Here is a 57,671-nt window from a genome sequence, read left to right as displayed (position 1 = left end):
TGATATCTTTATAGGTCTTTCATTGTCTTTTCTTATTTCAAAATGATTTTCATTTCCCTTTTTAATAACTTTACCTATAAACTTGAATATCCTGCCTATAACTTCTCCTAGTCCGCCGCTTTTCTTCTTATAATTTTCTTCTCCACTTTTGACATCCACTTTTATAACATCAGTGCTTTCATTGTTCTCTACATTTCTTTCCATTTATATCATCCTCCATACCTTTTTATATCTTATATCTAGATGATACATGGCAAAAATTAATCTAAAATGTAAGAAAGATTAAAATCACATTAAAATCAGATTATTATTTTACACTCTACTCCATCATATATGAATAAATGTAGAATATCGAAATCAAAAAGTTTCATGAGTTATTTATTTGTTCATGCAAATCATTTTCTTTTCTTCAACGTTAATATCCTTTGCAATCACATCACATTTAGTCATTAACAGGAAATAGATGTTTTTGTTTTCTTCACTCAAACATTCATAGTTAGCTTGACCTTTAGCAATTACTATATCAGCCTTTTTATAGGCTTCTTTAAATTCAGTACTTGTTCGATTAAGAACAGTACCAAGGGAACCATCGCCATTATCTATAACCTCTGCATATTCATCAATGCCTACAGCATATGCGTCTTCAGCTATAGAATCATTTACAACGGGTTTACCCCTTACTCCGAATAATATTTTAACGCTAGGATTCAATTCTTTAATTTTCTTTACGAGAAGCTTGTCCATGCAAATTTCTCCACAATTATCACCTAAGTATAATAATATTTTTGCATCCGAAATATTTTCCATCAACTTCTTGGAATCATCTATTCCAAATTCTAGCTGTTCCATTTTTTCAAAACAATCATAAATATCTTCTAATAATGTATTGTGAATAGGATTAAAGTCTATGATATTACCCACAATGGCATATCTTATTGCTAATTGAAACGGATTTTCAGCTTGCTCTATCTTCTTCTCAAATTCAGGTAACAATTTTAAAAACAATGTATTATAGTAATTTCTAGTTTCTTTATAGGGGTCTGGATTATTCGTATGTTTTTTTATCATACCAAAAATATCTCCTATAACTTCTGGTGTGGTTGTCTCAAAATCCATTTTACTTAGATAAGCAAAAACTTCGCTCAATAATGTTTCTTTATCATTAATACCTGTAATATTTGCCACTTTGATAACCTGGTTGACTACACATGGCAAGCATTTATCGTGCATTTTCATATTAATACCTCATTTCACTTAACTAATTAGCAGCTTTAACTGTTAGATAAATTAGAGTTTTTGAAGAGGTAAGAGGTAAAAATTATTGAAGAAATTCAGCTCAAAAGCTGAATTTCCACCTAAACTCTTGCCTCTTACTTACTCGTAAATTTCTATTTACCCCACTCTAAAAAATTACTTGTCCTCTTAATTGTAACACATTTTCTACAAATTACTTATTTTTGAATACTTTACAAACTCAAAACAAGTGAAAAAAGCATCTACTTGTCTTGTGAACTCATCTTTTGCAACTATATTAATTGCTGCTCGGATATTCTTCCTTATAATCCTTCACGATTTCTATAAACAAAATAGTAGCTTATTCTACCCTTATCTCCAGCTGCTAGAGTATTTTAATGTAATTTCTATCAATTTAGCCATTGGTAACGATATACTCTTATTTTTATGATAAGCAAGTTGAGTTCTAAACTTACCAAAGGGCTCTGTTACCTCTATCATCTTGAGACTTCCTTCCTTTATCTCATTTCTAACTGTATAATAAGGTAAAAAAGAAATTCCCAGCCCATTCATCACGCATTTTTTAATAGCTTCTATACTTGAAAATTCTAAAGGATTTACATACCTTATTTTTTTCTCCCTTAAGTAATTTTCAAAGACTATTCTGGCACTACATCCTTTTTCACTAAATATGATACTATCCCTTGCTACTTCACCTTCAGAATTTGTTACTAAAAACTCCAAGTCCGCATCTGGTGCACCAATAATAACCATACCTTCATCTTTTAAATTTTTAACAATTAAATCTGTATCCGTAATTTCTGGTTCAATAGTAAAGATGATATCTAATTCTCCACTGTGCAATTTACTTCTTAGATCACTGCAAATTGAATCCTTTATAATTATGTTTACATTGGGGAAACTTTTTTTATATTCTTTTAAGATTTTTCCTAAACGATATATGGTTAATGATTCTCCTGCTCCAATGATTAAATCACCGGATACACCATTTTGCTCTGATGTTATGTTCTTAATTTCTTTATATATATGCAGCATTTGTTTAGCATAAGGAACTAGCTCCTTACCTACATTAGTCAAAATAATCTTTTTACCTAAACGGTCAAACAAGGCTTGTCCTAACTCACTTTCTAGAATTTGAATATGAGATGTTATAGTAGATTGAGCATATCCTAAATGCTCTGCTGCTTTTGTAAATCCGTCAAGCTCAACTATAGTTATAAATGTTTGCAAATGCCTAATTTCCATTAATCTCATTCCTTTATCCTTTAACTATATTATTACATTATCATATATTTCGATGATAAACTTCATTTATTTCAATTTTATTTATCGAACACATCAAGTTATAATTAAGAAAACAAAGTCCAAAATATGTATAATTAAAGGAGCCGTTAAGATATGAAAAAAGTATTATTACTTCTCGCCAATGGTTTTGAAGCCGTAGAAGCAAGTGTTTTTACTGATGTTATAGGTTGGAATAAATTAGAAGGTGATGGCACCACCGATTTAATAACAGTAGGATTAAGAGATAAAATTAAATGCACCTGGAACTTCACAGTAATTCCTGAAATGCATATAAGTGAAGCTAATATTGATGATTTTGATGCGCTTGCAATACCCGGAGGCTATGAAGAAGCGGGATTTTATGAAGAGGCTTATAGCGAAGATTTTTTAAACTTAATCAGAGAATTTGACAGAGCAGAAAAAATAATAGCTTCGATTTGTGTTGCTGCGCTTCCTATTGGAAAAAGCGGAGTACTAGTTGGTAGAAATGCAACAACGTATAATTTAGGAAATGGTAAAAGACAAAAACAATTATCTGAATTTGGTGCTAATGTTCTTGGTCATGAGCCCATTGTCGTAGATAAAAATATAATCACTTCTTATAATCCTTCAACTGCTTTCGATGTGGCTTTCAAACTTTTAGAAATGCTTACATCTAAAGAAAATTGCAGCAACGTTAAAAAGTTAATGGGGTTCTAGCTTTATTCCGGAGGCCGAATTTATTAATGATGCGAAATGAAGATGGAAATATGAGTGTGCATTATCAATACCCGGAGAACTGGTTAATGCGAAAATAACTACTAAAAGGCAAAAATAATTTACAGCTCAAAATGCTCCATCCACAGCTTATGTTTATTAAAGACCAAGGATTGTTGAACTACCCTTGGTCTTATTTTCATCTTGAAATTATATTTATTATAACAAATTATTAATTGCCTAACAGAATATTTATTACATCATCCATTGAAAGAACATTATCAAAACGTTTATTCCAAATCTCATAATTGTAAAATTTATAAAGTTTCTCACCAGATAAGTACTTGTTATCAAAAGTTGAATTTGTCTCTTCTGAAATATTTATTTTGTACTTTTGACATAGATAGTTCCCAAAACTATAATAGATTAGTAATTTATTGTAATTGTATTATTTTATATTCCATTTTAGAAGGACATATTAAAATTTACACAACATCACTCCTCTTGTAAAGTACTTATTTTTCAATATTGAATACATTATAAAAGGTAATTTCCTCTAAGTTTTTCTTCTTTAAAGTTTCCTTTTTATTAGTTGGATATCCAAAAGCTATAAATAAATTTCATTATTCATATTTTCAATGGTTACACCCTATGTCGGCTAGTTCCGCTTGGTTAAAGGCCTAAATGGCCTTTAACAGGTTATCTGTGAATGGCAATGAGCATGTTTAGATAACCCAGTAGCAATTTCACCGCATCTTTTTAACAGCATCTATAATTTATGAGTAAATAAGAGTTTAGGTATGACTACAGCATAATAAAAGGCTTTGAATAGTTTCAAAGCCCTTATGCTGTAATCTACCCTTTATATCCTTCTTTAAAATCATTTTTAATGTTATCTGCTGATTCTGAAGCTTTGTTTAAAATATTGTTGACTTCATGAACATTAATATTAGGACCTACTATTGAATATTTATACCCCAAGAATAATCCAATTACCAGCAGTATTGCAACAGGCCAGAATGCAATTATTAGCAGGAGCACTGATATCGTTAATGATATCTTTATTGGTCTATCCTTTTCTTTTCTTATTTCAAAATGGTTTTGATTCCCTTTGTCTATAATCTTACCTATAAATTTAAATATTCTACCCATAACTTCTCTAATTCCACCGCTTTTCTTTCTATAATTTCTTTCCTCGTTTTTTTCCTTGACTTCTACAATAGCAGCAGTTTCATTATTCTCGGCCTTACCTTTTCTTTCTAAATAGATTACAGAATCTATAAGATTCCAATCAAATTTTTGTAATACATCCTCTGCCTCTTCATAGCTTACTTTAGACTTTTCCATTAAAGTTTTAATCAATTCATTTCTTTCCATATTAATCTTCCTCCATACCCTTTTTATTAACGTATTTTAGATAAACATCGAAAGCTTAAGGAACCTTTATTAAGTTCACGTAATGTTTAACCATTGCTTATATAATACCCAGCAAAAATTAATCTAAAATGTAAGAAAGATTAAAATCAGATTAAAATATCATAACTCACTTTAATTTATTGTTTCTTCAGTAGCATTGTTAATCATAAAGCTCAAAATCATATCTTGATACACCAAATATATAATCACAATTTGGTAACAATTGATAAATACATGCTATAATTTATTTATTGTTAGCTATGAAGAAAATTTATATACTACTTGGAAAATATTTCAAAAATCTCTTGACTTTGACATCGTGTCGTCCATTATTCTGATTATTGAAAGGAGATGAGCGTATGAAATTGATGACTATCAGCGAGGTGAGTAAAGTCTTTAATGTTTCTACACGAATGCTTCGATACTATGAACAAATTGGACTGTTACCCCGTCAGCGCAAAGAAGATTATGCATATCGCGTCTATGATGAAAATGCTATTAGACGTCTACAGTACATCATTGTACTACGCAAACTACGAATTTCACTAAAACAAATTGCGTTGATCTTGAAAACTCCGGAACATATTCATACTATTGAAATATTCCAAAAAAACATTGCCGAGCTTAATGATGAGATAACTGCTCTTAATACCATTCGCGATGTGTTGAAGATTTTTGTATCACGATTGAACCAAAACATAGGAACGTCAATTAAGCTCGACCTATTGCGAAATTCTGATATCATAAAAATCATTGAACCTCTAACCCTTTCTCGAATTAATTTTAAGGAGGAACGATCTATGGAAGATTTAAACAAAGCAAATGAGGTACTGGGTAAGTTACGGAATGTTCGTATTGTTTTGTTACCACCCTTTACTGTCGCTTCATATCATTTTGTTGGTGAAAACCCAGAAGAAACCGTTGGAGATGTGCTAGACAAATTTGTTTGTGAAAGCAAGTTATATGAAAAGAAACCCGATGCAAGAATGTTCGGATTTAATCATCCAAATCCATCTCCGAGCAGACCGCATCACGGATATGAAGACTGGGTGACTATTCCAGATGACATGGAAGTCCCAGCACCACTCGTAAAAAAGAAGTTTGATGGCGGAATGTACGCAGCACATACCATTGCATTCCCTGATTTTCACGAATGGAACCTTTTAAGCAAATGGGTAGAAGAAAGTGATAAGTATGCTCCTAATTACAGTGAGCAGGGCGAAGAGATTATGGGTGGATGCCTTGAAGAACACTTGAATTGGATTTATTCTTCCCATATGGGTTGGCCTAAAAACGGAATAGATGGGTATATTGATTTACTTTTGCCAATAAAGTTAAAATAGCAACCATATACCATGATAAATTCTAATTTATAAGTAAGTAAAGTGCACTGCCCAATATAAATCAGACAGTGCATTTTGTATTATCCTTTATTCTTTTTTTGCGAAATAATTTTTTGTATAGTTTTTGGTGATAGATAATATATTTTTGAAAGACCTTGAACAGATACTCCCGATAAATAATCCTCATATATTCTTTTGTTTCTAGCCTGAAGTTCCTCTTTACTTTTAGTAAGTTCTCCCCAAGCTATTCTATTTTCCTCTTTCTTTGGTATATAAATATATTCACCATCCACGTATTGTTGAATTATTCTTAATATATCTTCAGGAAAAATCTCCCTAGCATTTGCATAGCTCATTATATGCTCCTCCTAAACATAATTTTTTTAGGATTGAGCAAAGGCTAATGCATATATCTTAATTAATTATCTACATGCAATAGCCTCTGCTATGCATTGATAACATATCTTCTCATACAAGTGTACCCCCTTTTGTCACTAGCAATTTCATAGTCTTTGTAAAATCATTGTGTTATAAACTAACCTGTTAAAAAAACAATTTAAATATATTGCAAACTAAATGCGCTAGACGGAATAGTTTAGAGAAAGTGCATTAAATAGGTGTGAGAGTAAAGAGTAAAGAGAAAAGAGTAAAGTGAAGGTTAAAATTCAGCTGGGCTGAATTTTGATTGTATAGAGACTCTTAATTATTTAGATAATTTTTTTGTAATACTAGATATAGTCTTAGTTTTTAGAAAGTTATTTGCCGGTAATCAGATTTAAATTCTCAGAAATTCTGCACAGCAGAATTTCTTCCTTCACTTTTCTCTCTACTCTTTACTCTTTTCTCTTACCTATTTAAAGCATACACTAAATATTATCTTCTTTTAATTCACTTTCTTGGTTCGCAATTTATTTATCTTATACACAATTATAATATACTTTCCAAACATATGTCTAACAATATCTGACAGCAAGAAAAATGCAATTATATTTTAACTGCTTAAGCGGAGCCATAACTCCATAGCTAAATCTAATTTCTTATTCAATTCACACTTCCTGTTATACAATTTATTAAGCTCCTCATAACTTAATCCATCCTCAGCCATAGCTGAATCAATCCCTTTTATCTCTTTTTCAAGCTTCTCAACCTGCATTAAAGCCTTAGCTGCTTCTGCCTCTTTCTTTCTGCTTTCATCAGTATTCTTCTGTTCTTTAACTTTTTTACTCTTTACCACAGGCTTTTTAGAAAGCTGAAGGTTATGAGCTTCCTTTAAGTTTTTATAATAATCATAATTGCCAGCATAACTTTTGAAGGCATTGTTCTTAAGCACTATAACTCTTTCACTAATTTTATTTATAAAATATCTGTCATGAGAAATAAAGAATATAGTTCCATTAAACTCTTTCAAAGCTTCTTCAAAGGTCTCTATGGACTCTATATCAAGGTGATTAGTAGGCTCATCCAATATCAATAAATTAACATCTTTATATAATAGCTTACTCAGCTTAAGCCTGATTCTCTCCCCCCCTGATAGTTGCCTGACCTTTTTAAATACACTGCCTCCATAAAACATAAACTTTGAGAGGTATTCCCTAGCCTTCCCCTCTAATATAGAAATGTCTTCTCTGAAGCATTGAAGCACAGTAAGCTCCTCATTTTCAAAAGTAATCTTTTGAGGTAAATATCCCACCATTACATTGGCGCCAAGTTCTACTATACCAGCATCTGGCTTTTCTTCACCCATCAGAAGTTTTAAAAATGTAGTCTTCCCGCTGCCGTTGGGACCGATTAGTGCTACTCTCTCACCCAAATTGATTAGCAAATCTGAATCCTTAAAAATAACCTTATCTTCAAAGCTTTTGGAAAGTCCTATTGCCTTAATTGTATCATTTCCTGACCTCTTAGCAGCCTTTAAATCTAGTTTCATATTCTTTTTTTGAAAGGCAGGCTTTACTATTTTCTCCATCTTATCAAGCTTTATCTGTATACTTGCAGCTCTTCTAAAAAATTTGTTATTATCAGCCCTCATAGCCCAGTCACGAAGATCCTTTACGGTCTTTTTCATTGTATTAATTTTCTTCTGCTGCTCCTTGAAATTATCATATTGTATTCTTAAATTTTCTTCTTTTTGATAAACATAGGCAGAATAATTACCTTTGTACGTCTTGCACTCCATATTTTCTACCTCTACAATTTTTGATACCACATTATCTAGAAAGTATCTATCATGAGATACTGCAATGACAATTCCTTTATAACTCTTAAGATACCCTTCAAGCCATTCAATCGAGTCCATGTCCAAATGATTAGTAGGCTCATCCAGCAGTAGTATATCAGGATTATCAATGAGCAGCTTTCCTAGAAGAACCGTAGTTTTTTCACCTCCGCTTAGCAAACTAAAATCTTTGTTTAAAAATTTGTTATCCAACTTTAGCCCAGTGCAAATCTTACCTAATTTTTCTTCTGCATCATATCCTCCTTTAACTTCATATAATTGAACTAAATCACTATACTGCTTCAAAGCTTTTTCTAAGGCAGTATCCTCTAAGGACTTCATTCTTTCTTCTAATTTATGCATTTCATTTTCTATATGGTGAATTTCCTCAAAAACTAATTTTAAAACATCAATAACCTTTAGACCACTTTTATACTCGGGTATTTGCTCAAGGTAAGCACAGACAGCTTCTCTAGGTTTCAAAACCCAGCCTTCATCATATCCTGGGCTTGAAGTCTGTGGGTAGCCGGGCCAATAATTGAATGGCAATACTCCAGCTATTAATTTAAGAATTGTACTCTTACCACTTCCGTTTGCACCTACTATACCAACTTTTTCTCCTGAATAAACCTGAAAGCTTATATTTTTGAGAATAAGAGTACCTTCCATATATTTTTTTATACCGTTTACTGTTAATTCAAACATAAAAATTCCTTCTTCCTTTATTACTTATTTACTACTCTATGGATAAGCAAGAAGGTTGATTTTATATAGATTTAACCAACAAAATCTACATAAATAAAAAAGACCATAAGAAGACAAACTCTTCTTACAGTCCGAAAAATACTATATATAACTATTATAATTTGCTAACTTCAATATAAACAAATACAATGCTTGTAAATAAAAGTATTCATTATATCATTCTTATATAAAAACTCCACTAAAATGGTTTGTTATATTCTTAAAATATTAACATTAAATTACAATAGCAATTTTCTGAAAGCAAGTTACCTTCTAAATGCTTTATTCCATAAAGAGTACACTAAATAAACCCATATAAAATCAGGCTTTCAAAACTCAATATGAAAATCTATATTAATTTTAGATTAATTAATATTAGCAATTAGCTGGTGTCATACTTACTTCTCCCTTCAACATCTTATTGTGATAAACTTTATATTTTAAGGATAACATTATTTCTTTTACTAATGCAATCTCTTACTTAATTCATAAACAAGAATGCGCCATTCAATTTATGATTAGCTGCTTTATCAATTTTATTATTATTCCAACAAAGATTTTATTCTAGGATCATTTTTTGCAAAATCAAGGTTTTTGTCTTTTTTAATTATCCCTTTTACTAGGCTTTCATACTTATCTTTGCTCCAGCTTTTGGTTACTTTCCATTTTCTATGCCTATATAATTTTGACTGCATGTTATCCATGCTGTCTGCTTCATTTATCATATTGATAATCAGCTCTATAGCTTTTTCTTTATCCTGCTTTTCCTTTGCCAAAGATAAATCTAATTGATATTTACGATATGCACCTAAATCAAACACTTCAACCAGCTTTTTAGCACGCTCCGTATATTCTTCTGCTTCACTAAATTTATTTTCTTTTAACAACATCTCTATTATTAAAGAAAATGCCGCCTCTGCTTCAAGAGCAGCACTAAATAGTATGTCTTCACAAGCGCAGAATGTCTCCTCAATTTCTCCGCTGCTTTGAAATATCAGTGCCTGTTGTAATCTTTTTTCAAAGTCTAGTTCCAATTCTGGAATTTTATCTAACATCTCTTTAGCTTTTTCATATTCTTTTTTCTCTCTGTATATCGCGGATAAGGTTATTTTGGCCATAGACGCTTTCTTTTCATTGCTGCTTGCTGCTACAAGTTCAATCCAAGCAATAATTTTTTCTTCATATTTATCTTTTTCCTCAATTTTGTATGCAGTTAGAAATAATCTTAATAATGATGCTATTCTCAATATTAGCTCATCACAGCTTGAATATTGCTTAATTAAATCACTGCCCCTTTCAAAAGCCTTTTTGTACCCGTCTTTTGATACAATTTCGCCAATCTCTTTTCCAAATTTATTTACTTCTGCAGCTGTCAATTCCTCATTAAATGCTAATAAAGTATTAACATCTACTTTTAGAACACGTGCGAGTGGTGATAGTAACGTTATATCTGGATAAGATATTCCATTTTCCCACTTATTCACTGCAGGAGCGCTTATATTTAAATAATTTGCAACTTGTTCCTGAGTAAGATTTTGTTTTTTTCTACAACTCCTAATAACCTCACCTATTCTCATTAAATTAACTCCTTAATATATTTAATTAACTTCGGCCTTCGTTAATTAAATCATATCAAAGCTGCATTATTTAAACAATTGAAGCATTTTCATTTTTTATTCATAAAAACTAACTACTAGTTATTTTAATCAAACATTTATCGAATAATCTCCGTAAGTATTTTTACACGTTAATCTTCCGATTTCAATATCTATTTTTTAAACTTTGAAGATAATATATATTTCTATCATGACTTAAAACATATTGATCATCATTAGTTAAATAAAATTTCGATACAGGTATATTTTCACTTTGAAGTATTTCGTGAATTTTAGATTCATTATAAGGATTATTCATATCGTTATTTTCAATGCTTTTAAGAATAAACTCTCCTTTATCCGTTAAAATGTGATAGCAAATTGAACCCACACCATTTTTAATTTTAACAATATTAAATATTGAACCAATACTGTAGTTTTCTTCAATCAATCTAGAAATCATGATTTTTTCTTCATTTACATTAATATCCGGTCTCCAATATTTCGCTCCATTTCTTGTACGTGATAACAACTTACTTTCTATTAGACCTCTTCTTAGTAAAAAGTAATCGCTAAATGTATGGTAATTTTCAATTATATTATTAACCTCCTTTTCACTGTAATAACAATTATATTCAAATTTATTAGCAAGATATTCCAACACCTTAAATTTCAAATCATGTTTAGCGGGCCAAGCTTTTATTTTACCTTCACTATCAATAAAATTATTGACATTACTCATATTTACATCCCCTTTATCCCTTTAACCAATATTCTTTACAATCCTTTGTTCTCTCCATAAAACCATATTCAATCAAATATCTCCTTAAAGTTGCAATATCAGCATAGACTTCTTTTAATATATTATTTATTTGTATTTCTGAATATTTCTCACCTGATTGAAACAAGGTTGATATTTTTCTTAGCACAACTATCTTTCTTTTTTCCTTTGTAGGAAAAGTTTTTAATTTTAAAGGTTCTAATGTATCAAAGTATGTTTCGATTATTTGGTCTTGTTCAGAATTTGTAACTTCATACCTTTCGTCAACCATAGTTGCACCGTTATGTAATTTAACGAAGTCTTCTTTTATCTCTTTTCCCAAGGATTTCTCAACTAACCCCAAAATAGCAAGATATATTTTCGCTTGTTTTGCTTTCTCTCTAAACATAAATCTTTGATGACGCACAGTAGCTGGTGATACTCCATTCTTTTTAGCTATCTCATTATCAGATAAACCCTCATAAAGATCATTTAATAAACTTTTCTGATTATCTGTAATCCCTGTATATTTCTTATCAAATCCTAATAGAATTTCAAGCATGGAACCATGTTGTTCTTTAACATGAAAAGTTATTGCTTTTTTAGCTTCAAAGAACCTTCCATTAAGTGAATATATTTCACCAATTTCAAATACCTCACCGCAAACTAAGCATTTATATATTTCCTTTTCAGAGTTGAAGGTATATCCATTTTCGATTTCCTCAAGATCAGCTTCTAAAAATAAATTTTTATCCATATCTACACTATCCTTTAATTTGTTTACTATTATTATAAACATAATATCACTTAGTTTGCATTATGTCAATTTAGTGAAAAGTTATCCACAATTGTCAAAATCATAAATTCCTACACGCTTATCCTTACTAATAATTTTTAAGTATATACAAATATCCATTTTTCATCTTCTTAGGTATGTTTCCTTTAAAGCCCAATAGTTTCAATTCATTAATTAGTGTTATTAAGAAAAAGCCATGAGATACTATTAATACATTTTCATCACTGTTTAAATTATATTTTTCAAAATCATCAGAACTCATTATCTTTTTTAATTTACAATCAACTTTAAAATGCCTAACTATCCCAATTATCATTATAACCTCCAATTTTACAACTTAATTATGATATAAATTGTATTTATTAACACCTTTAGTTTAAACCTATGGGTAACACCTAGGTCAATACCATTGTACTATCTTACCTTCTCAAATATGAAATTTTCTCGCAAAGTCTGTGTGTCATCTCGATACGAAAATGAGGCTATTTCATTATTTGAGTCTCTACTGAACGTTATGCAGCAATTTCCAATATGGCTATTATGATCACTTATAAAAGTATCTTTGATTGCAAGTGTATAGTATAAATCTAAAGCATTATTATGGAGATTATCATTGCTTATAAATAATTTACCATTATCAATTTTAACATTATATGAAACATTAAGTTTTTCACAGCAATAACTTCCCTCATACAACTTTAACTTAAAATCATCTATTTTTTTTCGATGGAACGGATAAAACATACTAACTCCTCTGTCCTGTAATTTAATACATTCTATAACTTGTTTATTATTTTTCACAACTGTATATGTTTTATCTTTATCTGCAGATTTAAAAACACTATTACCATGGTAAAATATTTTAGTACTATTTCCTAAAGAATCTTCTACATAATAAACATCATTCTTTTTTGTTATATTCCATAAACAGCTGCTCTCTTGATCTATATATTCACCTGATAAATTCAAATCAAATTCAATTTGATTTATATTTATATCATCAGATTGCTTCTCTTCCGTATTGTCTCTTTCATTCTCATATCCAATTAATAGTTCTAGAATACTTTTCGTTAATCCTCCATTCTCAAAGCCAATATCATACATAAAATCTGTGTGATTTCCTAAAATAATGACAGCTGATTTTTTTTCTGGCAGTTGGGCGTAATATGCACTATAACCACCTGCCCACCCTCCATGATGTACTATCTTATTACCATGAAATTCACCAACAAACAAGCCGCAGCCATATCCACATTCTTTACCATTATTCAGCACTCCAGATGTCGTAATAAACTTTATAAGCTCACTTGAACCTGTCCCAAGTCTATTATTATAAAAATTTTTATTCCATGAAAGCAAATCCTTTATAGTTGTCCATATCTGACCGGCACCGCCAACTTCCACATTCTCCTCATTAATTGAAAGTTCATCATTCCTTGAAGTATAACGTTTATAACTATCATTAAAATGTACATAATCATAATTTGAGTATCCAACAGCTCTGTTTTTAATAATTTTTGTACGATCATCTCTGATAAATGTGCTATTCATACCTAAAGGTTTAAAAATATGTTCGTTCGCATATTGACTAAGTGACATTTGGGTTACAGCTTCAACTATCTGTCCAAGCAAGAAATACCCTGTATTACCATAACTACATCTTTCTCCCGGCTTGAAAAACTTCCAATCGCAGGCCATAGCATATCTCCAAAACTCATCACGAGTGATACCTTCGTCCTCCCGGATGCCACACACAAAATAAGCTGTATCATATACATCAGGTATCCCATTTGTCATATATAGTAAATTATATATAGTGACCTCCCCGCCACAATTTTTAAACTGCTGAAGTATACTGCTAACATCTTGATCTAAGGATAACTTTCCTTCTTCTACCAACAGAGCAATGTAGGCTGCAGTAAATTGTTTTGTCATAGAACAAGCATGAAATACGGTATTTTCATCAATTGGAATATTGTAATCTAGGTTAGCTTCACCATATCCTTTATTGAATATAATCTCACCATTTTCTACAACTCCAACAGCGATACCTGGATAATCTTTTCTATCATATTTTTTGCACATTTCATTAATCTTAGCTACTATTTTAGTTTTCTCCATTTCTTCACTCCTCATCAACTTTCTTACATAAACCACAGCTTCATAAAAAAGTATAAATGAAAATATCAAGAAATAATATGTACTGTATAATTATAGATATAAATACACAAAAGCAGTCAGCTTCATTAACCGACTGCTTTCTTCTATTTCTTTCTATAAATTATACTCTTGATTGTATCATAGGACAGATGATATTCAGACATAAGATCATCTATGGTTGCACCGTTATTCTTCTTATTATTGATTTCATTGTTTCTTTTAGCAATTTCATTTCTACTATTTGTAGAAGCGCCCCATGATTTTTTATTATTATCTTTTTGAGGTATGTAAATCATACTACCACCAACATACTGTTGTATTTGAAGAATTAATGCTTTTGGTAAAACATCTTTCGCATTTATATATTTCACCATTAATCCTGCTCCTTCTTATTATATTTCACAAGATTGCAGGCTTGCCATATATAAATGAAACAGCGATTATTTTTTACACTCTATACAACTAACCGCTGAATTATATGACTAATCCTGCATAGAGCAAAAAACCTCTTATATCCTTCAATAACCACACCTCCGAAGATAATAAAATACTGTACTTTGTGTAACATTTTTAGTAGCCAAAAATAGTAATATTTATCTTTCTTATATTCTATCATACAGATATATAATATGTATATGTGCCACCCTCGTGACAAGTGACAAGTTAAATTATGCAATTGCGTAAGAGTAATTTGCTTATTGCTGATGGTACAACATTTAGGTAGTCTTCTATTTCTTTTAATGAATAACACTCATCTATTACCTTTATAGTTATCCTAAGTTTTATTGGAGTTAAACTCTGCAAGTTCTAACTGTCTTTCCAGCTCCTTCTTTCCAAGTATCTCTACAATATCAGCTCTTCTATTCTTAGTCTTTCTTCCTATAAATTCTATAAGTGAACATACATAAAATAAATCATTTTTTTGATTATCATTCATGTTTTCAAACTTCAATATTTTTAAATTTTTATTTTCTGTGTAAGTATAATAATTAACTGTAGCACGCTATCTATTTCTTCTAGCCCACTTTTGGGCTTGCTCAAAATTATTCGTACAATAAAATCCCCATGAAAAATCTTTTGTATATCTACTTTTTCTTATCTCTGGAAATTCTACTGCCTCTCCTGATGCATGGTACAACATAAAATACTCACCTTCTCTTAAATATTCTTTTATTATTATATCATTGTGAAAATTGTTCTTCCATCATCATTATTATCTCATCTTCTATTTACCATGCATTAATATATAAAATACACCAAAGCTCTTATGTTTACCATAAATATTCAACCACTTTTGAATATAATAACTTTTTATGTACTGTATTCATTAGATTTTTATTGACATAGCCACGTGTACACGATATACTTACAATATATTGAAAGGAAGGCGATAGATATGAAAAATATAATATTATTTACAGGCGAAAACAGAAATATCTATCAATCACTTTTATCTATATGATTACAATACATTTAGTAAAACGATGGTAAATATAAAGTATTTCTGTATTTTGCAGGAATACTTTTTTATATTGTAAGAAGGAGTACTAAATGTTAAAAGAATTGTATTATGAGCAAATAGTCACTGGAAATATGCATCAGTATAACGAACTTATTTCAATGTGGATACCTTACATGCGTGAAATTTATAAAGATGATATTGAACTAATCAACGAATCAGATATTACTTTAGAAAAATATGCAAAACAACGAGTAGATATTCAAGGGAAACGAAATGATATGCATTTTGAACTTGTATATACTTGTGAAAATATCTTAGTTGGTTTTGGATTTTGTGCAGTTGATTTAGGCGGAATAAAAGGCATTATTGATCCTGGCTATGGTTATATAATGGAATATTATATAGTTCTGAAAATGAGGAGAAGAGGGTATGCAACAAAATTATTTCAGCATGTTACATATCTTTTCAAAAAACATGGTGTTACCCAAATGTATTTAACTCCTGATAGCATATCAGGGATACCGTTTTGGACTACAGTTGGTTTCAAAAATAGCGAAAAAATAGACCCTGATAACAATATGCCTATATATGAAAAAAGAATAGAATAATCTATATAAGTTGTGAAAGTTCTAATACATTCTGACTTCTAAAAGATCCTATGGTCGAACCGATTCAGCAGTGATATTTTAGAAGCCATAATGTAAGAACTTTATTGCAACTTATATAAATACCTTTAAAACTTCCACATCGCTATCCTCAGTAATCAACTCTTGTACATTTTGAAATATGTCATCATTACCACCTTCAATATCCCTTATAACTATCATGGGTTTACCAGTTTTTCTAAACAATGAAGCTGTCTTATTTATGTATTCATAGGTTAGTTTCCTATTGCTTAATATGCTTTTTAGAAATATATATGATACAATTTATCTACTGTGCTAATTCTTAAAACAATCAATCTTTAAATCTTGGGAGGTATAATATATGATTAGAATAATGTTTGTATGCCACGGTAATATATGCCGTTCACCAATGGCTGAATTTATGTTAAAGGATATGGTAACAAAACAGGGACTCAGCGAAAAATTCTTTATAGCCTCTTCTGCAACAAGCACCGAAGAAATAGGAAATCCCGTTCACCGCGGAACAAAAAGAAAACTTGCTGAGTTTGGCATTTCTACAGCCGGAAAATATGCAATTCAACTCACTAAATCTGATTACGAAAAATATGATTTTATCATTGGGATGGACAGCTATAATATAACAAATATTACCAGAATAATTGGACAAGATGTTGATAAAAAGGTTAGCCGCCTTTTAGATTTTTCTGATACTCCAAAAGATATCGCCGATCCCTGGTACACAGGTAACTTTGATGATACTTATATTGATGTGGAAAAAGGTTGTAAAGCGCTTCTTGCACATATATTGAAATAGGACTTACTATGCTTAAGTAAGTCCTATTTACCTTGTATTCACTGTTCCACCCCTTGTCCAGTCTTCCTGTATTCTTCGACATAATGTAATAATTATTTAAAGCTGTTGCTCCTTTGTATTCCTGTCCTCATCACTTATAATAACCCTCTTCATATCCATCATACTTGACCCAAAAATAGCATCCTTAATAAACTTCTTTATTGTAAAAGTTTTTTAATATCTCCAAGGGTTATAACAATCTTGTCACCAATCTTTAGATTGTTTTTGCTCTTATCTGCCATTGAAAAGGCAACTTCTCCTGATTTTAAATGGGTTTCACGTCCATCAGCTTTTGAAGCATTAAGCCACCTATAAAGGTCTTCATTTTTCCCTCTATCATAAACTGAAACAACATAATCCAGTGTTTTAGCTTTTTCCATAAAATAATTAACAGACCTTGATATTGAAATTAAATTATTCATGCTGATGGCCAAAAATGTTGTTGCTAGTATGATGAATATTAATAATATTACATTCATTGATTTCTTCCGCTTAAAATCTCTTTTTAGTATTCTAAAAAACATAAAATTTCGTACCCACTAAATTATTTGCTGTTCATGAGGTTATTATAAATTATAAATTCTTAAATAATCCTTAAATAAAAAAATGCACTGCCTAATATAAAATTAGACAGTGCATTCCTCTGTTCTACTAATTATCAATAACACCTATATTTTTCTGATACTGTTTCGATGCATACACCTTCTGAGCCTGCAGATCCTTCTCTGTTAAATTATCATAATCCTCCTTGTCTAGCATCTTTTTCTTATATATTCTCTGAAGCTCTCTTTTCTTGCTCTCAGCTTCATAATCGTGCTTTTTTACTGCCTTTCTGCTGTAAAAGGAATCCTTATTGCTAGAATGTGCTGCAAATGCCGCTTCATTTTCCTTGCAATAAGAATAACCGCTATAACCATTTTCATCAATCCTTGTAAGAGTTGTACCTGCTAATGAGTTATTAGTTGCAATTGCATCCCTTTTTAGGGTATCTATCATTTCATCTTTAAACTTTGAATCTTTCATCATTCGTTTAAAGGCCCCATCTGTAATCTGAATAGATATACCGGCTTCCCTGTTATATGGCATTGAATCTATCTCTTTCCAAATCTCCTGCTTAAAAACATTCAGTTTTTCATCTTCACTACATTTTTTGCTCTCACTTACTTTTTCAGCCGATTCATTTTTTGCCTTTGTTGTTTTAGAAGTTGAATAATTAATACTAGACGCACTTAATGAATTTATCTCCATAGTAGCTTTTACCTCCTCATATATTAACTCAATTCTCTACTTATTATATCGATATATACATCTTTTTTCTGAACTGTAATTATCCATATATTCCAAATTATATAACGCAATCAAAAATTATCTATCCTAATAATTATCAATTAGCATTGCCAACTATGAAAATCTAAGTATAATGAAAATAGCATTAAATATGTTATTATGCTTTTACTACACTTAGGAGAAAAAAATGAATTTTATAGCTATAGATTTTGAGACTGCAAATAAAAAAAGAGATAGTGCATGTTCAGTAGGTATTGCTGTTGTTGAAAATGGTCAAGTAGTGCAGAGGATACACCGTCTAATAAAGCCTAAAGAGATGAGATTTCTGCCATTCAATGTTGGGATTCATGGAATAACAGCTAGTATGGTTCAAAATGAACCATAGCTCCGGATTTATGTGCTAAATGTATTTTCTTTCAATTAAATTCACCATTTTTAAGTCTCCTATGAGTAATATAAATTCCCATAATTAACATTGCAATAGTCCATACAGCTACATTTAAAACTTCCAATTTGTATTGCAATAAACTAGTTTCTCTTTCAATGCTTTCTGCTATATTCATATATGAACTTATTGGAAGCAGATTACGAATAAAATCTATAATTTTTATATTAAAACTAAATTTATAGAAACATCCGCACATTAAACTTACTATTAAGGCAATGAAGCAGGAAGCTATTTGAATATTATCTCTCATTATAGATGACATAAATAATGCAAAAGCAGTAGATAAAGCAGTTATAATTGCCGTTAATAGAGCTATCATGTAAACACTATAACCAATATCGGTTCGTAGAAACGCTTTTGAAACAGTAATTGCTATGAAGGTTGGTACATAAAGACCTATAAAGGTAAATAAAAACTGTGCGATAATATATGCTTTTTCACTTACTTCAGAAGTAAAAATCCTCTTAAGGGTTTTGAAGGTTATATCATCTGGATAGAATACTGTAAGTGTAGTTCCTTCAATTATTACAAATAATACAATTAAACCTAATAAAGAAGCACCAATACCTCTTACACCTTCAGCTTTGCTGCTTTTCGCAAAAAGTTTTCCATCGTTAAATAACTTCTCAACCAGTTCTCTCTTAAAAACATCTTGTAAAGCTGTTTCAGCTGTATAACTTCCGTCTTTATTTTTTTCTACTACAAAATCATATACACCTAAAGCTAAAGTTGAAAATTGTGGTTTTTTATTTAAAACTATTATTTTACATTTGTTATTTTCTTGAATATTATTATGATTATCAGAAACTAAAGCAACATTGAATTTTGAATTTTTAGAACCTGAAAATATCAAAGCAGCAGCAATAACAATGGGTATAATTATTAAGGCTGAGATAACCATATCTTTTCTAGTTCTCATTCTACATAGCTTGTTTTTTAACAAATTTATATAATTTACAATTTATTTTATATTAAAATTATTAAAATATCTACTAACAATAAAATTATTATTGGGTATTTAGCTACGGCAGTTCACATTTATCTATTCCTTTAGGAGCATACGCAAAAAAACCTCAAATAGAATATCTATTCAAGGTTTAAAATATTTACTAATTAAATTGATTTAATTTAGATAGCTGTAATATTTTCTGCTTGAGGTCCTTTTTGTCCTTTACCAATATCAAAAGAAACCTTTTGACCTTCTTCAAGTGACTTATAGCCTTCTGATTTTATTTGAGAAAAATGTGCAAAAATATCTTTTCCATCTTCTCCTGTAATAAATCCAAAACCTTTTTCTGAATTAAACCATTTTACTGTACCAGTCATCTAACTGTACCTCCGAAATTTTATTATTCTTAAACTCATTGTACTAATTCACTAATAAAATTTCGATATCATCATACTATACATAGAAAGTACTAACTGAAATATATTTTGTTGAATTATTAACTATCAATTTAAGTTCTTGTTAATAATAACATAGTCTGTTAGATAAAACAAGTTATTCTTTTTAATCAGCACGTTTATATAAATTATTTGTATAATCCTTATTGATAGTATATTATTAGAAGATATGGTAGCCAGAAGGTTCTAATTGTGCTTTCATTGAGAGTGAGAACCAATATAACTAGTTAAGTCAATAAAGGATACTAACTTAATTAATACGCTTTTATTTTCCCCTCACAATATCTACTATTAATCACCAGCACTTTCTTCAACATGTATTAATTTAACTCTAAAAATGGAACTATAGAAATGGAACTCTATAACAAGGAAGGTAGAATACAATGAATTTTAATCAATTAGGAATCAGCGAAGATATAGTAAAGATATTAAAAAATAATGGTATCACCGAGCCTACACCGGTTCAAGCCGAAAGCATAAATCTTATAAAAAATGGAAAAGATGTTATAGTTGAATCTCAAACTGGCACAGGCAAAACCCTTGCGTTTTTGCTTCCCATTTTTGAAAATATTCAACCTAAGGTGGATACAGTTCAAGCCTTAATTTTAACTCCTACAAGGGAGCTTGCCCTTCAGATAGCAGAAGAAGCTTTAAAGCTTAAACAGGCTAAAGATATCAATATATTGGCAGCCTATGGAGGCAAGGATGTTGGTTCTCAACTTAAGAAGCTAAAGGCCGGCATTCATCTTATTATTGCAACCCCTGGAAGACTTTTGGATCACCTTGAAAGAAAATCCATAGATTTAAGTAAATTAAAAACCTTTGTACTGGATGAAGCGGATCAAATGCTTTTAATGGGATTTAAAAACGAGGTGGAAGCAATTATAAAAAACACCTCTAAAAAACGCCAAACCCTTTGCTTCTCTGCAACCATAAATTCAGATGTTAAAAGATTGGCCTATAGATACATGAAAGAACCTGCAACAGTAGCCATTCACAAGGAGGAAGTAACTCTTGAGGCTATTAAGCAGCAAGTTGTAGAAACTACAGACAGAAGAAAACAGGATGCTTTATGTTCTGTGCTGAATCAAGATAATCCATTTATGGCTATAATATTTTGCAGAACCAAAAGAAGAGTAGATGAACTGGAAGAGGCGCTATATAAACGAGGCTACAACTGTGAAAAGCTTCACAGCGACATACTTCAGTCAAAGCGTGAAAGAATAATGAAAGCCTTTAGGAATGGGGATTTTCAATATTTAATAGCAACAGATGTGGCCTCCAGGGGACTTGATATAAGCGGAGTCAGCCATATATATAACTATGACATACCTGAAAGCGTAGAAAGTTATATACATCGAATCGGCAGAACCGGAAGAGCCGGAGAAGAAGGCTACACCTGCCTATTTATCGATCCAAAAGACAGTTGGAGGCTTGAAGAAATAGAGAAAGCTATTAAATTTAAAATACCACGAAGGGACTTAGATGAAGAGAAGCATGTCTACAAATAGAATTGCCCGTGGATATTTCAAAGGAGCGTGCTCAGAGCCCGAGGAATAATCATATAATTCCTCGGGGTTGATTTTTTAGTCTATAACTTCTTTTGCCATGTTGATCATATCATCTTTGCTTAATCCATTATAATTCATATTAATAATGTAGTAAGATAGTCCATCTTCATACCACATAATATCTTGCACTTGACTAACCTCCACCTTCTCATCCTCGCTTCCATATCCGATTTGAAGGAGCCCTTCATTTTGTAAATGTTTTTCTTCATCAGTTGGTTTGTATCCATTTGGAACCGACTTATACTGTTTGCTATTGTACATGATTTTAACCCCGTTATATTCTAGTGATATAGCATTTTTTGATATGCCTTCATTAAAAGATTTCTCATCTGTTTTTTGAATAGACATACTTAAACTCTGATCTTTTTTAGACCCATCTTTTTTATAATAAAAATCTGCACTCTTGTATTTTCTAATAGTAGTTCCTTTTTCATCTTGGATTTCTTTGTTTGTATAGTTAAATGTATTAAATTCAAACCCATTTTTAAAGGATTCAACATATTTAGGGATAAAGCCAACGGTCTCTTTTACTTTATCTTTACTCGGAAAGGTTTTAACTTCAGTTAGAATAGATGATGAGCCAAATATTGAAGAAAAATTAGTTGCTGCAACACATGTAACACTTAATGCAACAACAAGTATTCCTGCAATTATGGCTGTTCTTGATTTTAATAATACATGTTTCTTAGTAAAAACTCCTTCATTATCTTTTTCTTTTAATATTTCATTTTTAATTTTAAAAAACATGTTTTCAGGTACTGAAGCATTATCTGATTTATAAATTAAGCATTCTTTAATTTTTTCATCTATCTTTTCATTAAACTTACTATTCATTAAATCCCACCCTCTTTAAATTTCTATGATCATATTCATCATCACATTTAATTAAATTGCTTTTTAATTTTCTTCTTGCAGTATAAAGTCTGGATTTCACTGTTCCTTCAAAGCATCCCATTATTTTTGCAATTTCCTTAACTGTAAGACCATTAAAATAATATAGAACTATTACTGTTTTTTGTTTTAAATCAAGCTTTTCAATTTCTGCATAAAGATTATTATTTTGCTCTTTTCTTAAATATTGTTCTATAGAAGTGTCAGTACTTTTTTCATCTGCTTTTTCAAATATATTATCAACTGGCAATAGTTTTTTATCTTTTTTTGCATATCTCCATGCAATCCGCGTAAGCATTTTATAAAACCATGATCTAAACAATTTAACATTTTTAAGACTCTTTACATTTTTATAACAACTTATGAATGCTTCTTGCACAATATCTTCACTTGTATGCTTGTTACCTGTAATAAGATATGCGTATTTAAATGACTGATTTTTATATATGTCAAACAATTCACCTAATGCGTTCATATCACCAGACTGGATTTTTATGACGAGCTCCTCTTCGCACAATTTACTCTCTCCCTTCGTATGTTATCGATGCATCTATATATTAGAGATATTAAGTTCTTAATTGGTTCATTTTTAGAAAAAAATTTTAGTTATTATACCATATCTTACCTAAAGTATAAAAACTCATTAGAAAAAGATAAATTCATTGAAGTTTCAAGATTAGTCCATTTCAACAAAAAAACACCGATTATTTTACATATAGAATCAGTGTTTCTTCGTTTTTAATCATTATTTTCTCAAAATCTTATCCATCGCTTTTCCCTTTGCTAACTCATCGATTAGTTTATCCAAATAGCGAATTTCCTGCATAGTTGGTTCTTCAATGTCTTCCACTCGGACTCCGCAGATAACCCCTTTAATCAAAGTACGTAAAGGGTTCGGTTTGGGAGCTTCCGCAAAGAAAGTCTCGAAATCTGTCTGTTTTTCCAGTTGCGCTTCTAGCTCTTCCTGACTATATCCGGTCAGCCATCGGATGATTTCATCAACTTCTGTTTTCGTACGTCCTTTTTTCTCTGCCTTTATAACATAAAGGGGATAGACACTTGCTACACTCATAGTATAGACATGATGTTTGATCATGATAACGCCCTCGCTTAGATAATTTTCTTTATTGTATCACGAAAAATAATTGGCTTCAAACAAAAGTACCTTTATTTTACTAATTAAGATAATGCTAGTAATAATTTATAAATATATGCTATAATTTATTTATTCTTTCCTTTATCCTGGGCTTCGAAGACTTCTAGGTTAAAAGTTATTAAAGACGAGGCAGTAAACTTAACTGTACTTGACTTACCAACAACTTATGGCGGCTGCAAAATTAAAAAGATGATATAACTTAAAAAAGAAAAATGAAATAACAGCAAGTAAAATCAAGCAGTAATGTCTCTATTTCTTTATAATAAATGTAGGACGGTTGAAATGAGGTGAACAAGCGAATGTACGAGTGGCAGAAGCAAATTCAAATAATCGTTGATGAAATTGACAAATGTATTAAAAATTATAATGATGAAGCCTTGACACTACGCTTTCTTTCTCGCAGGCTGGGTTATTCCGAATTTTATACAACGAAAAAATTCAAAGAAATATCAGGTATGCAATTTAGGGATTATCTACGGCATAGAAAATTAGCCTTTGCACTAAAAGAAGTTCGGGATAGTGAAAAAAGCATTTTGGATATTGCCTTTGATTATGGTTTTTCATCACATGAAGCTTTTACCAGAGCTTTCAAGGGAACATATGGTGTAACTCCAAGTGAATACCGAAAAAAACCTAATCCTGTCGTTCTTCGAACAAAAATAAACTCTTTCGACCGCTACTTTTTAGGATTGGGAGAGATTGGTATGATGAAATCTACAGATGATGTTAAAATTTATTTTATAACCATTCCCGCACACAAATTTTTGCACATTAAAAACTATGAGAGTAATGGGTATTGGGATTTTTGGCAAAAGCAAAGTCTTATTCCGGGACAGGACTGCGAAACAATTTGCGGCTTACTGGATAGTATCAAGGGCAAATTGGATGATGATGGCGGGAGTGAATCTAACAGCGGCAGCGGTCAGATTATTGCATACATTAATGACCCGGACGGCAGACTCTGTGATTGGGGTATTCCACGTACAGAGTGTTATGGTGTACGTCTTCCTTTTGATTATAAAGGTGAAGTACCATCACAAATGCTTATAATTGATGTTCCCGAAGCCGAGTATATTGTTTTTGAACATGGGCCATTCGATTATGAGCAGGAAAATCGTAGTGTAGAGGAGAAGATTGAAAAGGCAATGGCAACTTTTGATTTTGCAGGCACCGGTTACTGCTTTGATACTTCCCCAGGTAGAATAATTTACTTTTATCATGATCCGGAGCGTTTTTGGAAGTATATCAGACCAGTGCGGAAGTAGATAAAATCGACTGCCTGCCCTCTATTGTTACTAACGAGAAAACCAAATAGAAAATAGCAACTTCCAATTTAATGTCAAAGAAAAGAAGCACCCATTCTTAGAAATTAGTGCTTCTTTCCTAATTAATTTTCCACAAAAATAAATTTATATCTTATATTTTAAAATAGAAACTCATTTTCCCAATCAAAATCTCCAGATTCTTCATAACATAATGGCCAATGGCTGCACCATTCTGGAACATTAGGCTTTTCTACCCTGTCCACACTTGGAGTATAAGGTTTCAAATCTAAAATACTACTATCATTCATTGCATCGATATAAGTAATACAAATTATCCCTTTTTCATAATCTATATGTGTTATTTGAGTAACAGACAATGCTATAGGATTAGGTCTTTCAGGTGATCTAGTTGAAAAAATCCCCAACTTTTTAGGTGCCTTTTTATACGGTTTATTCACTTCCAAAACACTTCTGCTATTGCTATTATCACATTTATCAAACCACCACAATACATCAATGTGGCTAAAAGATTCTAATCCCTGCAATCCTTTTATATACTCCTTGTTAATTTGAAGAAATATGCTTTCTCCTTCAACTTTAATCTTACCAATTTCTTTTAATTCCATAATTATTACCTCCTATTTATCTTATAAATAGATAATAGACCCTCACATAATGTGAGAGTCAATATAGTTATTTTAATGGAATTTGTATTTCAGTAAGATATTCTTCAGGGTTATCTACATCACCAACACCTATATGACATATCTGCCTAGAAGGTTTATCTGCCATATGTTCATTATGACTTTCCAGCCAATATGCAAGCTTTTCATATGCTTTTGCTAAATTAATATATGGTCCATATACCATTGCATAAGCCATTTTGGGAACAGCCTCTACTTCTCTATATATAAATCCATCCTTGTTTTCTCCAATCCTATTTACAAGCATTCCAACTTCAACATCTACATTATCATCCTTGTGTTCTATATCATGATACATAGCAATATTATTGTACACATCCTGCCTTACTGAAATATTTTCTCTTCTAATAAATTCACATAACTTACCCCATAGAAATCCTTCATGAAAATATGCTGGTATCCTATCTCTTTTAGATAAAATTAACATCTTATCTACCTTCTTAAAATTTATATTGCAGTGTATCTTAAACTTTTTCTCTTCAATTTCTTTTATTGCACTATCTATCTTATCTATTCGTTGTTGTTCTATAGCTATTTCCTTGTTAATCTGTATTTTCTTTTTTTCTAATTCATCTAATATGTCTACATCATTACATCTTTGTACTATATCTTTTATTTCCAATGTAGTAAACTTAGTATCTCTTAATAAAACAATTTTCTGGAGCACTGGTATCTGTTCTGCAGAATACATTCTATATCCTGTAAATAAATCAACCTTTACAGGTTTTAATAATCCAATCTCATCATAATATCTTAACATTCTAATTGAAACTCGAGTTAACTTTGAAAACTCCCCAATTTTAAACACTAATATACCTGCTACCAAAATCGCAACAAATCAATTTTAGCATCCTATTTATCAAATAGAATGGTATTATCACAGGATTTTACTACTGCGATATAGACTTTCGTCCATAAATCTCGCATGCATTAAAGATAAGCCCTTATTACAGCAATAAAGTTCTACAAAATTGTGACTGTTAGTCACTCCTTAAATATTTATTTTCCTATGATTAACCACAATGCAGGTTTTCCACCTACCTTTCCTATTATATTTTTATTAATTTCATTTCATTTTGGCCATTCATTTTTACTTTTAAATTTTTCTATATTAGTTACTAGTTTTTCTACATATGCCATTTATAGCTTACTGTCTTATCTACCATCATAACGCTAACTCATCTGGATTTGTGTTAATTCCAATCATCTCATTATATACTAGTATAATATATTTAGAAACAACTTCCTATCTTTCCATACTATTTTACATTTTTCAATGACTGCCATTATTATTTTATACATAGTACTGAGCCTGTGCATTCCATAATTCATAATACTTGCCTTCCTTATTTGCAATAAGCTTATCGTGGCTACCGCGCTCTATCAGCCGCCCTTCGTCAAAAACTGCTATATCGTCACAAAAACGACAAGAAGATAAACGGTGAGAAATATAAATTGCGGTTTTATCACCTACTATTTCATTGAATTTTGAATAAATCTCAAATTCAGCTATGGGGTCCAGAGCAGCTGTAGGCTCGTCAAGGATGATAAATGGGGCATCTTTATATAAAGCTCTAGCTAGTGCAATTTTTTGTGCTTCTCCACCAGAGATTTCCACACCATCTTCTTCAAAGTCACTGTATAAAGCAGTTTCAAGTCCTTTTGTCATAGTAGACAGTCTGTCATCAAAACCTGACTTTTTTAAAGCTGACACTGCCTTTTCACAGTCATATTCCACACTTGCAGCTACATTTTGTCCCAAGTTGAATGAAAACAGCTTAAAATCCTGAAACACAACAGAAAAAATGCTCATATACTCTGTGTAGTTATACTTTTTAATATCAATACCGTTAAGCGTAATGATTCCCTCCGTAGGATCATATAACCGGCAAAGCAATTTTATCATGGAGGTTTTTCCGCTGCCATTCATACCCACAATCGCCATACGATGTCCGATTTTCAGTTTCATATTTAAATTTTTCAGCGCATAAACTTCGCTTCCAGGATATTTGAAGGATACGTTCTTAAATTCAATTTCATATTCGTTGTCATTGCGTTTTTCTATTGGGAGTGTGCCTTTAAATATGACATCAGAAATATTCATATACTCCATTGTAGATTGTTGACGTTCTGCCGCAATAGCATATTCTGTAAAAGAAGAAAATACACTTGATAAATCCGATGAAAATCGGTAAATGATAGAAGCAAATTTTAATACCGAACCAATGGTTAATGCTCCGGATACTGCACGTACTGCAACAAATATATATGCAATTACTTGCAGCAGTCCCGCTGATAAGCCGCTTACAAAACCTTGCGCACTGTTATTGAGTGTTATTTCACTTGTCCAATATGATTTTTCTTTACACTCATCATCAAGATGAGTTTTAATTATATTCTGACCATTAAATATTCTAATGTCTTTGCCCTGCTTATAATCTTGCTTATTCCATAAAAAATAACCAAGGTAACCATATATGGATCCAGTTTCATTTAAGATTCTATGCAGCTCTTTTGTTTTTTTATCAGAAAACAAAATGTTAAATATAATAACAATGAAAAAAGCTATTAACATCAGCAAAGAAGATATATCAGAAAATACATTGCTGTTAAAAAACAAAGGCAGCAAAACAATAATTGATACCACTAAGCTTACAGTGCTTGATAAAAGTGCTGGCAGCTGCTCTATCATACTATAAAATCCAGCTCCCCAGTTATTATCATTACGTATTCTTGTGCGGATATCATTAACCTTTGGGCTTTCAAGAAGTTCATAATCCATTGTCAAAGTTCGGGCACTCATTTTCATGTCAAACTTTTTAACACATATTTCGGTATGAACTTCTTTGATTTTGCCAAGGTATGCATTGACAATTGTCAGAGCAAATATACCACCCACTGTAGATATAGAAACAAGAATTAATGTACTAATATCTTTGCCTTGTGATAAACCATCAATTACATAAGCAGATAAGAATATAGTTATAAAGGGTAATGATGCTCCGATTACGGAACTTACAAAGGTTGTTACAAAAACGCGTGCTTGCTAGACGATGAGAAATGTATATAGCTGTTTTATTTTGGGAAAGTTCATAAAAATCATGATAAGTTTCACTTTCAGCAATAGGATCAAGTGCAGCAGTGGGTTCGTCCAAAATTAATATTGGCGCATTTTTATATAATGCTCTTGCCATAAGCAATTTTTGCTGCTGGCCTCCTGAAAGTACAATTCCATCCTTAACCTCCTTTGTCATTGGTGTACGGATGCTGTCTGGATATTGATTTATCTTGTCATATAGTCCAACCTTTTTTAAACACTGTTTTACAAGCTCCATATCAGTTTCTTTTTCTATTTGCAGAGAAACATTTTCTGCTACTGTAAATGGAGGTATATATACATCTTGAAATACAGCAGAAAAAAGCTTATATAAATCTTTTTTACGGAAATTATTTATATTTATGCCATCAATTGATATTTGACCTCTATCAGGCTTGTAAAAACCACACAGCAGTTTAATAATTGTTGTTTTTCCAGCTCCGTTTACACCAACAAGGGCTATTTTTTCACCTTTTTTTATTGAAATACTAAAATCCTTTAATACAGGTTCACTATTTTTATCGTAGGAAAAGTAAACATGGCTAAATTCAATGGACATGTTCTCACCAGATAGAATATCTACCATATTATACGGTTCAGGTTCATCTGTATTATCAAGAAATGCACGCATATCATTCATTTGCAGATTAGCTCCATTAAGCTCGTTAATGTCTCCTATAATACTGCCAACAAATCCCGAAAAACCTGTTATCGCTCCAAAATACAACACAAAATTGCCAATGGAAATATTGTCCTTTACAACTGACCAAATTAAATATGCATATGCAATTCCATCACGTAAAAACAATGTAAATGCATTTACAACACCGGACACAAAATATCGGTTTTTAATTTTTCGGCTTAATGCAATATAACCTTCAAGTAATATTTCCCGCAGTTGAATAAGCCAGCTGCTCATACCATATAAACGAATATCCTTCCCATATTTTACATCTTTTGCAGTCCATTCAACATAATCAAGCTTTTTATTAAACCTCGCTTCTTCATCCTTATGATTATACTGATATTTTTGAGCATTTTTAATTGAAAAGTAATTTACAACAGACAATATAATATAAATATTTAGAGTTGATATTATGCCAGAATAAATTATGAAGCATATGATACTAACAAAAATATTAATCATTGCCACAGTCATTTTTGAAGTACCGGACCAGTCACCTGCACGTAATGTACTCACGGCTCTTTCATATTTGGTCTGTCCTTCTGCACTTTCAACATAAATATAATCACAACTTAATGACTGTAAAAATAGCTTTATTTGATAGTACGTTCGCATATCATTGTACATCATATATTTTCCATTTCCTGCCATATTTGATAATGCCATTGACACAGCCATCAATAATCCAAAAACTGTTAAGGTATAAATAATTTTCATCTTATCTGCCGAGGCAGTTACCAAGTCAACAGTAATTTTGGGAAAATAAATACCAAACAACGGTGACACAACAGATAACATCGCTTGTAGCAGAATAAAAACTATTAATAGCGGGTGCGCTTTCCACATATCTTTTAATAAAAAAATAATATTATTTAGTACACTGTATTTAAGGTTTTTATTTTTCTCTTCCAACCTAATCCCCCCTTTCCTGTAATATACTATAAAGCCTATGTACAAATTAAAATACTTCACGAAATGTAAGAAAATAAGCACGAAATGTTACAGCGGAAGCATCACTTCAGTTGCAAACACACCTTCTTCATTCTGACGGTTTACATAGCCTGCATATTTCTCTACAATTCGGTCTACACGCATCAATCCGAAACCGTGAGTAGCAGAGTTTTTTGTAGATATGTAAGTCCTTCCGTTTTTCTTTATGATGCCACCATCAGAATTTGAAATAGAAATATAAAGCTGCTCTTTCAAAATATCTATATAAACACGGATAAATCTATCATTTTCATTAGCTTGTTTAAGGCACGCCTCCATAGCATTATCAATCAAATTTCCAATTATAACACACAGATCAATTTCTGATATATTTAGCTTCTTGGGGACTATTGCTTTAGCGTTCACATTGATTTTTTTCGATAGTGCAAGGGATATTTTACTGTTAAGTATGGCATCAACCATAACATTGCCGGTTTTCAGCACAGTATCAACAGAGCTAAGATCATCATCAAGTTTACTTAGATAGCTTTCAAGCTCTTTCGTTTGTCCTAATACAAGATGTGCTTTCATGGTCTGTATATGATTATGATAATCGTGCCGCCATCCCCTCATCTGGCGGTAAATGTTCTGTACTTCGTCACAATGCTTGGTAATAAGGTCATTCTGAAATGCTGCAATGCGCTTATCTACAAGTTTAGGAAAATAAATTCGTAAAAAGAAAATAATTATAATTACAGCCAGTATAAAACCTGCTGCAATACCAATATACATCTGATATTTCATAAATCAGCCTCCTTAAAAAACTTAATAAATGCCTGATTTACAGAATGGTATAGGCTACGGCTCACTGGAATGTTTCTGCCATTTTCAAGAGTAAGTTCTTTCTTCCCTATCTTGGAAATATACCTTATACCTGCGATATAAGAACGGTGGCATCTAATGAAATAATCTTTATCCAACACTTTTTCAAGTTCACTTATATTAAGTTTTATTTCATAAGAAGCTTTTAATGTTTCAAGCTTAATATAGTGACCAAAGGCTTCAGCTGATACAATCTCACTTTTGGGAATTCGTACATTTTCACCTTCAGTAGTCACAACAATAAAAGACGGTTCTTTCCTTATTCTGCCACAAGCCTTATCCAAGCATGAAAACAACTTTGTTTCATCCACAGGTTTAATGAGATAATGCAGAGCTGATACATCATAGCCTAAATTCATATAATCAGATAATCCTGTAACAAAAATTAAAGACAGCTTATCATCTGTCTTTCTTATTTCTTTTGCCAGCTCTATACCGTTCATTCCTTTCATTTGAATATCCAAAAGCAAAATATCAAAGCTTTTATCTTCACACCAGGCAAAGTAAAAGCTCTCTGAATTGGAAAATAATTTAATTGTAGCTGTTTTATTATTATTTAACACCCACTGATTTACCATCTTAGACAATAAAAGTGCTTGAACATTTTCATCATCAACAATTGCAATATTTAACACAGAAAACTACACCTCAATTCAGAATCTATTGTCGCATAATTAAAAACATAATTCGTAAAAAATAATTAATAAAAAAGTGAATTTCTATACTTTCATCAATCTAGCTATTACCACAATTATACACTTTTTTATAAATGTTCACCATGCTGAATCAAGATAATCCATATATAGCTATAATATTTTGCAGAACCAAAAGAAGAGCAAATGAACTGGAAACAGCACTATATAAACGATATTACATATGAAGTATTAAATCATGAAGAGGTATAATAACTACCAAGGTACAGGTTTTGAAATTAGAGGAATCGCAGAATTCCTTACATCTGGTTCAAAATTCGATATGATAAAAGAAAAGTATCCATTTTTAAGTAAGTTCTTAGAAATAACTGTTACATCAGCAAAGCAACTTCTTTAAGTTACTGATTAATGCCAATTGATGTATTTAACTCCTGATAACACATTACGTATACCGTTTTGGACTGCAATGGGCTTTAAAAATAGCCAAAAAATAGACCCTGATAACAAAATGACTATATATGAAAAAAGAATAGATTAGTTTTACGACCTATCTAAGAATAATCATCAAAAGCATAGCAGAACTTGTCATGGTATGGCAAATTCTGCTCTTGGTCTTATATCTTAGATCAAAATACTGAATTCTAATTTTAATTTTACTGGAAACATATATTGCTTCTCATATTCCTATAACTGACTAATACTACGTATTCGGTTCACATTTACTCCAATTTAGGTAAAATTCTGCCTTATTTATGGTATGGTTCTCCGTAACGAATATAACGTTTTTTTCGTCACTTGTCACGAGGCTGGCACTTGAAATTTCTATTCTTTGTTTTTCTTCCTATTTTGAAACTGCGTGCTACCTTGTGGCCTACCTTATCCGTCACGGTGACTATATAGGCACCTTTTTTTGTAAACTTATTCTTTCTTGGCCATGCAATCTTTTTGCCGTTCAATGTTACTGTTTTGCTCATAAGGTTTGCTTCGGTGACAGTGACAACCATGCTGCTCTTGACACGATTGATTGTGATTTTCGGCGCAGTTTTGTCGATTGTGAAAACGACAGTTGTTGTGTTACCTGCTGCATCGATGACGACAAGAGTGTGCTTACCTTCCGTGCTAACAATTGCGCCACTTGTGAAAGCAGTTCCATCAAGCGTAGCGGTTCCCTCATTAAACGTAATGACTTTATTCGCATTGTAAATGCCTTTATTGTTGACACCAGAAACCACTGGAGGCACCTTGCTTTCTGTTGCAAATATATAGTTGCTAAAATGGGTTGTCTGAAAAGTCGCTGTTCGCTTCGTCAGATCAAATGTCGCGTTCATATCAATCAACGTGCCCGTATCTGAATCGTAATAGTAGATATGCGGGTTTGAACCGACTTTGATCGCTGCAATCTGTGCGTCGGTAAGTGTTATGGTCACTGTAACCTCACCTGAAAGAATATGAACCGCCTCCGTGCCCGTGGACGTTGTCCGATTGAGATTGATTTTGACAGCAGCAACCACCGTTCCATTTACCTTTGACACCGCTGCCTGCGCCGCAGTCTGTGTAGACTTAGGTGCCGCGCTTTGAGAAAGGGTAAGTCCTGTACCGTCACCGAGCGCGTTGTTCAAAACAGAAGCCGGAGCGGTAACTGTTACATTTCCTATTTTGACAATATCATGATTAATCATTGACGTATTGGTTTGTGAAGGCGTTATAGTAGCTGTAGATTCCGCATTTCCACCTATTGTTGTGGTTGTGCCGATTATAGTAATATCGATCGGAGTTGTTGTGCTTCCGCCGCTGCCACCGGAATAACTGTCTCCGCCGGTGCTTGCCGCGCTGACTGTTACAACACAATTTGCCGTTTTGTTTCCGTTTGGGGTAGTTGCGGTAATGGTGGCTGTTCCAACGCCCACCGCCGTTACCTTACCGATGCTGTCGACTGTAGCAATGCCAATGTTTGAACTGCTCCAAGAAACATTCTTGTCTGTCGCATCTGATGGTGTCACTGTGGCTATAAGTATCGCACAGTCGCCAATCGTAAGCGATTTGCTTGTTGAATCCAGTGATACGCCGGTTACACTCACCGTTGCTGGTGTCGCTGCAGTTACGGTTATTGTTTCCGCTCCGATTACTCCTGAACCATCTTTCGCTGTTGCCTTTACGGTAACAGTGCCGGCACCTGTTGCGCTCAAAAGGCCGTTGTCGCTGATTGTCGCACTGCCTGTTCCGTTTGTCACGCTCCATGTGACGCTTGAATCGGTCGCGTCTAAAGGGGTAACTGTGGCGCCCATCTGCAAAGTGTTTCCAATGGTTACACTTGTTACGCCTCCGGTTCCACTGACCATTATGCCGGTGACGGGCACTTTCGCCCGGTGAACCGTGATCATATAGTTTTTTGTATTGCCCGCTTGCGCAGTTACAACAATGGTGATTGTTGTGTCCTCGCCCGCCGTGAGAGCTATGCTGGAGGAAACCGTGTTGTTTCTAACCACATTGCCGTTTACCGTTATCAATGCGTGGCTCTCATTTGCCTTCGGCGTAACGGTAATACTATCGGTTCTATATCCGACGCTTAACATATATTGGGTCTTATCAGCAGAAAATGCTGGGGAGAGCGTGCCGGAGCTGACGCTCACCGAATTTAACGTTGCATCAGTGGAAACAATGGTAAAGGCCCTTTCTATCGTTCCGGAATAGTTACCGATTCCGGTGACCACCACCATGTAACTGCTGGCGGTCGTATAGGATGCATCTTTCCCAGACGCTTTATCGGTCACAGTATAGTCGGTTCCCTCAATCAAAGTCGTGTCTCCATCTTTTATGTTGACATCAGGTGTATGCGTGCTACCGTCATATGTCTGTACGGGAATATCCTCCACGTTAATAGAGGAATCTGTCAAAGATTTTGGCACAATTTTAAAGGTTGCGCTGCCAGAGCTTTGATCATAATTGTTAATACCTGTTACAGTAACGATCACTGTTCCTACATTTTTGCATGAGGAATAGCTTACTGTGTAATCAGCGCCTTCCTTAAGAGGTACATTTGTATCAGGATCTTTGACAGTAACGTTGGGTTTGATTTCACTACCAGTGTAGGTTTTGTCGCTGATGCTGCCTACGCTGAATGTGCACTCTTTGGATTTTATATTGAAAGTTGTACTTCCCGAGCAGCCCGCATAACTTTTGGTTCCTGCAATCTTCACATGTGCCGTGCCGGCATCTATATTATCTCTCTGTGGATATGAAATGGTATAATCCTGCCCTTCAGTAAGTAAGCTGTTATTTGTGCTGTCCCTTACGGTAATACCCGGTGAAATTGCGCTCCCGCTATATGTTTGATTGGCAATTGAATCAATGCTGAAAATAGAAGTATTTTCGGTAATTGCGAAGTCATAAGAAGCGCTTGTCCCATTATATGTGCCGTCAGATGATTTCGTTGCAGTAACGGTATAGTTCCCGACATCGATAGGTTTCTGAGCGGTAGGGCCGTAATCCGTGCCACTCCGTCCGCTGTAAGAAAAAGTAACATCGCCATTGCCCGAACCACCGGATGTATCCGGGGTCATCGTTTGGCTATGGCCAATGTAGCTTGACTGCATACCAGTAACAGATAATGTTCTCTGATCCTGCAAAAGCGTGTTGGAACCGGAACCTGCAAGCCCAGAATAATTATACTCATTTCCGCTGGCTGTCACTGAGACGCTTGTGTTTTCGGAAGATTGGCATATGTAAAGATATAAATATCCATTCGTATCAGTGTATAAATCATTACTTCCATACGGATAGGAGCAAGGTTTCGGCTGGTAAAGAGCCAACGAATCTACTTTAGCAACCGAGGTGGTATTGGGAATTTGAATTTTGGTTAAGTAAACATTTGAGCCTATAGTACCGCTATATTGTGGAGTCGGGCTTATACTTCCAGCGTTTACTGAACCACCCTGAATGTAAACCTTATCGTCGTTTTTTTGAGACGACCCGTTACCGATGCCGTTTGAAGTCACGGTACCGCCCGTAATGTTAATTTCACCGCCTGTTCCAGTATCACCAGACCCGATACCCGCGCCATTTATTCCTGTGGCATTTACCTGCCCGCCACTTATCTGAATCTTCTTAAATTCTGCATATTGTCCAGAGCCTATGCCTGCACCTCCCGCGTTGCCATATTGTCCGGCATTTCCGGCTGTTGCTGTCACCGTTCCACCACTTATAAAAATTGTACCAGTATCTACAAGTTGTTCTGCACCAATTGCGGAAGCTCCATAATCACCTCCCTGTGCAATAATCGTGCCTCCTTCAATATGAAGAGTAGCCAAGCTTTCAACACAAATCGCCGGGCATCCGGTTGATCCAGTCGCATTCAACGTTCCCGTGCTTGCCGATGTGATATCGCATGTTGAGCTACCTTTTATGTCCATGGCTGATTCGGCAGGATATCCATCCTTACCTTGGTTTCCACCAATAATTGTATTTACGCCGTTAAGGGTCAGATTGACTGTGTTGCCGTCCTCTATATCTATCGGAGTGCCCTCTGTGCCACTCGGGAATTTGATATTGACCCTGTTCAGCATAATATTTACTGTTCCGATATTGGCATCAACTTTAATCGTATTGGAATTGCTACCGCCGCTGATTACGTAGTCACCTGCCGAAGAAATTTCGATATTATTACTTGAAATATTCAGTGATGTTGCTGCTTTTACTTTTATCACTCCGCCCGGCATCATTGTGAAATCCATCAGCACCGATAACAGTACCACCAAACCTTTTGTAAATCTACCTTTTGTTATGAACATTTCCTTTTTCCTCCATTGTTTTTACTATGCCATTTGTTATTGTAAATCCGGTAACCTTAACAGAATATTGTCAATCCTCAGTGTTAAGAGCAAAGTCTCTCTAGTTTTACACTAAAAAATTATACAGCATGTATTCTTCATTTCATATGGGCCAAATGGCCCATTTTTTAGAAAAACGGAGGGTTACAGCAGACCTTTTATCCACGCGGCTTTCACGGCAGCGGCTTTGCCGTTGACTTCCAGTTTACGGTAAATATCCTCGAGATGCCGTTTAACTGTGGCAGGTGCTATGATAAGGCTGTCCGCAATTTCTTTTCGACTCAGGCCATCTGCCAACAATATAAGGACATCTTTCTCTCGCTCCGTAAGCTCCGGACTTTGCATGAAAACGTCGCTGAGATTTTCGGCATACTGCGCGCAAGCAAACGACACGCGGTTTGTAAAAGCGTCGAATTTATGTTTTTCCTCCATCGCTTTTAATATGGGCAGTAAATGCACCGCGCACTCCGCAAAAGGCAGCACGATTTCATCTGGCTTTGCCATCTCCAAAGCACCAAAAAGCACAGGTAGGGCTTCATCCACACCATAAAGGTGAAATTTTGCGGCGGCAAGCAAGATCGTATTGTGGATAAAGCCGAGCCTGTTCTGAAATATTGAAAATGAAGAGTAAAAGCTGTCGGAAAGTGCTTCAATTTTCAGATATTCCCCCTGTGCGAGCAGTGCTTTTCCATATACAAGCTTGTCAAATCCAAGGCCGCCGAAGAACATGTTCAAAGAAGACAGGTCGCCGTTTTTAAGCCATAATGGAATGTTTTCCGACATACCGAGCAACGAATAAACATAGCCACGGCAAAGCTGCGCCATTGAGCTGTAAACTGATCTGTTCAACTTTTCCGCATCGTCGCAGAGCTGCCGCAATATTTCGCGCGCCGTGCCAATTTTTCCCAGAGCCAGAGCCGCACGTGTCATATTGAATTTTGCGCAGATAATCACGCTCCACTGCGACTTTGTCTCTGCCTTATAAACAGCCTTTTGACTTTCAAGAATTGCGCTGTAAAAATTGCCAGTTTCGCAGGCATATTCAGCAGTAGCCAAAGAATCGCTGCCCATTCCACAGCCGTCCGAAAAATCGACGTGCGCATTGCGCTGAGAAATAGCGGTGATTTCCTTCAGCGAGCCTGCGTCCCTGAAATAAATATAAAGGTAATGGGGCGAGCCAAACGTGAACTCGTTAACATTTAACATAATGTAGGACTGATGCCCATTCAGAAGGCCAATAATTTTATCATTGTATGTGTGCATTTCCGCAAGGCGATTGAATACCGTAAATTTACGCACACACAGAATCTCAGCAAGAATATGGTTTCTTTGGGTTTCATTAATATCTTTTTTTCCTATATAGTATGTTTCCAGTTCGGCAATGCACTCCTCCAGATTCTCAATTACAGACTTTTTCTGCTTTAAGACTGAATAAAAAAGATATCGCAAATAAGCAATCGGTTTATCAAAGAGCAGTTTCCTTGTGACTGAGGCAAAAAGCTCATCAGCTCCTTCAAAATCTGTGTAAAGGTTCCTGATCGGCACAGGGTTGTTCAAATGTGTGAGGATTATGTTTACTTCTCCCGCGCGTGCGAGATATGTATATGCTTCTAGCAATTCATTATGTTGGAGGTGCCATTGACCAAGCCTGCAGTAAAGTTCCTTCTGTTCTCCTTTTGAAAAATCCTGCCGTGACCCGAGAAAATCTAATAAAATAGGATGGATTTTAAACTTTCTATCTTGATTATCAAAATAGATAAATGCGTTTTTCTTTTGAAGGCTTTTTAACAGTCCGCCTGCATTTTTATTATCGGTTACAAATGCCGCTTGCCTGATTGTAAAACTATCCATAACTGATAGTTGCATAAGAAAATGACGGGAATCAGTATCAAGGATTTTGAACAGTGTCTTTTCAATCAGCTCGTCAATCGTACTGTTCAATCCTACAGGGATGTGCTCCTTCATACCAAACAAGATTATGTATATCATACTAATCCAACCGCCGGTATAATCCGTGATTTTTTCTATTTCATCTCTTGAAACGCTATTGTTAGTTATCACACAATAATCTCTAACTTCTTCGGCTGTGAATTTCATCTGCTGTTGTGAAATCACATAGCACTTTCTCTTTGATAACAAGGAAACGAAATCAATTTCAGTTGTATCCCTTGTAAGAATAACAAGATGCAAGTTTTCAATTTCATCCTCTACAATCTCCAATAAGAGCCGAGTGAGTTGATGATCCTTTACCAGCTCATAATTATCCAAAACAACTATAGCGGGTTGTACAAAATCCACTTTATTCAAAATCGTAAGCAGTTTGCTCCTTTGGGGCGCGTCCGACGGATAATCCATGTTTTTCAGCGCACTGTCGCCGTCACCACACATTTTTGAAAGTCCTGCTATGAATTTCCTCCAATACTCTGCTGACTCCTTTATTTTCTGAAAAGAAATCCAAAGATGCCTTTCTGAATGTTTTGATAAAAAATCGTTCACAGCGGTGGTTTTCCCGTAACCTGCGGGAGCTTCGACTATTGTCAGTGGAAATTCATAAATTACAGAAAGCAGATCGTTGATTCTCTTTCTAGTTAAACGCCTTGGCCTGTCCATTTTTTAATAATACTCCTTTTTTGCGTATTCTCTTTATATATAGTATCGGCTGTATACTTTATTATCGTGGTATTATTGAAACTGCTTTACAACAGAGCTACATGAAATTAAGACAAACAACTTTGATAACATCGATGCTGTGATCTAAGTGGCATAAAAAATGCTTTGCTTGCAGATTGTGTTAAACGAAAAATGTCGACAATTTTCTTAGTGATAGCTGGAATATTGTGTTTTCCGAAGCACGAAACAGAAGGTTAGCGGCACGTATGAATAAGGTAAAGGAAAATTCGATTAGATTATTTACGATTCAAATTTTATTATAGGCAATTTAGTTGGTGGAGTATTAAAAGCATCTACAAATGGATTTTGCTAAGAATTTACGAGAAAAATATGATATAAAGTTCCCTAGCATGCTGATAGCTGCTGCTGGCACCATTTATTCACGAGTAATCCCCTCATCCTCTCGTATGACACACACAAAATAAGCTGTATCATATACATCAGGTATCCCATTTGTCATATATAACAAATTATATATGATGACCTTCTTACCACAATTTTTAAACTGCTTAAGTATACTGCTGACATCTTGCTCCAATGATAACTTGCCTTCTTCTATTAATAAGGCAATGCAGGCTGTAGTAAATTGTTTTGCCATAGAACAAGTATGAAACACGGTATTTTCATCAATAGGAATACTATAATCCAAGTTAGCTTCACCATAACCCTTACTGAATATCAGCTCACCATTTTCTACAACCCCAACTGCAATACCCGGATAATCTTTTCTGTCATATTTTTTGCACATTTCATCAATCTTAGCTATCATCTTAGCTCTCTTCATTTTTTATCCCCTCATCACTTTAATATAGACATGCTGCAATTTATAATTAAAGTATAGATGAGAATATAAGAGAATAATATGTAATGATTGATTATAGCTATAAATACACAAAAGCAGCCAGTTCATCAAATAAACCGACTGCTTTCTTCTATTTTTTTCTATAAACAATACTCTTTATTGTATCATAAGACAGATGATATTCAGACATAAGATCATCTATGGTTGCACCGTTCTTCTTCTTATCATTGATTTCACTGTTTCTTTTAGCAATTTCATTTCTACTATTGGTAGAGGTGCCCCATAATTTTTTGTCGTTATCCTTTTGAGGTATGTAAATTATACTACCACCTACATATTGTTGTATCTGAAGAATTAATGTTTTTGGCAAAACATCCTTCGCATTTATATACTTCACCATAATCCTGCTCCCTCTTATCATATTTAATAAGATTGCAGGCTTGCCATATATAAATGAAACAGCGATTATTTTTACACTCTATACAATTAACCGCTGAATTATATGACTAATCCTGCATAGAGCAAAATGCCTCTTTTATTCTTCATGATCACACCTCCGAAGATAATAAAACACTCTACTTCGTATAACATTCCTGAAAATCCAAAGTAATAGTATTTATCTTTCAAATATTTTATCATATTGATACACTGTAAACAATAACCATTACTCTATAATCTTTTTGTAAAGCACTTTTCCCTCGGTTTGTCCAATCCTTTTATATCCCATCTTTTCATATAAGTGTTGATTCGTAACACTAAAAATTGATGTACTGAGTGACCATATTTTTATATTCTCATGCAGCTTTTCCATAAGCTCCAGTGCCCTTGTTCCATAGCCTTTATTATGATACTCAGGAATTATACAAAAATCCTGTACTTCAAAGTGGTGTTCTCTATCATCGGTTTCATGATCCAGCCAAAATGTTCCTATTATAATTCCATCTAACATTATTTTATAAAGAAGAAATCTGTTCATGCACCATGAAATAAAACCTAGATTTCCAATATACTTTAATTTATCCCCTCTTCCCCCTCCAAATTTAGTATCCTCATCAGTATATGCAAGCCTTTTAATTTCAAAGATTCTTTCAGCATCCTCTTCTTGAACCTTTTCAAGATATATCATAAATGCACCTCCTGCTTTTGTAGATATTAGTCCCTTGTCACTTGTCACGAGGCTGGCACCTTAATATCTCGTATTATATAGAATATACTTCATATGCCTTGTCAAAATGATATCCTAATTTCTCTGCAAGAGCTACAGATTCTAAATTTGCAGCATCCCACGCGGGATAAATATTTCTTTCCATACATTCGACTATTAACTTTGAGGCTACAGCCAGTGCGAGTCCTTTACGTCTGAATTCTTTTTTTGTTCCAATAGTAATCTCAATGCTGCCTTCACAGTAACTATATGATGATGCTCCTGAAATGATCTCTCCATTATGTACTATAACGTATCCAATACCATGCTCTAAAAATTCCTCTAGAGATGCAAAGTTTGAACAGCAATCAGCCATAAATTTGTCTTCAATTACTTTAGAGTAAAGATTTTCATCTATCCTATGTAACTTATCGCTTCATTCATTCTTTCCAGCCAATCCACTTTCATCCTTCCTTCCCTATTAGCTTAACAGAAATAAATTAATGTAACTTTGCAGTTATTGTATAATAAATGCAAAGAAAATTTAAATTGCCCGTATAGTAATTTATATTAATTATATCATAGTCCATAAATTCTCATTTCTTAATCAAATGTATTAAGCAACAATATTTAATAGTAAACAAAATAAACGAAGAAGAACCTCCTTCATCTGGATATCCTCACTCGTTTTTTCTATAAAGTATTCTTGCACATTTTCCTCAAAGTTTAATTCTATGGTTCCTATATCTTTCTAATTCTTTATCATTATTTTAAAAACACATGGTATATATGAATTGATTGGCTCATTTTTGTTTCTGAAAAATGTTGTAGGTTGATATGTCCCTTATATAGCGATACTATATAATTAGATTCTATGAAAGTGGTGATACCATTGGTAAAGTAAATAAATATAATTGGTGAGTAGGCGTTGGAAATCTTCACATAGGTTTTGACGCCTACATTACTTTATGATGATTCCAAATTGTTCTCTCTGTTATTTTTGTCACTTGTCACGAGGCTGGCACCTTTTGTTCATTCTCTCTAAGCTTCCGGTATCTAGTAAATTCACTGTCTCAAATCTTCCATTATAAAACACAGCATAGTTATTAAAAACACAAGGCAATTCCTTTGCTTTTTGTAGTTCATCAACCTTAATTAAAGATACAGGAATATCATTTATTTCACAATGCTGTTTTATCTTCTCAATGTTTTGATAGATATATGGGCATTGCACATCATAATAAATTATTAAATCCTTAGATTCAATTTCTTGTTTTTTAGCACTTTCTGTGAACTTTGGTGCTGTTCCATCAAAAGAAAGTGCAAGCAGTTCATATCCATTATCAGTAGTATCAACAACCTCAAAACCAAACTTTTTCGCAAATCCTTGATCAGAAAGCCAATGTTTTTGTTTCTTTGCTCCAAGCATGCAAATACCTGATTTACCCTTCTCTTTTGCATCTGCCAAACAATACTCCATTAGTGATTTTCCATACCCTTTTCCTTTATAGCTACCTGTAACCCATAAGCAATATATATAGTAATAGTTATCACCAGTTATAGGAACCCAAGCTGTTTCAAGAGGAGCATATTCAATAAAAACTGTTGCCTTTTCATTTAACTTTCTAAAAACATGACCTTCATTTAGTCTATCAGAAAGCCATTGTCGTTTTTCTTCAACACCTTGATGGGCTTTTTTACTGCGTATAATACAGCATAAATGTTCATTAGCAAGATTTTCTGTTGTTAGGTTAATAAAATCAGTACACATATTTTAATTTTCCTCTCTTACAAAGTCCAATTTATCTATTCAAAAACAACAGCTTGCACCTATTGATACAAGCTGTTATTAATGCTTTATTTTGATGAACAATATATAAACATATTATAGTAGTTTTGATACTGAAAATGCTTACTTTAAATGATAATTGCCATTGTAAATCGTTCCGTCAGGTGCGTTTATATATTCATCCTGATGTTTCATGGCATTTGCGACATATTCTCTGTTTTGAAATGTCTTTAAGAAATAGTCCCACATAAGCTTGTAATCCCTTGTATGTTTTTCTACTTCAGGTTGATTATCAAACGCAAGTACCTTCATAAAAAACAACTTCTCAATGGAAATACCTTTGCATTTTTCATATTCAATGGCTCCCTCTGAAAAAAAGTCGTAATCAAAACGAAATATGCTCCTAAGCAACTCACAATTGTCAAATGAGATGAATAAGTCACCCCATTTATCCTTTCTATTCTCAGGATATTTTCTTGCTAAGGTTACATAATCATCATTTGAAATAATAAAATCAATATCTTTTCCCTTGTTTCGAATTCCGTAATACTCCATAGCTAAACCGCCTATTACGAGTGGCTTTGATGAAAAGCTTATCCCTAAAGCTGATAGGTCAACAGTATCTCTAATTATGGATTCATTCCCGATTAATCCGACTCTACAAATATTTTTTTCTTTCATTTTACTTTCTCCTTTATTATTAGTCTACACAATAAAAGACAAAGTCCAATAGGGCAAATTTATATTATAGCTTCATACTGGCTCTTGCTCAAAAGACTTTGTATGAAGCGTAATCAACAGCAAGTTTCATGTTACCACCTCTTAGCGAAATATAAATTATCAGCACTGCGCAATATAAAATCATACAGCTGCAGTCCAATTGGTAATTTAGTGTAATTATACCACATTACACAATATTGTTCTAAATTATTAACATCTTAATCATATACTAATTATAAACTAAAAAAGGAAGGAGAACCCCATCACCTGAGGATTATCCTTCCTTTTTTAGTTTATAGAATTTAAATAATTCTATTCTTCTTTAATCTGCATCCTAAGAATCCCACTGATTTTTCTTCATATCAACATGATTCTCATCTTTAAAGGATACACCTTCTTCTAACAGAAGAAATCGTTGCTCTTGCCAACCCGGTGCCAACCTTCCAGCATGATTTACCACACGATGACATGGATATCTCCCATAAAACTCTGCTTGGCTAAGGACCTTCCCCACAAGTCGTGCATTCTTGTCTCTACCAATAAGTCTAGCAATTTGTCCATACGTAGCCACTTTTCCTTCTGGGATTTCTTCCACAACGGAGAGTATTTCATAAATTAATTGTTCATCCATAATCTTTTTCATATATTCACCTTTGATATGAATCCTTACTTGGATAATTATTATACTTTTACGCAGTATCTTAATATTCTGTATTAGTGATATAATACTAACAAAAAATAAATAGTGCGTCAACGCAACACAGTGATGAGCATTGATATTGTCAAATCATTATTACAAAGCATCAATGAATTCGTGAAAATTTATCCACAGTCACACTCAACCTTATCCACATTTTCAATGATATTTGTCACTTGTCACGAGGGTGGCACCGTTCACAAAGTCAATAATCAACTTATTGACCTTCTCTGGATTATCTTGATTTGAGTTGTGTCCTGCATTTTCAATAAAATAAAGTGTACAATTGCTATCACTCTTTGCCCACGGCTCAGCGATCTTCTTAATATTACCTGTTATATCATCTGAACCACAAAGTAATAACACAGGTTCTTTAAACTTGAATTCCGGATCATAGTGAAGACATCCAGTTAAATCTATTATGATATCAATAAAGGTTTCTTTATCTATCTTTTCAAAGCAATCCTTAACATATTTCTTTACACTAGCTTTATTTCCACAAGCATTAGAACTCTGCTTTATAAGCAGCTTCCATGGATAGCAGTTAAATATAAACTTAGTACATTTCAGTACACACTTTTCCACAAATGTGAGCTTACCTGTGTTTTGGGTACAATCAATTAGAACTAATTTTTTTACTAGTTCTGGATAATAATAAGCTATTTCCTGAGCTAAATTGCCACCCATTGATTGTCCTATAAGAATTGCTTTATCAATATTATGAATTTCATATAGCTTTTTGCAGTCACTAATCATATCTTTAAACTTAAATTTTTTTCCTTGCTCCAATTTAGACGAACCGTGTCCTCGAGCGTCCCATGCAATTAAATTAAAGGTCTCATCAAATGCCTTAAATTGCTCACTAAACATTTCATGATCAACGCCTGCTCCATGAAAAAATATCACCCACTTATTAGTTGTCCCCTTTTTATACCAATAATGAATGTCGCAATTCAAATTTTGAAATTTCAAATGACTAGTTTTATCCTCCATAGTAAACCCCTCCTTATAGATTAATCAAATATTCTTCTTTGTAATAATACTTTTTCAAAGAATTCATCATATTCCTAAACTCACATACCTTCTCCTGAATCTTTGTAATATCCAGTTCCTCCATTCCGCGCATACACCCCTCTGCCACAGAAAGAACTATATCAAGCAATATCTTTACATCTCTTGGATTTTTAAATTTATCATAATCGATAATACTTAATATCTCCTCTTCCCCTGTTTGCAGCATTAATCTTTTTCTTATATCTAGTTCAAGCTCTACCTCTTCAAATGTTTCATAATATGCCCTTGTAATAAACTTGTACAAATATGGATAGTCACAAATAATTTTCATTCTACGTTCCACGGTTATATTGATTAGTTGGAAAAAATCATTCATTTTTTTATCAATACTCTCTTTTTTCTTTTTATCTAGGAAGCCAATGGCAGTATCGAATAAAAACAGATAGTATTCCTTTTTGTTTTTAAAATAATAGAACAATAATGACTTGGAAATATCAGCTTCATTAGCAATTGCAAGCATTGAAGCTTTTTTATACGGATATGCTGCAAAGAGCTTGTATCCAGAATTGAGTAAATTTTTTTGTTTATCTGATGGTAACTGAAAATATGCTTGGTTCATAGTATTCTCCTTTATAGACCCAAACGGTCAGTAGATTAATTTTATTTTAAATCTACTGACCGTTTTTTAGAAGACCTTAAATTTATAGCCGCTTATGTAGCATTATTATAGTTAACTAAAATTGATATTTTACTCTAGTCACATCTCTTCATAAAGCTGCTCTTGTTTAATGTTATTGGAGTTACAGGTTCATCATAAAAATTTTCTGCTTCTCCAATGACTTTACATCCAAATTTCATTAACATATTTACAGTTGCATCTCTTGCTTCAATATAAATTTCTTCAGTATAAGAATTAAAAATTTCTTTTAATGAAAATATTGCTATCTTCTGGCCAATGCCCATACCTCTTAATCTTTTATCAACAGCAAATCTTCCCCAATGCCATTTATCTTTTTCTTTCCATGCTGCTGCTACTCCAATAATATCTTCTCCTACTCTTGCACACCACCAAATTGGTTTTAAGTTATCATTAACTGGAACCAATTCTGCTGGAATACCTTGCTCATTAGTAAATACCTCTATCGCTAATTTAATTGCGTCTGCCATATAATTTTCTGAAATTCTTTCTACTAAGATTCTAGAATCATTCTTATTAAGATTGTTCTTTAGCGCAAGAATGCGAAATGCTCTAAAAGCTCTTATAATATCTTCTGTATCTTCAATATCTCCTAAGTTTAAAATTTCATTAATAAATTTATTTGCTTTATAATCTCCATCATTTATAGCTGCCATTCCTAATGGAAGAATACAAATATCTTTCATTCTTTTATCAATTTCAGACTTCTTTAGTTCTAGGTAATTTTTAGCTTCCAAATTACTAATTATTCTACTTAGTGAGGCCTTATCAATGCCTAAATTTATTAGTAATTCATTAAAAGGAGTTTTTCCATTTTGTCTTAGATAATTTAATATGTGCGCTTGGGCAAGTGTCATGTCAGAATTGAAACAATTGCGATTAAGTAAACCTAATTCTCTCACAATTAATCTTATTTCTTTTCTAATTATTTCTTCTTTATTCATATCCGCCTCCGAATTTGTTGATATTATCAACAATTATACTCCACTTTCATATTTGCAGCAAGTTAAAAAGGAGAATCTCCTTCAGTTCCATCCGAATTTGATTCTCCTCCATTACTTAGATACATTATTAAGTTATCACTTATATTAAGTTCAATTGTTAACCACCTTATATCTGCCTTCATTCTTATAGTGTAACATCCTTTTGACTTAAAAACTTCAGTAAATCGTTATTAAGTTTCACAACTTCGTTGTTTGCACTATTCGCATAATCTGGTAGCATCATATCCTTCACCATTTTACTGCTTACCCACATCATAAAGAAAAAATCCAGAATTAAATTTGGACATTTAAGTGCAATTTTAAATGCAGATGGATTAATAGCAACACCAGCCTTTTGTATTCCCCTTAAATACGCTTTTAAAGTGATTGTTATTTTGTGTGCCGTTTTTCTGGTTGTAGCTACTTCTTCGTCAATTGTATTATTTTCAAAATATAAACCGCCAAGCAACGCAATGTCCGATACAGAATGTGTTATTAGATACGCATTCATATCCTTATTAATTTCATAAGGAAGTTTTGCTGTTTTAAATAATTTCGCGAGGTTTTTTACACGTTCTGTCTCTAACCCACTAATTTCTCCAAACATAGTAGCAACTAGAACCTTCGGTGGAATTCGAGCATTCAATATTCCATCTTTAATCTGTCCGCCAACGCCTGGAAAGGCTGGTAAAAGCCTATCTCCAACAATATCTTGCCAGGTCGAAAACCCAATTGAATTGTTTGTCATCGTAACTATATTTTTGCTTTGATTATCTTTTAGTGCTAACAACGCTGATTCGGATTGATCGTAGCGAACTGTAATGAAAATATAATCATATACATCATCATTTTCAAGCGTATCAATGACATTTACTTTTATAGATTTAACCGCACCTTTGTCATTATATTGTAGTCCATTTTCTTTCAATGTTTTAAATCTATTAGAACGTGCAAACATAGTAACATCAATCCCTGCTTCGATGAATTTCATTGCGTATATGCTCCCTATAACCCCTGCGCCAAAAATTAATACTCTATTTTGTTTTACTGCCATACAAATCTCTCCTATTTATAATATTTTCTTTTGACTGTAAGACAACGCGTTGTATAATTAAATTGTATAGCTTTATTATAGCTTTATCAAACATCAGTTTTTTATTATTTGTTGGATGATATTTTTGTCCACAAAAGGAGAATAAAATGAGAAAGCAACCCGAAATTACAGAGAAAACAAGACAAAGGTTTATAAATGTTTTTTGTGAGTTATATAGTCAAAAGCCCATTGAAAAAATTTCGATTCAAGATATTGCTAACAAGTCGGGATATAACCGCAGCACCTTTTATCAATACTTCGCTGATATTTACAAATTATTAGACTTTGTTGAAAATGATTTATTAAAAGACATGAAAGAGGGATTGGCCAATAACAATGCATCTACGGATCCTATCCAAAATGCACTTCATTGTTTGGAAAACAGCGAGCATATCTCAGTTCTCAAGGCTCTCTTGGGTGATTATGGAAGCATTCATTTTTTAGAACGCTTGAAAAGAGAAATTCCCTTTGATAGCTTGGGCTTGAACTTTCCAGAATATAATTCTTTAACTCCATACTTGATTGAGTTTTACATATCAACGTCACTTTCCTTATTTCGCCTTTGGATACGACAAGAAAAGGATTTATCGTCAGAAGAATTATTCAAGTTAGTAGATAACCTATATAAAAATGGGATAACGCCGTATTCTAAAAAATGATGACCATATTTCTGCGAGCTGTCGAAATGCACAAATTTTACTGCTTATATGTTCCTGCTAAATAACAAAGTGTTATCATTCGACATCATAGGAAAAGATAATTGTCACTTGTCACGAGGGTGGCACCACTATATACCATATTTATTTATATAACTTTAGGTTATCTCCTTGACTTTCAATCCACATATTTAAAAGTTCTTTTAAATCATCAATCTTTTCCTTATCTGTAGCGCCTTCATTAGGTTTAAGTTTTTCTACAACTTTTAACTCAAAGGCATCTTCTCCAAAAGCAGCCCAATCTTCTTGTAATTTTTTAAACTTAACCTTGCCAATATTTAATTGAAACTTAATTGATTCAAAGGGCTTATATAAATTTGTGCATATATCTACATAAGAGTATCCATTAACCTTATTATATATTTGAATTATACCCATCTCTATTTCTTGCTGTTTATAGTTATTTATGATTTCTTTCTTATTTATATTGCTCATAATATTTTCCTCACAATTCTTATAATATTTGCTTCCATCATTGGTTCTGCTTAAATATCCATAGTCTACCAAGTATCGTCTTATTATTGCATCATCTTCATAAATAGTTTTAATAATTTTCTTTACTTCAGCTTCCGTATATTCTCTATCAGGCTCAAACAAATCAGCAAACCTTGGTAATAATGCTTTTCTTTTCTCTTCTTTAACAGGGAAAACACGAAGCTTAGGATTTGTTATTTGGGGCATCTTTTCCTCAGCTAATTCCATAACCGCCAAAAATGCCCGTGCTTGTCTTGCCCTTTCTCTCAATGCAAACCTCATATTTCTTACTGTGGATTCTGCACATGCAAGCTTTATTGCTATTTCTTTATCACTATATTTATTGGATACCATATCTAAAAACTCTTTTTGAATTTCAGTCAACCCTGTGTATTTCTTGTCCAGCATTAGCAGCCTCTCAATAGGATTTCCATGGTTTGTAGTGTGAATATTTACTCTATCTTCATTTTCACCAATATATTCTCCACATACCAAACAAATGAATTCTGCTTTTTTACCATCCCATACATAACCTCTTTTAAAGTCTTCTATAGTTGCACTACGAATAAACTCTTCCATTTCTTTCTCCTGTCTACCAATTTCATAGACATGATAACATTTTTCTTTTATCTTTGTCAACTATACCTTTATAGTAAATATAGCGTTTCCATTTATTGGTAAAGACTTTATCCTTCTACACTCTCTTAAAAAAGATTATATCCCTATCATCATTACTGCCTCCTTGAAAAAAATGCTCTTATCCATGTTACTAAGATAAGAGCTTTCAATATTATAATATATATTTACATATAATTTATTTCTTCTTTAATTTCTCTTGTGCATTTTTTATATTTTCAGCAGCTCTAAATCTAACTATTTTGCTTATTAGTTCATACGGTATTAATTTTTTTATAGGAAATTGCACTGATCCTTTTGCTCCTTTATATTCAGACAGTTCCTCCTTAAATGCATCAATTCCACTAGGAGATGGATAGAATCCTATATGATTTTTATAAGCTGCAAAATGTACCAAGTTCCCATGTAGTACAAAAGTAGGCATGCCCCAACTTATCTTCTCTTCTGCATCTGGCGCAGCTTCTTTTATAACTTTTCTTAATGTCTTAAGTATCTCTTGAACTTCAGGAGAGAATTGTAAAATATATTCGTCAATTGATTTGTATGTAATCTTATTTTCTTCCATAACTTCTCCTTTCATCGTAAATCCATAAAGTGAGCTAATATGCTAGTTTTGTTCAATTAATTAAATAGTTCAAAAATCATAAGCAAATAGAAATTTGTAAGTAGTAGTACATATGATGTAATAACTATATGATTCCAAAGTTAAGAATAAACTTATACATAAAATAATCTGTATATAGCCAGATTTAACAGATAGATTTCCATTGTCACTTGTCACGAGGCTGGCACCATTTAGTCTGTATTATGAATAAAGCCAAAACAACTTCTAAAATAGTGGTGATAATAGTGCTTAAGCCTTGTTGTAACTTGAATACAGTCGAGAAACTATCGATGCAACTATGAAATAAAATACACAGGAATACATTATTAGTACATCTACGTATTACTGCTAATGTAAATGATAATCCCAGAACAAGAACACAAAACATTAAATAGTTTTTTCCAGATTGAGCTGCGCCTCTTATGAACCATAAAGGCAAATGCCATATGGACCAAATTGCAGCCACAATAATTGTCGATGTGATGAATGAATTAAATGTCTCCAAATGCGGTTGTAAAATACCTCTCCATCCAATCTCTTCAAGACCTCCACCAAAAATCAAAATAGGAATCAGTAAAACCCCAAAATAGATTGGCATTTTTCTGTTAGTGGACATTAGTAATATTGGTATAACAAAATGTATCGCCAGTAAAATCAGAATCAATCCATAATGCCATGTAGATGCTTTAAAACCAAAATTACGTTTTAGGAAATCTTTAAATCCATCGATTTCTCCCCATTTTCTTAATAAGATATAACTTGCAATTGGAGCTCCATTCCCTCCTATCCCAAATATGATCATAGTTAAAGGAGTTCCATAGGGCAATAGTTCAAACTGATTAGCAACAATTATACTTCCCCAACACAACCAAGAAATAGCAAACGTTAATAATAAAAATCTAAAAATTTTTGATTTAGAATTATTTCCCACTTAATAAACCTCCACCCCGAATCATTATATAAATTGAATTAGTTCATATTACTCAAATTCTCGTATTATTACAGTGTCAATTGTTCACATCTGCTTTTATTACTAATTGCTGCTTATTTTTTACCTAATAAGTATAAAACGGAATCTGATATAATCCTAAAAATCTTTGTTTCATCTATATTACCTAAATTTGATCCATAGCACTTTTTCATTACCGCTTGTTTAACAACTCCATCGATTGATGACATAATATAAGAAATGATATCACTTAATGGATAGATAGGTTTAAATTCACCGTTATTTACCCCTTCCCTTATCTTATTTAAAAGCACATTAACAAGATATTGTCCATTTTCCTGTTCTGTAAGGTTACTTAAATACTTATCAGCTTTTTCCGGATGATTTGTTATTAATACAGTTAGTTCAAATTGAATTTTGCCAAGTGTTGCTGGACTATTCTTTAAATAGTCTCCCAGGAAAATAAATAAATTCTCAACTTTACCCGCTGTAGTATCTGTGTTTGTAATTATCTCATCAATTTTATGCTTATAATTGTTTTGAGCCGTTTCCCTATTAATTAAAGCAATAATTACTGCATCAATATCGTTAAAATACCTGTATATCCCCCCCTTGCTAAGCCCCGCCTCATTTATAACATCTAGCATTGTCATTTCGTATAATGGCTTTCGTTTAAATATTATAAAAGCTGCATCTAATATTTGTGCCTTCTTTTCTTCAAAGTACCCTTCCTTTACTTTTGGCAATATATTTTCCTCCTTATTAAAATGAGACTTATCTCATCTTCGTGTTTCTATAATAATCCAAATAACTTTTAATTTCAATATAAAAATGAGATCATTCTCATCTTTTGCAATAATAATTTTGTTATATTTGTGCCAAGTTCCTTGCAAATATGCTTACACCACACGTTTTATACTCTGTTTGAAATGATGCTTGAAAAAAGGAGAACACCCACAACACAAATATGTCGTGGGTGTCATTGGTGGAACCGAACCATATCAGACTCCTATACCAAAAGAATTTTCTTTATTTATGATATAACTGTTTTAAAAACTCGATACCAAATTTATTGAGAACCTCATTTACTTGTGGTACGGTTCTTCGTAACAAGTATAACAGGGGTTTTTGTCACTTGTCACGAGGGTGGCACTTGAAAAGCTGTAATACTTATTTTTCTATACATGAAAAAGCCTGGAGATTGTTCTCCAGGTTAATAACTAATCATTTATGGTATGGTTCACTGCACATATATAACATAGACTTAAATAAAATATATGTACTAGTATTCAACACTTAATAAACAAAGCGCTTCTGCACTAGCTTTATGACCTACATCATTCATATCTCTAGACTTGAACGCTTTTTCAATTGTATTCATAGGCAATTGACCAAGCCCCACTTGAATTAATGTACCTACTATCAATCTTTCCATATTTAATAAAAATCCATTTGCTTTCATCGTAATAATAATTTCATGTCTAGTTTCTCTTACGTCAATAGAAAGTATTTTTTTAATTGATTTCTTTGTTTTCTTATTAGTAGTAAAAGCTAAGAAATCATGTTCACCTACAAGGTGCTTTGCAGCTTCTTTACTTTTAGCTACATCTATTGTTTGATTCATTAAGTTAACATATTGTCTTTCAAACAAAGGACGATTAGGAGCATCTTTCTTCCATAATCGATATTCGTAAGTTAAACTTTTCATTAAATATCTACTATGAAATCTTTCATCAACTGCTTCTACTGATAATATAATAATATCATCAGTTAAATATTTTTCGAAATAATCAAAAATTTCTTTTGCGCTTAACCGACTATCTGGTGCCGTAAAGTTAACAATTTGCCCTTTAGCATGTACTCCAGCATCGGTGTTAACTGCGCCAATAACCTCTACCTCTTTTTCATAGAGCTTTGATAATATCAATTCTAACTTACCTTGAATACTCTTTTCCAAGTTATCTTTAAATTTATTAAATCCTATATATTTTCTACCATCATAGGCTATCATCATCTTATAATTTTGCATTTGAGTCCTCCTTTTCCTGAATACCAATCAATACATTTTATCATATATTAAGATAAGTTCATATATGTAAACTTTGTTATTGGAAATTATTTACCAGGCTTACTCTCTTTAGAAAAATCTCTTGTCTCAATCAATTGCACCTCTAGGCATATACTCCTCCTGTTAGAACCTTTCATTCAGCTTGCTTTTACAAGAGCCTCCCTTACTTATAGTACGGTTCACCGTAACGGTTATAACGTGGACTTTTTTAAGTTGCTGCTAGAAATAAGTATTATATCAAAATAAGCCAAATTATATATAATTGTTCTTATTTTCAAATTTTCTGGCTGCATAATCCAAGACACTGGGGTAAAGCAGCCCATGGATTATTGTGCCAATTAAAGTTATCATGGTTAGTATCAGCTTCTTCAAATAAGTAGCTACAGGCTGGAATATCTTCAATAACACTATGAAATTCTTCCATCCTCTCAATAATAAAGCCTGATTTAGTCAAAGCGTTGACATAATCTTGTATTCGCCAAGCGAAAGTTGGAACTTCTCCAAACGGCCCCACATCTTCATAGCGTTTAATGACTTTAAAAATTCCCTTATATACTTTTGGGTCAAAAGGCCGAGAAAAGGGATGTGTGTCAAAAAGCATATATTTACCTCCTTTTTTTAATATACGGTAAACATTGCTATACATCGCATTCAAATCATTAATCCAAACATGAACACCATTAGAAGTATAAACTAAATCATAGGTATTGTCTGAGAGTTCATTTAGTTTCATACTGTCACAGACATAATACTTTACATTAAAATTTCTTTCTTTAGCAATTTTCTCTCCATTTTCAACTTGCTTGTATGAAATATCCGTAGCTGTCACGTTTGCTCCCAAACCACAAAAACCATACACTGCAGTGCTGTCTCCACATGATGGAACACAAACATTCTTTCCCTTTAAGTCAGGATAATATTCTTTTATCATTTCTGCCATAGCATGCGGGAAACCCTTATAGGGGTCTTTCTCAAGAGCCAAAAAAAGTTCATCAAATTTGGTTTTGCTGAAGTACTCATCAGAACAATTATTCCAATCATCAATTATTTTATCTTGTCTAAACATAACTTTACCTCCGAAATATAATAATCATAAGCCCATATTTTCCAAAATTGTACATGCTCTTATTTTAAATTATATTTTTTTATAGCGAAAGGTAACAAATCTCTATAGTTATTTTATGCACAAAACCTCTGCAAGTTTTAGCCCACAGAGGTTTCATATTTTAATACTACTTTAAGTACACGATTTTTTTAATTGCATCATAAGAAAGATTGTATTTTGTCATAAGTTCCTCAATACTTCTACCATTTTCTTTTTCTAATTTAATTTGTTTGTTCCTAGTTATAATCTCTTGTCTTGTACCAGTTCTGCTTCCCCAAGAATTTTTTTTACCTTCTGGTTGCGGGATATACAATATCTCCCCAGCTATATATTTCTGAATTTCGCTAAGTAAGTCAAAAGGTAATACCTCTGTGGCATTTATATACTTCATTCTAATTTGCTCCTTTACTTCGTAAATAGTCAAGTAAAAGATGCAAAATCAGCCTTATTAACATTTGAAAATTAGAATGAAAAAGGCGATTAAAAGATTCTCTATGCAGTTATCGCCATTGTCTATAAGACTGATTCTGCATAGAGCTTCTTCCCTGAATCTGCACTACCACTGAAAAAACATAGATTCAAACGAATCATCTTCATTTTTTTCCCCCCAATATTAATTAGTTAGTGTAAAGTTTTTTACACTACTCTTTTAAAAATTTCTTTATATATCAAGGGTTACAGAGTTTTTTTGTATAAAAAAAACAATGACCCCCAATTTCATGTTATAATTGAATTTTCGACCAAACAAAAATAAACAAGAAAGGTTGTCATTGTATGGATTCAATTATAACGTATTTACTTTTATATAATCAATATCTTTTAAAAACTATTTTTCAACTTGTTTTATTTATTGCTAAACATATTCCTCTTAAGCAATGGGCTTTTGAGGATTCTAATAGTCCGGATTACCAAAAGTTTAAAGTTGACAAGCTACCTAAGATTCTTCGTTTTGAGAAGATAGATTATCAGCTTCTTTTAGCTTACTATAAACACAAATACAATAAGCTTGTTAAACCTATTAACCGCCGTAATGGTAAGTCTATTCCTGAGTACATCATTTGTCCTAAGTGTGGTGCTCCTCATGACTACATTTATGATAACAATGGAGCTAAGGGGCAGTATCAGTGCAAAGTTTGCGGACAGACCTTCCATCAGTCTAATCATGTTACTAAACCGGTGGTTTTTGTTTGCCCTTATTGTGGTCGTACTCTTGATGCTAAAAAGGATCGTAAGCATTTTCGTGTCCACAAATGTGTTAATCCCAAGTGTTCTTACTATCTCAAAAATATTTCTAAGCTTCCTAAAGATTTACCTCCTGCTGACAAGCATAAATACAAGCTTCACTACATCTACCGTGAATTTACTGTGGATTTTTTTAAGATGGACTTAAATTCTCTTCCTGCTAGAGCTATCAATTTTAGTTTTAAGAAGTTCAATCCTCATATTATGGGGCTTTGCCTTACTTATCACGTTAATCTTAAACTCTCAACTAGACAGACTGCTCATGCCCTTGAAGAAGTTCATGGTATTAAGATCTCTCATACCATGGTTGCTCACTATGCTACTACCGCAGCTGCTGTCATCAAACCATTTGTAGATAGCTTTAACTATAAACCTTCCAACATCCTTTCTGCTGATGAAACATATATTAAGGTTAAAGGGATTAAGCATTATGTTTGGTTTATCATGGACACCTGTAAGAAATCTATCCTTGGCTACCAAGTCTCTGATAACCGCGCTGTCGGGCCTTGTATTCTTGCTATGCGCATGGCTTTTAACAAGTTCAAACAATTCCCTAGTAAGGCTTTAAAATTCATTGCGGACGGCTATAGTGCCTATCCTCTTGCTGCTCAACAATTTAAACTTGAAAAAGGTTGGGATTTCGATATCACTCAAGTTATTGGACTTACTAACGATGATGCTGTTACCTCTGAGTTTCGTTGGGTTAAGCAAGTTATCGAACGCCTTAATCGTACTTTCAAGTCATCCTATCGTGTTACTTGCGGTTATGGCAGTGAAAACGGTGCTCTTTATGGCGTATCTCTTTGGGTTGCTTACTACAATTTCCTTCGTCCTCATCCATATAACTACTGGCGTCCTCTTAATGAGCTTAAGGAATTTAGTTTAGCTGACAATATGCCTGCAAAGTGGCAAATTCTCATTCGGCTAGGTCAGCTTGCTATTCTTGATTTACAGGAACAACAACAACACTGTTAAACTCTCTGTTTTTAGCTTCCTGAGCCGTAATTGAATACTTAGCCATCCTTTGGACTTGCCCTTGATGGTGTTGATAAATTAATGCTATAATGCTGTGATATTGACGGTTATATCTCTCTGTTTTTGAGTTCCTTCGCCGTTAATACTTTCCTCACTGCATTAATTTGTCATGCTGTCAAGGGTGGCGGCTTCCTTCACCTACCTATTTTTCCTTGCTTTTTTTCTTCTTTTTCTCTTTTCAATCCTACTTTTTTTCTCTAAATTTTTTTCATAGCAAACTTTACACTATC

55 protein-coding genes and 3 pseudogenes (1 of these 58 running past the window's edge) are annotated in these 57,671 nt (G+C 33.0%); 11 read left to right on the top strand and 47 right to left on the bottom strand.

The features are described from left to right. From CLORY_RS03110 to CLORY_RS03100, 3 genes are all read right to left on the bottom strand, one after another. A protein-coding gene (locus CLORY_RS03110) for a DUF4342 domain-containing protein (protein ID WP_079422056.1) crosses the window boundary here: on the bottom strand, positions 1-204 show its beginning. It extends 204 nt beyond the left edge of the window; the window shows 204 of its 408 coding nt (coding positions 1-204); the start codon lies at positions 202-204; its stop codon lies off the left edge, out of view. Between the two features lie 174 nt (positions 205-378). Continuing rightward, positions 379-1,236 carry a damage-control phosphatase ARMT1 family protein gene (locus CLORY_RS03105; RefSeq protein WP_079422055.1) on the bottom strand — a complete coding sequence of 286 codons (858 nt, stop codon included), beginning with the start codon at positions 1,234-1,236 and terminating at the stop codon, positions 379-381. Between the two features lie 369 nt (positions 1,237-1,605). Then, positions 1,606-2,499, bottom strand: a complete 894-nt coding sequence (locus CLORY_RS03100; protein WP_079422054.1) for a LysR family transcriptional regulator — start codon at positions 2,497-2,499, stop codon at positions 1,606-1,608. A 153-nt stretch (positions 2,500-2,652) separates the two neighbouring features. Between CLORY_RS03100 and CLORY_RS03095 the strand changes: the two genes are divergently transcribed. Beyond that, positions 2,653-3,237 (top strand): DJ-1/PfpI family protein, encoded by a 585-nt coding sequence (locus CLORY_RS03095; RefSeq protein WP_079422053.1) that lies wholly within the window; start codon positions 2,653-2,655, stop codon positions 3,235-3,237. An 852-nt stretch (positions 3,238-4,089) separates the two neighbouring features. Here CLORY_RS03095 and CLORY_RS03085 read toward each other — a convergent pair. Then, on the bottom strand, positions 4,090-4,611 hold the full coding sequence (locus CLORY_RS03085; RefSeq protein ID WP_079422052.1) for a DUF4342 domain-containing protein: 522 nt from the start codon (positions 4,609-4,611) through the stop codon (positions 4,090-4,092). 398 nt (positions 4,612-5,009) lie between these two features. Between CLORY_RS03085 and CLORY_RS23925 the strand changes: the two are divergent. Next, positions 5,010-5,210: pseudogene (locus tag CLORY_RS23925) on the top strand (MerR family transcriptional regulator); the annotation flags it as partial. 240 nt (positions 5,211-5,450) lie between these two features. Next, on the top strand, positions 5,451-5,993 hold the full coding sequence (locus CLORY_RS23660; protein ID WP_242954322.1) for a GyrI-like domain-containing protein: 543 nt from the start codon (positions 5,451-5,453) through the stop codon (positions 5,991-5,993). Between the two features lie 80 nt (positions 5,994-6,073). On the opposite strand, the gene CLORY_RS03075 is transcribed toward CLORY_RS23660, so the two are convergent. The 10 genes from CLORY_RS03075 to CLORY_RS24055 all read right to left on the bottom strand — a co-directional run bounded on the left by CLORY_RS03075 (position 6,074) and on the right by CLORY_RS24055 (position 15,404). Next, positions 6,074-6,349 carry a CD3324 family protein gene (locus tag CLORY_RS03075; protein WP_079422050.1) on the bottom strand — a complete coding sequence of 92 codons (276 nt, stop codon included), beginning with the start codon at positions 6,347-6,349 and terminating at the stop codon, positions 6,074-6,076. A gap of 635 nt (positions 6,350-6,984) precedes the next feature. Next, a complete protein-coding gene (gene abc-f / locus CLORY_RS03070; protein ID WP_079422049.1) occupies positions 6,985-8,913 on the bottom strand; it encodes a ribosomal protection-like ABC-F family protein in 1,929 nt (642 codons plus the stop codon). 581 nt (positions 8,914-9,494) lie between these two features. Continuing rightward, positions 9,495-10,529, bottom strand: a complete 1,035-nt coding sequence (locus CLORY_RS03065) for a helix-turn-helix domain-containing protein (RefSeq protein WP_079422048.1) — start codon at positions 10,527-10,529, stop codon at positions 9,495-9,497. Positions 10,530-10,713: 184 nt separating this feature from the next. Beyond that, positions 10,714-11,289: a DUF2087 domain-containing protein gene (locus tag CLORY_RS03060; protein ID WP_079422047.1), complete on the bottom strand. Its 576-nt coding sequence runs from the start codon at positions 11,287-11,289 to the stop codon at positions 10,714-10,716. A gap of 13 nt (positions 11,290-11,302) precedes the next feature. Next, positions 11,303-12,064: a DUF2087 domain-containing protein gene (locus tag CLORY_RS03055; protein ID WP_079422125.1), complete on the bottom strand. Its 762-nt coding sequence runs from the start codon at positions 12,062-12,064 to the stop codon at positions 11,303-11,305. 127 nt (positions 12,065-12,191) lie between these two features. Then, complete coding sequence (locus CLORY_RS03050) at positions 12,192-12,419, bottom strand: hypothetical protein (RefSeq protein WP_079422046.1); 228 nt, start codon at positions 12,417-12,419, stop codon at positions 12,192-12,194. A 98-nt stretch (positions 12,420-12,517) separates the two neighbouring features. Further along, a complete protein-coding gene (locus CLORY_RS03045; protein WP_169911506.1) occupies positions 12,518-14,224 on the bottom strand; it encodes a serine hydrolase domain-containing protein in 1,707 nt (568 codons plus the stop codon). A 143-nt stretch (positions 14,225-14,367) separates the two neighbouring features. Further along, positions 14,368-14,637: a CD3324 family protein gene (locus tag CLORY_RS03040; RefSeq protein ID WP_242954318.1), complete on the bottom strand. Its 270-nt coding sequence runs from the start codon at positions 14,635-14,637 to the stop codon at positions 14,368-14,370. 401 nt (positions 14,638-15,038) lie between these two features. Then, a complete protein-coding gene (locus tag CLORY_RS23655) occupies positions 15,039-15,200 on the bottom strand; it encodes a hypothetical protein (RefSeq protein WP_242954324.1) in 162 nt (53 codons plus the stop codon). A 66-nt stretch (positions 15,201-15,266) separates the two neighbouring features. Next, positions 15,267-15,404, bottom strand: a complete 138-nt coding sequence (locus tag CLORY_RS24055; protein WP_341456628.1) for a DUF3990 domain-containing protein — start codon at positions 15,402-15,404, stop codon at positions 15,267-15,269. A gap of 410 nt (positions 15,405-15,814) precedes the next feature. On the opposite strand from CLORY_RS24055, the gene CLORY_RS03030 reads away from it, so the two are divergent. Both CLORY_RS03030 and CLORY_RS03025 read left to right on the top strand, forming a co-directional pair. Beyond that, positions 15,815-16,333: a GNAT family N-acetyltransferase gene (locus CLORY_RS03030; protein WP_079422044.1), complete on the top strand. Its 519-nt coding sequence runs from the start codon at positions 15,815-15,817 to the stop codon at positions 16,331-16,333. Positions 16,334-16,712: 379 nt separating this feature from the next. Further along, positions 16,713-17,165, top strand: a complete 453-nt coding sequence (locus CLORY_RS03025) for a low molecular weight protein-tyrosine-phosphatase (protein ID WP_079422043.1) — start codon at positions 16,713-16,715, stop codon at positions 17,163-17,165. 197 nt (positions 17,166-17,362) lie between these two features. Here the strand turns inward: CLORY_RS03025 and CLORY_RS03020 are convergent, their stop codons facing one another. Beyond that, on the bottom strand, positions 17,363-17,683 hold the full coding sequence (locus CLORY_RS03020; protein WP_079422042.1) for a hypothetical protein: 321 nt from the start codon (positions 17,681-17,683) through the stop codon (positions 17,363-17,365). 172 nt (positions 17,684-17,855) lie between these two features. Further along, positions 17,856-18,452 carry a hypothetical protein gene (locus tag CLORY_RS03015; RefSeq protein WP_079422041.1) on the bottom strand — a complete coding sequence of 199 codons (597 nt, stop codon included), beginning with the start codon at positions 18,450-18,452 and terminating at the stop codon, positions 17,856-17,858. Between the two features lie 226 nt (positions 18,453-18,678). Here CLORY_RS03015 and CLORY_RS03010 point away from each other — a divergent pair. After that, positions 18,679-18,870 (top strand): annotated as a pseudogene (locus CLORY_RS03010) (exonuclease domain-containing protein); the annotation flags it as partial. A 37-nt stretch (positions 18,871-18,907) separates the two neighbouring features. On the opposite strand, the gene CLORY_RS03005 reads toward CLORY_RS03010, so the two are convergent. Together CLORY_RS03005 and CLORY_RS03000 are read right to left on the bottom strand one after the other, a co-directional pair. Continuing rightward, complete coding sequence (locus CLORY_RS03005) at positions 18,908-19,858, bottom strand: ABC transporter permease (protein WP_139375949.1); 951 nt, start codon at positions 19,856-19,858, stop codon at positions 18,908-18,910. A 209-nt stretch (positions 19,859-20,067) separates the two neighbouring features. Continuing rightward, on the bottom strand, positions 20,068-20,265 hold the full coding sequence (locus CLORY_RS03000; protein ID WP_079422038.1) for a cold-shock protein: 198 nt from the start codon (positions 20,263-20,265) through the stop codon (positions 20,068-20,070). Positions 20,266-20,726: 461 nt separating this feature from the next. Between CLORY_RS03000 and CLORY_RS02995 the strand changes: the two genes are divergently transcribed. Continuing rightward, positions 20,727-21,854: a DEAD/DEAH box helicase gene (locus CLORY_RS02995; protein WP_079422037.1), complete on the top strand. Its 1,128-nt coding sequence runs from the start codon at positions 20,727-20,729 to the stop codon at positions 21,852-21,854. A gap of 75 nt (positions 21,855-21,929) precedes the next feature. Here CLORY_RS02995 and CLORY_RS02990 read toward each other — a convergent pair whose 3' ends face one another. The 3 genes from CLORY_RS02990 to CLORY_RS02980 form a co-directional block, all read right to left on the bottom strand. Beyond that, entirely contained in the window at positions 21,930-22,748 is an 819-nt protein-coding gene (locus tag CLORY_RS02990) for a hypothetical protein (protein ID WP_079422036.1), read from the bottom strand. Beyond that, on the bottom strand, positions 22,741-23,322 hold the full coding sequence (locus CLORY_RS02985; RefSeq protein ID WP_079422035.1) for an RNA polymerase sigma factor: 582 nt from the start codon (positions 23,320-23,322) through the stop codon (positions 22,741-22,743). Before CLORY_RS02985 ends, CLORY_RS02990 begins: the two co-directional genes overlap by 8 nt. 228 nt (positions 23,323-23,550) lie before the next feature. Further along, complete coding sequence (locus CLORY_RS02980; RefSeq protein ID WP_079422034.1) at positions 23,551-23,901, bottom strand: DUF2200 domain-containing protein; 351 nt, start codon at positions 23,899-23,901, stop codon at positions 23,551-23,553. A gap of 359 nt (positions 23,902-24,260) precedes the next feature. Here CLORY_RS02980 and CLORY_RS02975 point away from each other — a divergent pair, with 359 nt between their 5' ends. Next, positions 24,261-25,226 (top strand): helix-turn-helix transcriptional regulator, encoded by a 966-nt coding sequence (locus CLORY_RS02975; RefSeq protein ID WP_079422033.1) that lies wholly within the window; start codon positions 24,261-24,263, stop codon positions 25,224-25,226. Between the two features lie 158 nt (positions 25,227-25,384). On the opposite strand, the gene tsaA is transcribed toward CLORY_RS02975, so the two are convergent. The 6 genes from tsaA to CLORY_RS02945 form a co-directional block, all read right to left on the bottom strand. Continuing rightward, the gene (gene tsaA / locus CLORY_RS02970; protein WP_079422032.1) at positions 25,385-25,852 is read right to left on the bottom strand and encodes a tRNA (N6-threonylcarbamoyladenosine(37)-N6)-methyltransferase TrmO; all 468 of its coding nucleotides are present in this window, start codon (positions 25,850-25,852) and stop codon (positions 25,385-25,387) included. A gap of 67 nt (positions 25,853-25,919) precedes the next feature. Then, positions 25,920-26,738 (bottom strand): MerR family transcriptional regulator, encoded by an 819-nt coding sequence (locus tag CLORY_RS02965; protein ID WP_079422031.1) that lies wholly within the window; start codon positions 26,736-26,738, stop codon positions 25,920-25,922. 486 nt (positions 26,739-27,224) lie between these two features. Next, positions 27,225-28,712, bottom strand: a complete 1,488-nt coding sequence (locus CLORY_RS02960; protein ID WP_242954321.1) for an ABC transporter ATP-binding protein — start codon at positions 28,710-28,712, stop codon at positions 27,225-27,227. A gap of 172 nt (positions 28,713-28,884) precedes the next feature. After that, positions 28,885-30,624: an ATP-binding cassette domain-containing protein gene (locus CLORY_RS02955; RefSeq protein WP_079422029.1), complete on the bottom strand. Its 1,740-nt coding sequence runs from the start codon at positions 30,622-30,624 to the stop codon at positions 28,885-28,887. An 87-nt stretch (positions 30,625-30,711) separates the two neighbouring features. After that, positions 30,712-31,446 carry a sensor histidine kinase gene (locus tag CLORY_RS02950; RefSeq protein ID WP_242954317.1) on the bottom strand — a complete coding sequence of 245 codons (735 nt, stop codon included), beginning with the start codon at positions 31,444-31,446 and terminating at the stop codon, positions 30,712-30,714. Then, the gene (locus CLORY_RS02945; protein ID WP_079422028.1) at positions 31,443-32,159 is read right to left on the bottom strand and encodes a LytR/AlgR family response regulator transcription factor; all 717 of its coding nucleotides are present in this window, start codon (positions 32,157-32,159) and stop codon (positions 31,443-31,445) included. Before CLORY_RS02945 ends, CLORY_RS02950 begins: the two co-directional genes overlap by 4 nt. A 268-nt stretch (positions 32,160-32,427) precedes the next feature. On the opposite strand from CLORY_RS02945, the pseudogene CLORY_RS02940 reads away from it, so the two are divergent. After that, a pseudogene (locus CLORY_RS02940) lies at positions 32,428-32,574 on the top strand (FMN-binding protein); the annotation flags it as partial. A gap of 394 nt (positions 32,575-32,968) precedes the next feature. Here CLORY_RS02940 and CLORY_RS02935 read toward each other — a convergent pair. The 13 genes from CLORY_RS02935 to CLORY_RS02875 all read right to left on the bottom strand — a co-directional run bounded on the left by CLORY_RS02935 (position 32,969) and on the right by CLORY_RS02875 (position 48,573). After that, entirely contained in the window at positions 32,969-36,964 is a 3,996-nt protein-coding gene (locus tag CLORY_RS02935; protein WP_079422027.1) for an Ig-like domain-containing protein, read from the bottom strand. A 183-nt stretch (positions 36,965-37,147) separates the two neighbouring features. Continuing rightward, entirely contained in the window at positions 37,148-39,613 is a 2,466-nt protein-coding gene (locus CLORY_RS02930; protein ID WP_079422026.1) for a helix-turn-helix transcriptional regulator, read from the bottom strand. Positions 39,614-40,049: 436 nt separating this feature from the next. Then, positions 40,050-40,457 (bottom strand): serine hydrolase domain-containing protein, encoded by a 408-nt coding sequence (locus CLORY_RS02925; RefSeq protein ID WP_079422025.1) that lies wholly within the window; start codon positions 40,455-40,457, stop codon positions 40,050-40,052. Positions 40,458-40,605: 148 nt separating this feature from the next. After that, positions 40,606-40,875 carry a CD3324 family protein gene (locus tag CLORY_RS02920; RefSeq protein ID WP_242954316.1) on the bottom strand — a complete coding sequence of 90 codons (270 nt, stop codon included), beginning with the start codon at positions 40,873-40,875 and terminating at the stop codon, positions 40,606-40,608. A 264-nt stretch (positions 40,876-41,139) separates the two neighbouring features. After that, a complete protein-coding gene (locus CLORY_RS02915; protein WP_079422024.1) occupies positions 41,140-41,601 on the bottom strand; it encodes a GNAT family N-acetyltransferase in 462 nt (153 codons plus the stop codon). A 73-nt stretch (positions 41,602-41,674) separates the two neighbouring features. Continuing rightward, positions 41,675-42,037 carry a GNAT family N-acetyltransferase gene (locus CLORY_RS02910; RefSeq protein ID WP_079422023.1) on the bottom strand — a complete coding sequence of 121 codons (363 nt, stop codon included), beginning with the start codon at positions 42,035-42,037 and terminating at the stop codon, positions 41,675-41,677. A gap of 585 nt (positions 42,038-42,622) precedes the next feature. Beyond that, positions 42,623-43,390, bottom strand: coding sequence for a GNAT family N-acetyltransferase (locus CLORY_RS02905; protein WP_079422022.1), 768 nt, complete (start codon positions 43,388-43,390; stop codon positions 42,623-42,625). Between the two features lie 141 nt (positions 43,391-43,531). Next, positions 43,532-44,089: a hypothetical protein gene (locus tag CLORY_RS02900; protein ID WP_079422021.1), complete on the bottom strand. Its 558-nt coding sequence runs from the start codon at positions 44,087-44,089 to the stop codon at positions 43,532-43,534. A gap of 373 nt (positions 44,090-44,462) precedes the next feature. After that, complete coding sequence (locus CLORY_RS02895) at positions 44,463-44,771, bottom strand: MGMT family protein (protein ID WP_079422020.1); 309 nt, start codon at positions 44,769-44,771, stop codon at positions 44,463-44,465. A 213-nt stretch (positions 44,772-44,984) separates the two neighbouring features. After that, complete coding sequence (locus tag CLORY_RS02890) at positions 44,985-45,818, bottom strand: alpha/beta fold hydrolase (RefSeq protein ID WP_079422019.1); 834 nt, start codon at positions 45,816-45,818, stop codon at positions 44,985-44,987. A gap of 13 nt (positions 45,819-45,831) precedes the next feature. Then, positions 45,832-46,458 carry a TetR/AcrR family transcriptional regulator gene (locus CLORY_RS02885; RefSeq protein WP_079422018.1) on the bottom strand — a complete coding sequence of 209 codons (627 nt, stop codon included), beginning with the start codon at positions 46,456-46,458 and terminating at the stop codon, positions 45,832-45,834. Positions 46,459-46,592: 134 nt separating this feature from the next. Further along, positions 46,593-47,480, bottom strand: a complete 888-nt coding sequence (locus CLORY_RS02880) for a bifunctional helix-turn-helix transcriptional regulator/GNAT family N-acetyltransferase (protein WP_079422017.1) — start codon at positions 47,478-47,480, stop codon at positions 46,593-46,595. Positions 47,481-47,664: 184 nt separating this feature from the next. Continuing rightward, positions 47,665-48,573: a ketopantoate reductase family protein gene (locus CLORY_RS02875; protein WP_079422016.1), complete on the bottom strand. Its 909-nt coding sequence runs from the start codon at positions 48,571-48,573 to the stop codon at positions 47,665-47,667. A gap of 146 nt (positions 48,574-48,719) precedes the next feature. Here CLORY_RS02875 and CLORY_RS02870 point away from each other — a divergent pair, with 146 nt between their 5' ends. Continuing rightward, positions 48,720-49,271: a TetR/AcrR family transcriptional regulator gene (locus CLORY_RS02870; protein WP_079422015.1), complete on the top strand. Its 552-nt coding sequence runs from the start codon at positions 48,720-48,722 to the stop codon at positions 49,269-49,271. Between the two features lie 141 nt (positions 49,272-49,412). Here the strand turns inward: CLORY_RS02870 and CLORY_RS02865 are convergent, their stop codons facing one another. The 7 genes from CLORY_RS02865 to CLORY_RS02835 all read right to left on the bottom strand — a co-directional run bounded on the left by CLORY_RS02865 (position 49,413) and on the right by CLORY_RS02835 (position 55,555). Beyond that, positions 49,413-50,381: a DUF2087 domain-containing protein gene (locus tag CLORY_RS02865; RefSeq protein ID WP_079422014.1), complete on the bottom strand. Its 969-nt coding sequence runs from the start codon at positions 50,379-50,381 to the stop codon at positions 49,413-49,415. A 235-nt stretch (positions 50,382-50,616) separates the two neighbouring features. Then, positions 50,617-51,003 (bottom strand): iron chaperone, encoded by a 387-nt coding sequence (locus tag CLORY_RS02860; protein ID WP_079422013.1) that lies wholly within the window; start codon positions 51,001-51,003, stop codon positions 50,617-50,619. A 205-nt stretch (positions 51,004-51,208) separates the two neighbouring features. Further along, positions 51,209-51,973, bottom strand: a complete 765-nt coding sequence (locus tag CLORY_RS02855; RefSeq protein ID WP_079422012.1) for a CPBP family intramembrane glutamic endopeptidase — start codon at positions 51,971-51,973, stop codon at positions 51,209-51,211. Positions 51,974-52,086: 113 nt separating this feature from the next. Then, entirely contained in the window at positions 52,087-52,737 is a 651-nt protein-coding gene (locus CLORY_RS02850; RefSeq protein WP_169911504.1) for a TetR/AcrR family transcriptional regulator, read from the bottom strand. Between the two features lie 536 nt (positions 52,738-53,273). Beyond that, positions 53,274-54,020: a tRNA pseudouridine(38-40) synthase TruA gene (gene truA, locus CLORY_RS02845; protein WP_079422010.1), complete on the bottom strand. Its 747-nt coding sequence runs from the start codon at positions 54,018-54,020 to the stop codon at positions 53,274-53,276. 313 nt (positions 54,021-54,333) lie between these two features. Beyond that, positions 54,334-55,125 (bottom strand): class I SAM-dependent methyltransferase, encoded by a 792-nt coding sequence (locus CLORY_RS02840; RefSeq protein ID WP_079422009.1) that lies wholly within the window; start codon positions 55,123-55,125, stop codon positions 54,334-54,336. 166 nt (positions 55,126-55,291) lie between these two features. After that, positions 55,292-55,555: a CD3324 family protein gene (locus CLORY_RS02835; RefSeq protein ID WP_079422008.1), complete on the bottom strand. Its 264-nt coding sequence runs from the start codon at positions 55,553-55,555 to the stop codon at positions 55,292-55,294. A gap of 383 nt (positions 55,556-55,938) precedes the next feature. Here CLORY_RS02835 and CLORY_RS02830 point away from each other — a divergent pair, with 383 nt between their 5' ends. Next, a complete protein-coding gene (locus CLORY_RS02830; protein ID WP_079422007.1) occupies positions 55,939-57,381 on the top strand; it encodes a DDE-type integrase/transposase/recombinase in 1,443 nt (480 codons plus the stop codon). The last annotated feature ends 290 nt before the right edge of the window (positions 57,382-57,671 follow it).

This window comes from Clostridium oryzae (assembly GCF_002029235.1).
GTDB classification, from domain to species: domain Bacteria; phylum Bacillota; class Clostridia; order Clostridiales; family Clostridiaceae; genus Clostridium_AE; species Clostridium_AE oryzae.
This window is presented reverse-complemented; position numbering and strand designations above follow the sequence as displayed.

Bases quoted from the DNA above. Each gene is read 5' to 3' on its own strand.
- CLORY_RS03105 (WP_079422055.1), bottom strand. From the start codon at position 1,236: ATGAAAATGCACGATAAATGCTTGCCATGTGTAGTCAACCAGGTTATC.
- CLORY_RS03100 (WP_079422054.1), bottom strand. From the start codon at position 2,499: ATGGAAATTAGGCATTTGCAAACATTTATAACTATAGTTGAGCTTGAC.
- CLORY_RS03095 (WP_079422053.1), top strand. From the start codon at position 2,653: ATGAAAAAAGTATTATTACTTCTCGCCAATGGTTTTGAAGCCGTAGAA.
- CLORY_RS03085 (WP_079422052.1), bottom strand. From the start codon at position 4,611: ATGGAAAGAAATGAATTGATTAAAACTTTAATGGAAAAGTCTAAAGTA.
- CLORY_RS23660 (WP_242954322.1), top strand. From the start codon at position 5,451: ATGGAAGATTTAAACAAAGCAAATGAGGTACTGGGTAAGTTACGGAAT.
- CLORY_RS03075 (WP_079422050.1), bottom strand. From the start codon at position 6,349: ATGAGCTATGCAAATGCTAGGGAGATTTTTCCTGAAGATATATTAAGA.
- abc-f (WP_079422049.1), bottom strand. From the start codon at position 8,913: ATGTTTGAATTAACAGTAAACGGTATAAAAAAATATATGGAAGGTACT.
- CLORY_RS03065 (WP_079422048.1), bottom strand. From the start codon at position 10,529: ATGAGAATAGGTGAGGTTATTAGGAGTTGTAGAAAAAAACAAAATCTT.
- CLORY_RS03060 (WP_079422047.1), bottom strand. From the start codon at position 11,289: ATGAGTAATGTCAATAATTTTATTGATAGTGAAGGTAAAATAAAAGCT.
- CLORY_RS03055 (WP_079422125.1), bottom strand. From the start codon at position 12,064: ATGGATAAAAATTTATTTTTAGAAGCTGATCTTGAGGAAATCGAAAAT.
- CLORY_RS03050 (WP_079422046.1), bottom strand. From the start codon at position 12,419: ATGATAATTGGGATAGTTAGGCATTTTAAAGTTGATTGTAAATTAAAA.
- CLORY_RS03045 (WP_169911506.1), bottom strand. From the start codon at position 14,224: ATGGAGAAAACTAAAATAGTAGCTAAGATTAATGAAATGTGCAAAAAA.
- CLORY_RS03040 (WP_242954318.1), bottom strand. From the start codon at position 14,637: ATGGTGAAATATATAAATGCGAAAGATGTTTTACCAAAAGCATTAATT.
- CLORY_RS23655 (WP_242954324.1), bottom strand. From the start codon at position 15,200: ATGAATGATAATCAAAAAAATGATTTATTTTATGTATGTTCACTTATA.
- CLORY_RS24055 (WP_341456628.1), bottom strand. From the start codon at position 15,404: ATGTTGTACCATGCATCAGGAGAGGCAGTAGAATTTCCAGAGATAAGA.
- CLORY_RS03030 (WP_079422044.1), top strand. From the start codon at position 15,815: ATGTTAAAAGAATTGTATTATGAGCAAATAGTCACTGGAAATATGCAT.
- CLORY_RS03025 (WP_079422043.1), top strand. From the start codon at position 16,713: ATGATTAGAATAATGTTTGTATGCCACGGTAATATATGCCGTTCACCA.
- CLORY_RS03020 (WP_079422042.1), bottom strand. From the start codon at position 17,683: ATGAATGTAATATTATTAATATTCATCATACTAGCAACAACATTTTTG.
- CLORY_RS03015 (WP_079422041.1), bottom strand. From the start codon at position 18,452: ATGGAGATAAATTCATTAAGTGCGTCTAGTATTAATTATTCAACTTCT.
- CLORY_RS03005 (WP_139375949.1), bottom strand. From the start codon at position 19,858: ATGAGAACTAGAAAAGATATGGTTATCTCAGCCTTAATAATTATACCC.
- CLORY_RS03000 (WP_079422038.1), bottom strand. From the start codon at position 20,265: ATGACTGGTACAGTAAAATGGTTTAATTCAGAAAAAGGTTTTGGATTT.
- CLORY_RS02995 (WP_079422037.1), top strand. From the start codon at position 20,727: ATGAATTTTAATCAATTAGGAATCAGCGAAGATATAGTAAAGATATTA.
- CLORY_RS02990 (WP_079422036.1), bottom strand. From the start codon at position 22,748: ATGAATAGTAAGTTTAATGAAAAGATAGATGAAAAAATTAAAGAATGC.
- CLORY_RS02980 (WP_079422034.1), bottom strand. From the start codon at position 23,901: ATGATCAAACATCATGTCTATACTATGAGTGTAGCAAGTGTCTATCCC.
- CLORY_RS02975 (WP_079422033.1), top strand. From the start codon at position 24,261: ATGTACGAGTGGCAGAAGCAAATTCAAATAATCGTTGATGAAATTGAC.
- tsaA (WP_079422032.1), bottom strand. From the start codon at position 25,852: ATGGAATTAAAAGAAATTGGTAAGATTAAAGTTGAAGGAGAAAGCATA.
- CLORY_RS02960 (WP_242954321.1), bottom strand. From the start codon at position 28,712: ATGGATTATGAACTTCTTGAAAGCCCAAAGGTTAATGATATCCGCACA.
- CLORY_RS02950 (WP_242954317.1), bottom strand. From the start codon at position 31,446: ATGAAATATCAGATGTATATTGGTATTGCAGCAGGTTTTATACTGGCT.
- CLORY_RS02935 (WP_079422027.1), bottom strand. From the start codon at position 36,964: ATGTTCATAACAAAAGGTAGATTTACAAAAGGTTTGGTGGTACTGTTA.
- CLORY_RS02930 (WP_079422026.1), bottom strand. From the start codon at position 39,613: ATGGACAGGCCAAGGCGTTTAACTAGAAAGAGAATCAACGATCTGCTT.
- CLORY_RS02925 (WP_079422025.1), bottom strand. From the start codon at position 40,457: ATGAAGAGAGCTAAGATGATAGCTAAGATTGATGAAATGTGCAAAAAA.
- CLORY_RS02920 (WP_242954316.1), bottom strand. From the start codon at position 40,875: ATGGTGAAGTATATAAATGCGAAGGATGTTTTGCCAAAAACATTAATT.
- CLORY_RS02915 (WP_079422024.1), bottom strand. From the start codon at position 41,601: ATGATATATCTTGAAAAGGTTCAAGAAGAGGATGCTGAAAGAATCTTT.
- CLORY_RS02905 (WP_079422022.1), bottom strand. From the start codon at position 43,390: ATGTGTACTGATTTTATTAACCTAACAACAGAAAATCTTGCTAATGAA.
- CLORY_RS02900 (WP_079422021.1), bottom strand. From the start codon at position 44,089: ATGAAAGAAAAAAATATTTGTAGAGTCGGATTAATCGGGAATGAATCC.
- CLORY_RS02895 (WP_079422020.1), bottom strand. From the start codon at position 44,771: ATGAAAAAGATTATGGATGAACAATTAATTTATGAAATACTCTCCGTT.
- CLORY_RS02890 (WP_079422019.1), bottom strand. From the start codon at position 45,818: ATGGAGGATAAAACTAGTCATTTGAAATTTCAAAATTTGAATTGCGAC.
- CLORY_RS02885 (WP_079422018.1), bottom strand. From the start codon at position 46,458: ATGAACCAAGCATATTTTCAGTTACCATCAGATAAACAAAAAAATTTA.
- CLORY_RS02880 (WP_079422017.1), bottom strand. From the start codon at position 47,480: ATGAATAAAGAAGAAATAATTAGAAAAGAAATAAGATTAATTGTGAGA.
- CLORY_RS02875 (WP_079422016.1), bottom strand. From the start codon at position 48,573: ATGGCAGTAAAACAAAATAGAGTATTAATTTTTGGCGCAGGGGTTATA.
- CLORY_RS02870 (WP_079422015.1), top strand. From the start codon at position 48,720: ATGAGAAAGCAACCCGAAATTACAGAGAAAACAAGACAAAGGTTTATA.
- CLORY_RS02865 (WP_079422014.1), bottom strand. From the start codon at position 50,381: ATGGAAGAGTTTATTCGTAGTGCAACTATAGAAGACTTTAAAAGAGGT.
- CLORY_RS02860 (WP_079422013.1), bottom strand. From the start codon at position 51,003: ATGGAAGAAAATAAGATTACATACAAATCAATTGACGAATATATTTTA.
- truA (WP_079422010.1), bottom strand. From the start codon at position 54,020: ATGCAAAATTATAAGATGATGATAGCCTATGATGGTAGAAAATATATA.
- CLORY_RS02840 (WP_079422009.1), bottom strand. From the start codon at position 55,125: ATGTTTAGACAAGATAAAATAATTGATGATTGGAATAATTGTTCTGAT.
- CLORY_RS02835 (WP_079422008.1), bottom strand. From the start codon at position 55,555: ATGAAGTATATAAATGCCACAGAGGTATTACCTTTTGACTTACTTAGC.
- CLORY_RS02830 (WP_079422007.1), top strand. From the start codon at position 55,939: ATGGATTCAATTATAACGTATTTACTTTTATATAATCAATATCTTTTA.